The organism is Comamonas sp. AG1104 (genome assembly GCF_003350425.1).
Classification (GTDB): Bacteria; Pseudomonadota; Gammaproteobacteria; order Burkholderiales; family Burkholderiaceae_C; genus Comamonas; species Comamonas testosteroni.
This window is the reverse complement of the sequence record NZ_QQAS01000010.1, coordinates 1-57450: the sequence shown is the minus strand read 5'-3', so window position 1 is coordinate 57450 and position 57450 is coordinate 1. Positions and strand designations below refer to the sequence as shown.

At 60.7% G+C, this 57450-nt stretch carries 50 protein-coding genes and 1 tRNA gene (1 of these 51 only partly in view); 23 read left to right on the top strand and 28 right to left on the bottom strand.

The window, feature by feature from the left end; all coding sequences use genetic code 11:
- Positions 1-2203 carry the 5' portion of an MdtB/MuxB family multidrug efflux RND transporter permease subunit gene (locus DFO48_RS22090; RefSeq protein WP_114864772.1) on the bottom strand. 998 nt of this gene lie to the left of the window's left edge, so the window shows 2203 of its 3201 coding nt (coding positions 1-2203); the start codon lies at positions 2201-2203; its stop codon lies beyond the left edge, outside the window.
- A gap of 24 nt (positions 2204-2227) precedes the next feature.
- Complete coding sequence (locus DFO48_RS22085) at positions 2228-3994, bottom strand: MdtA/MuxA family multidrug efflux RND transporter periplasmic adaptor subunit (protein ID WP_114864816.1); 1767 nt, start codon at positions 3992-3994, stop codon at positions 2228-2230.
- 267 nt (positions 3995-4261) lie between these two features.
- Here DFO48_RS22085 and DFO48_RS22080 point away from each other — a divergent pair, with 267 nt between their 5' ends.
- Positions 4262-4645: a nuclear transport factor 2 family protein gene (locus DFO48_RS22080; protein WP_003078797.1), complete on the top strand. Its 384-nt coding sequence runs from the start codon at positions 4262-4264 to the stop codon at positions 4643-4645.
- A 64-nt stretch (positions 4646-4709) separates the two neighbouring features.
- Here DFO48_RS22080 and DFO48_RS22075 read toward each other — a convergent pair whose 3' ends face one another.
- From DFO48_RS22075 to DFO48_RS22050, 6 genes are all read right to left on the bottom strand, one after another.
- Complete coding sequence (locus tag DFO48_RS22075; protein ID WP_003078795.1) at positions 4710-5357, bottom strand: CoxG family protein; 648 nt, start codon at positions 5355-5357, stop codon at positions 4710-4712.
- Positions 5358-5371: 14 nt separating this feature from the next.
- On the bottom strand, positions 5372-6613 hold the full coding sequence (locus DFO48_RS22070; protein ID WP_114864771.1) for a VWA domain-containing protein: 1242 nt from the start codon (positions 6611-6613) through the stop codon (positions 5372-5374).
- On the bottom strand, positions 6600-7520 hold the full coding sequence (locus tag DFO48_RS22065; RefSeq protein ID WP_114864770.1) for a MoxR family ATPase: 921 nt from the start codon (positions 7518-7520) through the stop codon (positions 6600-6602). Before DFO48_RS22065 ends, DFO48_RS22070 begins: the two co-directional genes overlap by 14 nt.
- A gap of 167 nt (positions 7521-7687) precedes the next feature.
- Positions 7688-8473 carry a xanthine dehydrogenase family protein subunit M gene (locus tag DFO48_RS22060; RefSeq protein ID WP_003078788.1) on the bottom strand — a complete coding sequence of 262 codons (786 nt, stop codon included), beginning with the start codon at positions 8471-8473 and terminating at the stop codon, positions 7688-7690.
- A gap of 46 nt (positions 8474-8519) precedes the next feature.
- A complete protein-coding gene (locus DFO48_RS22055) occupies positions 8520-10907 on the bottom strand; it encodes a xanthine dehydrogenase family protein molybdopterin-binding subunit (protein WP_114864769.1) in 2388 nt (795 codons plus the stop codon).
- Positions 10908-10946: 39 nt separating this feature from the next.
- The gene (locus DFO48_RS22050; protein WP_003078784.1) at positions 10947-11417 is read right to left on the bottom strand and encodes a (2Fe-2S)-binding protein; all 471 of its coding nucleotides are present in this window, start codon (positions 11415-11417) and stop codon (positions 10947-10949) included.
- A gap of 158 nt (positions 11418-11575) precedes the next feature.
- On the opposite strand from DFO48_RS22050, the gene DFO48_RS22045 reads away from it, so the two are divergent.
- The 4 genes from DFO48_RS22045 (at position 11576) to DFO48_RS22030 (ending at position 16324) form a co-directional block, all read left to right on the top strand.
- Complete coding sequence (locus DFO48_RS22045; RefSeq protein ID WP_114864768.1) at positions 11576-12748, top strand: helix-turn-helix domain-containing protein; 1173 nt, start codon at positions 11576-11578, stop codon at positions 12746-12748.
- A gap of 345 nt (positions 12749-13093) precedes the next feature.
- Positions 13094-13714, top strand: a complete 621-nt coding sequence (locus tag DFO48_RS22040) for a TRAP transporter small permease subunit (protein ID WP_042438194.1) — start codon at positions 13094-13096, stop codon at positions 13712-13714.
- Positions 13715-13733: 19 nt separating this feature from the next.
- A complete protein-coding gene (locus DFO48_RS22035; protein ID WP_003078780.1) occupies positions 13734-15575 on the top strand; it encodes a TRAP transporter large permease subunit in 1842 nt (613 codons plus the stop codon).
- Positions 15576-15739: 164 nt separating this feature from the next.
- Positions 15740-16324 carry a hypothetical protein gene (locus DFO48_RS22030; protein ID WP_233506490.1) on the top strand — a complete coding sequence of 195 codons (585 nt, stop codon included), beginning with the start codon at positions 15740-15742 and terminating at the stop codon, positions 16322-16324.
- Here the strand turns inward: DFO48_RS22030 and DFO48_RS22025 are convergent.
- The 5 genes from DFO48_RS22025 to xseB all read right to left on the bottom strand — a co-directional run bounded on the left by DFO48_RS22025 (position 16293) and on the right by xseB (position 22011).
- Entirely contained in the window at positions 16293-17375 is a 1083-nt protein-coding gene (locus DFO48_RS22025; protein WP_003069176.1) for a TRAP transporter substrate-binding protein, read from the bottom strand. The two genes, DFO48_RS22030 and DFO48_RS22025, sit on opposite strands and share 32 nt — an antisense overlap.
- 186 nt (positions 17376-17561) lie before the next feature.
- Positions 17562-18644, bottom strand: coding sequence for an ABC transporter substrate-binding protein (locus DFO48_RS22020; RefSeq protein WP_114864767.1), 1083 nt, complete (start codon positions 18642-18644; stop codon positions 17562-17564).
- Positions 18645-18858: 214 nt separating this feature from the next.
- Positions 18859-20727 (bottom strand): 1-deoxy-D-xylulose-5-phosphate synthase, encoded by a 1869-nt coding sequence (gene dxs, locus DFO48_RS22015; RefSeq protein ID WP_114864766.1) that lies wholly within the window; start codon positions 20725-20727, stop codon positions 18859-18861.
- Between the two features lie 65 nt (positions 20728-20792).
- On the bottom strand, positions 20793-21734 hold the full coding sequence (locus DFO48_RS22010) for a polyprenyl synthetase family protein (protein WP_114864765.1): 942 nt from the start codon (positions 21732-21734) through the stop codon (positions 20793-20795).
- A gap of 37 nt (positions 21735-21771) precedes the next feature.
- Positions 21772-22011 (bottom strand): exodeoxyribonuclease VII small subunit, encoded by a 240-nt coding sequence (gene xseB / locus DFO48_RS22005; protein ID WP_114864764.1) that lies wholly within the window; start codon positions 22009-22011, stop codon positions 21772-21774.
- Between the two features lie 431 nt (positions 22012-22442).
- On the opposite strand from xseB, the gene DFO48_RS21995 reads away from it, so the two are divergent.
- The 5 genes from DFO48_RS21995 (at position 22443) to flhC (ending at position 27255) form a co-directional block, all read left to right on the top strand.
- On the top strand, positions 22443-23582 hold the full coding sequence (locus DFO48_RS21995; RefSeq protein ID WP_003078766.1) for an aromatic ring-hydroxylating dioxygenase subunit alpha: 1140 nt from the start codon (positions 22443-22445) through the stop codon (positions 23580-23582).
- A gap of 84 nt (positions 23583-23666) precedes the next feature.
- Positions 23667-24581, top strand: coding sequence for a DMT family transporter (locus DFO48_RS21990; protein WP_003078764.1), 915 nt, complete (start codon positions 23667-23669; stop codon positions 24579-24581).
- Positions 24582-24788: 207 nt separating this feature from the next.
- Entirely contained in the window at positions 24789-25700 is a 912-nt protein-coding gene (locus tag DFO48_RS21985; RefSeq protein WP_114864814.1) for a sulfurtransferase, read from the top strand.
- A 638-nt stretch (positions 25701-26338) separates the two neighbouring features.
- Positions 26339-26665: a flagellar transcriptional regulator FlhD gene (flhD, locus tag DFO48_RS21980; RefSeq protein WP_003069145.1), complete on the top strand. Its 327-nt coding sequence runs from the start codon at positions 26339-26341 to the stop codon at positions 26663-26665.
- Between the two features lie 38 nt (positions 26666-26703).
- Positions 26704-27255 carry a flagellar transcriptional regulator FlhC gene (gene flhC, locus DFO48_RS21975; RefSeq protein ID WP_003052834.1) on the top strand — a complete coding sequence of 184 codons (552 nt, stop codon included), beginning with the start codon at positions 26704-26706 and terminating at the stop codon, positions 27253-27255.
- 447 nt (positions 27256-27702) lie between these two features.
- Here flhC and ppc read toward each other — a convergent pair whose 3' ends face one another.
- Entirely contained in the window at positions 27703-30552 is a 2850-nt protein-coding gene (gene ppc, locus DFO48_RS21970) for a phosphoenolpyruvate carboxylase (RefSeq protein ID WP_114864762.1), read from the bottom strand.
- Positions 30553-30630: 78 nt separating this feature from the next.
- Between ppc and hemC the strand changes: the two genes are divergently transcribed.
- From hemC to DFO48_RS21950, 4 genes are read left to right on the top strand one after another with little or no spacing between them, the layout of a single operon-like run.
- Positions 30631-31575 (top strand): hydroxymethylbilane synthase, encoded by a 945-nt coding sequence (gene hemC / locus DFO48_RS21965; RefSeq protein ID WP_114864761.1) that lies wholly within the window; start codon positions 30631-30633, stop codon positions 31573-31575.
- Between the two features lie 13 nt (positions 31576-31588).
- On the top strand, positions 31589-32434 hold the full coding sequence (locus tag DFO48_RS21960) for a uroporphyrinogen-III synthase (protein ID WP_114864760.1): 846 nt from the start codon (positions 31589-31591) through the stop codon (positions 32432-32434).
- Positions 32431-33546, top strand: a complete 1116-nt coding sequence (locus DFO48_RS21955) for a uroporphyrinogen-III C-methyltransferase (protein ID WP_114864759.1) — start codon at positions 32431-32433, stop codon at positions 33544-33546. The genes DFO48_RS21960 and DFO48_RS21955 overlap by 4 nt, the downstream gene beginning before the upstream one ends.
- 17 nt (positions 33547-33563) lie before the next feature.
- The gene (locus DFO48_RS21950; RefSeq protein ID WP_114864758.1) at positions 33564-34874 is read left to right on the top strand and encodes a heme biosynthesis protein HemY; all 1311 of its coding nucleotides are present in this window, start codon (positions 33564-33566) and stop codon (positions 34872-34874) included.
- Between the two features lie 164 nt (positions 34875-35038).
- Here DFO48_RS21950 and DFO48_RS21945 read toward each other — a convergent pair whose 3' ends face one another.
- The 4 genes from DFO48_RS21945 to DFO48_RS21930 form a co-directional block, all read right to left on the bottom strand.
- Positions 35039-36325 (bottom strand): cytochrome c, encoded by a 1287-nt coding sequence (locus DFO48_RS21945; RefSeq protein WP_114864757.1) that lies wholly within the window; start codon positions 36323-36325, stop codon positions 35039-35041.
- Positions 36318-36887, bottom strand: a complete 570-nt coding sequence (locus DFO48_RS21940; RefSeq protein WP_003052822.1) for a (2Fe-2S)-binding protein — start codon at positions 36885-36887, stop codon at positions 36318-36320. The genes DFO48_RS21945 and DFO48_RS21940 overlap by 8 nt, the downstream gene beginning before the upstream one ends.
- A complete protein-coding gene (locus tag DFO48_RS21935; protein ID WP_114864756.1) occupies positions 36887-39694 on the bottom strand; it encodes a xanthine dehydrogenase family protein molybdopterin-binding subunit in 2808 nt (935 codons plus the stop codon). Before DFO48_RS21935 ends, DFO48_RS21940 begins: the two co-directional genes overlap by 1 nt.
- Positions 39695-39891: 197 nt before the next feature.
- The gene (locus tag DFO48_RS21930) at positions 39892-40092 is read right to left on the bottom strand and encodes a hypothetical protein (RefSeq protein ID WP_042438198.1); all 201 of its coding nucleotides are present in this window, start codon (positions 40090-40092) and stop codon (positions 39892-39894) included.
- A 123-nt stretch (positions 40093-40215) separates the two neighbouring features.
- On the opposite strand from DFO48_RS21930, the gene DFO48_RS21925 reads away from it, so the two are divergent.
- From DFO48_RS21925 to galU, 6 genes are all read left to right on the top strand, one after another.
- Positions 40216-40764 (top strand): cytochrome b, encoded by a 549-nt coding sequence (locus DFO48_RS21925; protein WP_042438214.1) that lies wholly within the window; start codon positions 40216-40218, stop codon positions 40762-40764.
- Positions 40765-40896: 132 nt separating this feature from the next.
- Positions 40897-41460, top strand: coding sequence for a YceI family protein (locus DFO48_RS21920; protein WP_114864755.1), 564 nt, complete (start codon positions 40897-40899; stop codon positions 41458-41460).
- 82 nt (positions 41461-41542) lie between these two features.
- Positions 41543-42118: a YceI family protein gene (locus tag DFO48_RS21915; RefSeq protein WP_003078729.1), complete on the top strand. Its 576-nt coding sequence runs from the start codon at positions 41543-41545 to the stop codon at positions 42116-42118.
- Positions 42119-42312: 194 nt separating this feature from the next.
- The gene (locus DFO48_RS21910; protein ID WP_003078725.1) at positions 42313-42963 is read left to right on the top strand and encodes a VOC family protein; all 651 of its coding nucleotides are present in this window, start codon (positions 42313-42315) and stop codon (positions 42961-42963) included.
- A 329-nt stretch (positions 42964-43292) separates the two neighbouring features.
- A complete protein-coding gene (locus tag DFO48_RS21905; protein ID WP_114864754.1) occupies positions 43293-46196 on the top strand; it encodes a valine--tRNA ligase in 2904 nt (967 codons plus the stop codon).
- 144 nt (positions 46197-46340) lie between these two features.
- Complete coding sequence (gene galU, locus DFO48_RS21900; protein WP_003078718.1) at positions 46341-47228, top strand: UTP--glucose-1-phosphate uridylyltransferase GalU; 888 nt, start codon at positions 46341-46343, stop codon at positions 47226-47228.
- 73 nt (positions 47229-47301) lie between these two features.
- On the opposite strand, the gene DFO48_RS21895 is transcribed toward galU, so the two are convergent.
- The 3 genes from DFO48_RS21895 to cysM form a co-directional block, all read right to left on the bottom strand.
- Positions 47302-47529: a sulfurtransferase TusA family protein gene (locus DFO48_RS21895; RefSeq protein ID WP_003052800.1), complete on the bottom strand. Its 228-nt coding sequence runs from the start codon at positions 47527-47529 to the stop codon at positions 47302-47304.
- Between the two features lie 68 nt (positions 47530-47597).
- On the bottom strand, positions 47598-48221 hold the full coding sequence (locus DFO48_RS21890) for an NUDIX domain-containing protein (RefSeq protein WP_114864753.1): 624 nt from the start codon (positions 48219-48221) through the stop codon (positions 47598-47600).
- Positions 48222-48418: 197 nt separating this feature from the next.
- Positions 48419-49324 (bottom strand): cysteine synthase CysM, encoded by a 906-nt coding sequence (gene cysM / locus DFO48_RS21885; RefSeq protein WP_003078715.1) that lies wholly within the window; start codon positions 49322-49324, stop codon positions 48419-48421.
- 40 nt (positions 49325-49364) lie between these two features.
- Between cysM and DFO48_RS21880 the strand changes: the two genes are divergently transcribed.
- A tRNA-Leu gene (locus DFO48_RS21880) sits at positions 49365-49449 on the top strand.
- Positions 49450-49648: 199 nt separating this feature from the next.
- On the opposite strand, the gene DFO48_RS25735 is transcribed toward DFO48_RS21880, so the two are convergent.
- The 3 genes from DFO48_RS25735 to DFO48_RS21870 form a co-directional block, all read right to left on the bottom strand.
- Complete coding sequence (locus DFO48_RS25735; RefSeq protein ID WP_233506489.1) at positions 49649-49996, bottom strand: terminase large subunit domain-containing protein; 348 nt, start codon at positions 49994-49996, stop codon at positions 49649-49651.
- A 195-nt stretch (positions 49997-50191) separates the two neighbouring features.
- Positions 50192-50368, bottom strand: coding sequence for a hypothetical protein (locus DFO48_RS25730; RefSeq protein ID WP_233506488.1), 177 nt, complete (start codon positions 50366-50368; stop codon positions 50192-50194).
- Positions 50369-50670: 302 nt separating this feature from the next.
- Positions 50671-52692: an acyltransferase family protein gene (locus DFO48_RS21870; protein WP_114864752.1), complete on the bottom strand. Its 2022-nt coding sequence runs from the start codon at positions 52690-52692 to the stop codon at positions 50671-50673.
- A 1104-nt stretch (positions 52693-53796) separates the two neighbouring features.
- Here DFO48_RS21870 and DFO48_RS21865 point away from each other — a divergent pair.
- Positions 53797-54648, top strand: a complete 852-nt coding sequence (locus DFO48_RS21865) for an AlpA family phage regulatory protein (protein ID WP_114864751.1) — start codon at positions 53797-53799, stop codon at positions 54646-54648.
- Here DFO48_RS21865 and DFO48_RS21860 read toward each other — a convergent pair.
- The 4 genes from DFO48_RS21860 to DFO48_RS21845 form a co-directional block, all read right to left on the bottom strand.
- Positions 54593-54982, bottom strand: coding sequence for a hypothetical protein (locus DFO48_RS21860; protein ID WP_147282768.1), 390 nt, complete (start codon positions 54980-54982; stop codon positions 54593-54595). The genes DFO48_RS21865 and DFO48_RS21860 overlap by 56 nt on opposite strands.
- 36 nt (positions 54983-55018) lie before the next feature.
- Positions 55019-55462: a hypothetical protein gene (locus DFO48_RS21855; protein ID WP_114864749.1), complete on the bottom strand. Its 444-nt coding sequence runs from the start codon at positions 55460-55462 to the stop codon at positions 55019-55021.
- A gap of 92 nt (positions 55463-55554) precedes the next feature.
- Positions 55555-56322: a response regulator transcription factor gene (locus tag DFO48_RS21850; protein WP_003078710.1), complete on the bottom strand. Its 768-nt coding sequence runs from the start codon at positions 56320-56322 to the stop codon at positions 55555-55557.
- 480 nt (positions 56323-56802) lie between these two features.
- Entirely contained in the window at positions 56803-57000 is a 198-nt protein-coding gene (locus DFO48_RS21845; protein WP_003078708.1) for a hypothetical protein, read from the bottom strand.
- On the opposite strand from DFO48_RS21845, the gene DFO48_RS21840 reads away from it, so the two are divergent.
- The coding region (locus DFO48_RS21840; protein ID WP_233506487.1) for a hypothetical protein at positions 56999-57450 on the top strand (452 nt) is incomplete at its 3' end. The two genes, DFO48_RS21845 and DFO48_RS21840, sit on opposite strands and share 2 nt — an antisense overlap.

The window sequence follows — 57450 nt, the reverse complement described above, 5'->3', positions numbered from 1 at the left end:
AGACCGTCACGCCCAGACGGCTGGCCTGGGCGCGGTCGATCTGCACATAGGCCTGGCGGCCCTGGTTCTGCAGATCGCTGCTCACATCGAGCAGCTGGGGCAGTTGCTGCAAACGCTCCACCAGAATCCTGGTGCTGGCCGTGAGCTGACTCATGTCCGGTGAGGACAGCAGCAGCTGGTACTGCGTGCGGGCCTGGCGGTCCTCTATCGTCAGATCCTGCACGGGCTGGGCATAGAGGCGGATGCCGGGCACCGCCCGGGAGTCCTCGGCCAGGCGGTTGAGCACCACGGGCAGGCGCTCACGCTGGGCATGGGGCTTGAGGTCGATCTGGATGCGGCCGGTATTGAGCGTGGTATTGGTTCCATCGACGCCGATAAACGAGGAGATGGAAGCCACGGCCGGGTCCTTGAGCAAATGCTCGGCCAAAGCCTGCTGGCGCTCGGCCATGGCGGCAAAGGAGATGGACTGATCGGCCTCGGTGGTCGCGGCAATCGTGCCCGTATCCTGCTCGGGGAAGAAGCCCTTGGGCACGACGAAGTACAGCAGCACCGTGACCACCAGCGTGGCGATGAACACCAGCCAGGTCAGCTTGCTGTGATCCAGCACCCAGGTCAGCATGCGCCCGTACCCGGCAATCACCTTGTCGAAAAAGCGCCCGACTGCAGCGCCCAAGCCCCCGGACTGCGCCTGATTCTTCTCGCCCTCGGGCTGGTGGCGCAGCAGGCGCGCGCACAGCATGGGGGTGAGCGTGAGCGAAACCACGGCAGAGATCAGAATCGCCACCGTCATGGTGATGGCGAATTCGTGGAACAGACGTCCCACCACATCCCCCATGAACAGCAGCGGAATCAGCACTGCGACCAGCGAGATGGTCAGCGAGATGATGGTGAAGCCGATCTGCTTGGCGCCCTTGAGCGCGGCCTGCATGGGCGGCTCGCCCTTTTCCACGTAGCGGGCGATGTTCTCGATCATCACAATGGCATCGTCCACCACAAAGCCCGTGGCGATGGTCAGGGCCATCAGCGTGAGGTTATTGATGGAAAAGCCCGCCAGATACATGACGCCGAAGGTGCCTATCAGAGACAGCGGCACCGCCACACTGGGAATCAGCGTGGCCGATGCGCTGCGCAGAAACAGGAAGATCACCATCACCACCAGGGCGATGGCCAGCGCCAGCTCGAACTGCATGTCCTTGACCGAGGCGCGAATGGTCACTGTGCGGTCGGTCAGCACCTGCACGTCAATGGAGGCAGGCAGGGTCTCCTTGAGCTGGGGCAGCAGGTTCTTGATGGCATCGACCGTCTCGATCACGTTCGCGCCGGGTTGACGGCGGATATTGAGGATCACGGCCGACTTGGAGCCGGTCTCGGGCGTGCCCGACCAGGCGGCCAGACGCGTGTTCTCGGCGTCGTCCACGGTCTGCGCCACATCGGACAGGCGCACTGGGTTGCCGTTCTTGAACGCGATGATGAGGTTGCGGTATTCGGCCGCCGACTGCATCTGGTCGTTGGCATCGATGGTCGATGCGCGGTTGGGGCCGTCAAAGCTGCCCTTGGCGGTCTTGACGTTGGCCGCAGAGATGGCGGCGCGCACATCATCCAGCGTCATGCCGAAGCTGGCCAGCGCAGCCGGGTTGGCCTGAATGCGCACAGCAGGGCGGCGCGCGCCGGCAATGGCCACCAGGCCCACACCCTTGACCTGGGAGAGCTTGGGCGCGAGGCGGTTCTCCACCAGATCGTTGATCTTGATGACGGGCAGCGAAGGCGAGCTGATGGCCAGCGTCAGCACCGGCGCATCGGCCGGGTTGACCTTGCTGTAGAGCGGGGGCATGGGCAGGTCGCTGGGCAGCAGATTGGTGCCCGCGTTGATGGCGGCCTGCACCTGCTGCTCGGCCACATCCATGGACATATCGAGCGCAAAGCGCAGACTGATCACCGATGCACCGCCCGAGCTTGTCGAGGACATCTGGTCCAGCCCCGGCATCTGGCCGAACTGGCGCTCCAGAGGAGCCGTGACGTTGGAGGTCATCACATCGGGGCTGGCCCCCGGATACAGGGTGGTGACCTGAATCGTGGGGTAATCCACCTCGGGCAGGGCCGAGATGGGCAGCAGACGGTAGGCGAGAATGCCCGAAATCAGCACCGCCACCATCAGCAAGCTGGTGGCGATGGGCCTGAGAATGAAGAGGCGCGAGAGATTCATGATGGCCGCAGGCTTTGACTATGCTCAGCGGCCCGTGCCGCCGGCGGCCGTGCCGGTCTGACCATTGGCTTCGCGCTCGGCGCGCAGCTTCTGGAAGAAGGCGCGACGCTCTTCGGGCGACAGGGCCTCCAGCTTGGCGCGCTGCTCGGGTGTCAGCTGGGGACGGTCACCCCGGCCCTCGGCTCTCTCGGCTCGGCCCTCGCTGCCGTCACCACGCTCGGCGCCGGCCTGAGGCCTGGCCTCGTTCCCAGCTGCAGGCTTGGCATCCGGCTTCGCATCGGCCTTGGCGTCCGGCTTGGAGGGACTGCCCTGCGCCTCACGCGGCTGATCGCCACGGGCGTCCGCACCACGGGGGCCTGGGCCCGCATTGCCGCCACTGCTGCCATTACCGCCGCGCTCGGCGCGCAGCTTCTGGAAGAACTCCTTGCGTTCCTCGGGCGTCATCTTGGCGACTTTTTCACGCTGCTCGGGACTGAGGTTTCGCATCATGCCCCGCGGCTGGTTGGCGGCATCCTGCACGGCCTGGTCGACCTTCTTGACTTTTTCGGAGTCCACCACCGTCACCTGGGCTCCTTCGCGCAGGCGGTCGATACCGTCGGTCACCACCTTGTCGCCGGGCTCCAGCTCGCCGCGCACGCTGACATAGTCACCGTCCGTCACGCCCACGGTGATCTTGCGCTGAGTGACCGTGTTGTCGGGCTTGACCAGATAGACAAAATTGTTCTGCACCGCATTCGCGGGCACGACCAACGCCTGATCGATCTGGCGCAGCTGCAGCTTGACGTTGACGAACTGATTCGCGAACAGCTTGCGCTCGGCATTGTCGAACGAGGCCTTGGCCTTGACCGTTCCCGTGGTCGTGTCGATGGTGTTGTCCAGCGCATTGAGCTGGCCCTTGGCCAGCATCTGCTTTTGCTCGCGGTCCCAGAGCTCTACGGGCATGAGCTTGCCCTCGCGCAACTGCTGGGCCAGCGTGCCGACATGGGCTTCGGGAATGGAGAAGACGGCGTCGATGGGGCGAATCTGGGAGATCGTCACCAATCCGTTGGTATCAGAAGGATTGACCACATTGCCGAGGTCGGCCTGGCGCAGGCCCAGGCGACCCGAGATGGGAGCCGTGATCCTGGTATAGCTCAGCTGCAGCTTGGCCGCATCGACCTGGCCCTGGTCAGCCGCCACCGTGCCCTGCAGCTGGCGCACCAGCGCGGCCTGGGTATCGACCTGCTGGCGGGCAATCGAGTCCTGGGCCTGCAGTTCCTTGTAGCGCTGCAGATCCAGCTGCGCATTCTTGAGCTGGGCCTGGTCGCGTGCCAGAGAGCCCTGCACCTGCGCCAGCGAGGCAGCAAAGCTGCGCGGGTCGATCTCGGCCAGCAACTGACCCGCCTTGACCTCGTCACCTTCCTTGAAGTGCAGCTTGAGCAGCTCCCCCGAGACCTTGGCGCGCACCACGGCCGTGGCGCGTGCATTCATGGTGCCGATGGCGCTGACGAGCACGCGCATGTCGCGTTGCTCCACCACGCCTACGCTCACGGGCTGAGCCTGGCTCATGCCACCGGGGCCGCCCGGCCCTGCGCGACCATTGCGCCCTGCGCGTGCACCGGGCCCGCCCGCTCCCTGCTTGGGAGCTGCGGACGCAGACGTGTCACCGCTTGCACCCTGTTTTTGCGTGTACCACCAATAGCCACCGCCAGCGGCAGCCACAGCGAGCACCACACTGGCAAGAATCGCGGGCCGGACCTTGCCCTGCTGTAAAGAATGACGATTGAGGTGCAATTTGGATGAGCTGGACATGGTTGAGCGCAGGAATTTCGAGCCTGAATTGGCGCCAATGGTATCCAGTTGCAATCAAACCCCGGGTCAGGCAGCGCCGGCTTTGCCTGCATTTACCCCCGCTTTACCTTGGGTTTACCTGCTGAAGTTCCCCATTCGGAGACTTAAACAGTGCTGACTTTCATAGCAGCAATGACGGTGTTTTCAGGCCTCATGCTTGGCGGCTGACACTGCCATTGCTGCGTCCGCCATGCGGCGCAGGGAATCCGGCTCCAAGGAGAAACCCATATGACCACCGAACGCCTGACCAATCACCCTGAAGAAGCCGCCGTGCGCGTGCCGCTGGAGCTGTACATGCGCGGCCATGCCGAAGACAATGCCGAGCATATGCGTGCAGCCTTCATGCCCACGGCCCGGCTGGAGTCCGTGCGCGAAGGCCCGCTGACTTCCTGGGATCTGGACTTCTACTGCCAGCGCTTCAAGAACACGCCTGCTGCCGACGAAGCCACGCGTCGCCGCGTCATCGACTCCCTGGACATCGTGGGCACGGCCGCCATGGCCAAGGTCACGCTCTTCCATGGTGCCGTGACCTTTACCGACTACTTTGTGCTGCTCAAGACCGAGCAGGGCTGGAAGATTGCCAACAAGGCTTTCCACGCCCAGCCTCAGTAAGGCGAAGCCACCTGCACCCAGCCCCTGGCCTCAGGCTCAGGGGCTTTTTTTATTCACGCGCTGGTCAGCGGGTCAGCAGCCAGAGCGCGCCCAGCACGATGACAGCTCCCAGGCCCCAGGCCCAGACGGGGATGCCAGACGATTCGCGCGGTGGCGCCGAAGGTGTGGCGTCCAGCGGGGCGTAGCTGGTGGAAGCCGCGTCGTGCTCCCAGGAGCGTGTATCCAGCTCCTCTGAACCGCCTTCGTCTTCGGGGTTCTCGCTAGCGTGGCGCTGCTGCATCAAGGCTTCGAAGCGCGCAAAGAAATCCTCGGCCATGCTCTTGGCTGCACCGTCGATCAGGCGCTGGCCCAGCTGGGCAATCTTGCCGCCGACCTGGGCCTGCACCTCGTACTGCAGCTCGCAGTGGCGCTCATCGGTGGGAGTCAGATCCACCTTGGCCTGGCCTTTGCCAAAGCCGGCCACTCCGCCCTGCCCTTCAAAGGCGATCGTGTAGCTCTTGGGCGGCTGCACATCCGACAGCGTGACCCGGCCGTTGAACTTGGCCGATACCGGACCGATCTTCACGGACATGATCACGGCATAGGAGCCATCGCCCGCATCCTCGAACTTCTCGCAGCCGGCCAGGCATTGCTGCAAGGTTTGCGGATCGTTGAGCGCCTCCCAGGCCTGCTGCTGGCTCACGGCAAGAGGGCGGCTGGCATGCATTTCCATGGTGTTCTCCTTTTTCAATCTCGGTGCGGCAGCTGCAGCAGCTTCGCAAGGTGGGCAGCCAGTTGCTGCAACGACTGCAGGTTGTGCACGGCCAGCATGGCATGGCTGTGACGATGCAGTACCTGCGCGCCTTTGGCCAGCGGTGCATACCCGTCAAAGCGCAACAAGGGGTTGAGCCAGACAATGCGCGCGCTGTGCCGTGCCAGCCACTGCAGCTCCCGCTCCAGCAGCGCACTGTCGCCGGTATCCAGCCCGTCGCTGACCAGCAGCACCAGGGTACGCCTGCCCACCAGATGGCGCGCCTGCTGCCGGCGCAGCTGCGCCAGGCATTCCCCCAGGCAGGTACCGCCGCCGAAATCGTCAATGTCGCGATTGAGCTGGGCCAGCATGGCATCGGGGTCGCTGTGAGCAAAAGCCCGGTTGAGCTCCTGCAGGCAGGTTCCCATGCTGAAAACATGGCGGCGCAGCTGCGGATAGCGCCGAGGGCTGGTGGCCTGGTGCAGAAATGCCAGCAACAGACGCACATAACGCTCCATGGAGCCCGACACATCGACCAGCGCCAGCCAGGGCATGGGCAGCCGCTTGCGCCTGCGCCATTTGAGCAGTGCCAGCTCGCCGCCCGTGACTGCCGCAGCTTTCAGGCTGGCGGGCCAGTGCACCCGCAGTCCCGAGGCGCGCAACTCGCTTCTGCGACTGCGATAGCTGGGCAGCGGCAAACGGATATCGCGCGCCAGTTGCTGGACCAGGCGGTACTCGCTGGCACTGAGCTGATTGAAATCCGCATGCTGCAGCCTGTGCCGGTCGCTGGCCGACATGGCGGCATCCAGCGTCAGCTCCTCGCTCGCAGTTTTTTGCTGTGCGGCACGAATCGCCGTCAAGGCCTCCTGCACACGCGGCCTGTGACGCGGCCTGGCAGCCTCCGGCGCGCCCGGCAGCAACTGGCTCAAAAGCTGCTGGGCCACCTCGGGGTTGCGGAAGTAGGCCGCAAACAGCTCGCGAAAGACCGCCAGGTCCTGTTCACGCGAAACCAGCACAGCCTCCAGCGCGGCAGCCACGTCCTCACGCCTCATGCCCACCAGCATCAGGCCTTGCTGGGCCAATGCCAGGCGCTCGGCATCCACCGCCAGCCCCGCGCGGCGCAGGGCTCGGCCAAACCCCAGCAGATTGACGGGTAGCTTGCCGCTGCGAGCATCGCCCCACCAGCTCACGCTTGCGGGTCGGACTGGCGACTGCGCTTGCAGCTCAGGCTGTGGCATCGGGCTCCAGCAATTGCTGCAGACGCTCTGGCGTGAGCGCCGCCACGTCTTCACGCTGCTTGAACAGAATGCCCGCCGTCTCGTGCACCAGCTCGGGGTCTATGACCAGGGTGTCGAGCGCCACCAGCGCCTTGGCCCACTCCACGCTTTCGGCAATGCCGGGCGTGCGCTCGAATGCATCGGCAAACGGGCGGCTGCGCAGCCGGTCCACAAAACGGGCGATCTGCTCGGTCAACGCCGCCCCGGCTTCGGGTACCTTGGACTGGACGATGGCCAGCTCGCGCTCGCGCTCGGGGTAGTCCAGCCAGTGGTAGAGGCAGCGGCGCTTGACCGCATCATGCAGATCGCGCGTACGGTTGCTCGTGAGAATGGTGACGGGCGGCACCTGAGCCCGGACGACCCCGAGCTCGGGAATGCTGACCTGGTACTCGCCCAGATATTCGAGCAAAAAGGCCTCGAAAGGCTCGTCGGCCCGGTCCACCTCGTCAATCAGCAGCACCGCGCCGGGCGCGGGTGCCTGCAGGGCCTGCAGCAAAGGGCGGCGCACCAGATAGCGCGGCTGATAGACCTCCTGCTCGACCGCTTCCAGCTCCGCCGCGCCCCGCAGCTCGGCCGCGCGCAGATACAGCAGCTGCGCCGCGTAATTCCACTCATACAGCGCTTCGCGCTGCTCCAGTCCGTCATAGCACTGCAGCCGGATCAGCTGCCGCTCCAGCACCTGGGACAGCGCCTGGGCCAGCGAAGTCTTGCCAACGCCCGGCTCGCCCTCCAGCAGCAGGGGCCTCTGCAGCCTGAGTGCCAGAAACACGGCCGTGGCCAGACGCCGGTCCGCAAAATAACCCACCTCCTGCAAGGCGGCGAGCAGCCCATCCACCGACTGCAGAGCGCTCTTCACTTCGGTATTCATAGCTGCCTGCACTTTATCCATATAGACCAGAGCCAGTTTTCTTCAAGATTCAGTACAAAACCAGGCGAGGGCGCTCTGCAAGAAAGAGACAGCAAGCAAGGGCCGCCCCGCAGCGAGGCTGCTGCCCCCCTCTAGCAAAGCGAGAGAGGGGAAAGCGGCCAAGCCGCTCAGGCAGAGAGCATCTGATCCACCGCCCGCTGCGTCAGGACGCTGATCAGCTGTGCCCGGTAGCGCGCACTGGCGTGCAGATCGCTGTTGAGTTCGCTGTCGTCGATCAGCACCGCAGCGGCCGCAGCGGCCGTGAAGCTCTGGTTGAGCGCGGCTTCCAGCCCCGCATGGCGGAAGACCGACAGCCCCGCGCCGGTCACGGCCACACGCACGCCCTGCGTCGTCTGCGCCACAAAAACGCCCACCAGCGCAAAGCGCGACGCGGGCTGCTTGAACTTGATATAGGCCGCCTTTCTGGGCACCGGAAAGCGTACGGCCTTGATCAGCTCGCCCTCTTCCAGTGCCGTGGTGTACATGCCCTGGAAGAAGTCGTCTGCCGCTATCTCGCGCCAGTTCGTGACCACGGTGGCACCCAGCCCCAGCACCGCACTGGGATAGCAGGCCGCAGGGTCGTTGTTGGCCAGCGAGCCGCCAATCGTGCCGCGCGCGCGCACCTGCCGATCGCCAATGCCGCCTGCCAGTTCGGCCAGCGCTGGAATGGCGGCCTGCACCTCGCGGCTGGCCGCCACATCGGCATGACGGGTCATGGCGCCGATCTCGACCTGATCGCCGCTGACGCGGATTCCCGCCAGACCATCGACCTGGTTGAGATCCACAATCGCGCCAGGCTGGGCCAGGCGCAACTTCATGGAAGGAATCAGGCTCTGGCCGCCGGCCAGAAACTGGCCGCTGGCAGCGCTCACCTCATCCAGCGTCCGGGGATTGGAGTAACTGAAGGCATACATATGTGTTGTCCTCTCTTCCTCTCAGTCGGGGGTGTTCAGGCAGCGGTCAGGGGCGCGCAGCATCGATGGCCTCCCACACGCGGTGCGGGCTGGCAGGCATGTCCAGATCCTTGACACCCAGCGAATGCAGTGCATCGAGCACGGCGTTGATCACGGCAGGCGGCGAGCCTATGGCCCCGGCCTCGCCGCAGCCCTTGGTACCCAGCGGGTTATGAGTGCAGGGCGTGCAGACCGTGCCCAGCTTGAAGTCGGGCAGATCGTCGGCGCGGGGCATGGCGTAGTCCATGAAACTGCCGGTCAGCAACTGCCCCGAGTCACGGTCGTAGACGCAGTTCTCCAGCAACGCCTGACCTATCCCCTGGGCCAGTCCGCCATGAACCTGACCCTCCACGATCATGGGGTTGATGATGGTGCCGAAATCGTCCACGGCACTGAAGCGGTCGACGCGCACCACGCCCGTGGCAGGGTCCACCTCGACCTCGCAGATATAGGTGCCGGCCGGGAAGGTGAAGTTGGTGGGGTCGTAGAAAGCAGTCTCGTCCAGCCCCGGCTCCAGCTTGTCCAGCGGATAGTTGTGCGGCACATAGGCCGTCAGCGCAATCTGGGCAAACGGCAGCTTTCTGTCGGTGCCGCGCACCGTGAACTCGCCTCCCGCGAAATCGATGTCGGCGTCGCTGGCCTCCATCAGGTGCGCGGCGATCTTCTTGGCCTTGGCCTCGATCTTGTCCAGCGCCTTCATGATGGCCGCCCCTCCCACGCTGATGGAGCGCGAGCCATAGGTTCCCATGCCAAAGGGCACGCGGCCCGTATCGCCATGGACGATCTCGACATGCTCGACGGGAATGCCCAGCCGCGCCGCCACCACCTGGGCAAAAGTCGTCTCATGCCCCTGACCGTGGCTGTGAGAGCCCGTGAACACCGTCACGCTGCCTGTGGGGTGGACGCGCACCTCGCCGCACTCGAACAGGCCGGCACGCGCGCCCAGTGCCCCGGCAATATTGCTGGGCGCCAGACCACAGGCCTCGATATAGCTGCTGTAGCCCAGGCCGCGCCTGAGGCCTTTGGCCTCGCTGGCGGCACGCCGGGCCGCAAAGCCCGCCACATCGGCCAGTTGCTCGGCCTGATCCATGCAGGCTTTGTAGTCGCCGATGTCGTACTGCAGCGCTACCGGCGTCTGATAGGGAAAGCTGGTGATGAAGTTGCGGCGGCGGATTTCGGCCTGGGACAGATTCATTTCCCAGGCGCAGCGACTGACCAGGCGCTCGAGCAGGTACGTGGCCTCGGGGCGGCCTGCGCCCCGGTAGGCATCCACGGGCGAGGTGTTGGTGAACCAGGCATCGACCTCGATATGGATCTGCGGCGTGGTGTACTGCCCCGCCAGCAGCGTTGCGTAAAGAATCGTCGGAACGGCGCTGGCGAAGGTGGACAGATAGGCACCCAGATTCGCATCGGTATGCACGCGCATGGCCAGGAACTTGCCGTCGGCATCCATGGCCATCTCGGCATGGCTGACATGGTCGCGGCCGTGGGCATCGGTCAGGAAGGATTCGCTGCGATCGGCCGTCCACTTGATATTGCGGTTGAGCTTCTTGGCCGCCCAGGTCAGGCAGACATCCTCGGCATACAGAAAGATCTTGGAGCCGAAGCCTCCACCCACATCAGGCGCAATCACGCGCACCTTGCTCTCCGGCAGCCCCATGACGAAGGCCGTCATCAGCAGCCGCTCCACATGCGGGTTCTGGTTGGCCACGTACAGCGTGTACTCATCCATGGCGCGGTTGTAGCTGCCGATGGCCACGCGCGGCTCCATCGCATTGGGTATCAGCCGGTTGTTGACCAGGTCCAGCCGCGTCACATGGGCCGCGCCCGCAAACACGGCATCCACAGCCGCCTTGTCGCCAATCGCCCATTTGTAGCAATGGTTGTCCGGGGCAATGTCGTGAACCACGGCCCCGGGCTTTTTGCCGCCCGCTGCATCGGCCACATTCACCACCGCAGGCAGCACCTCGTAGTCAACCTCCACCAGCTCCGCGGCATCGCGTGCCTGCTGCAGGGTCTCGGCAACCACCATAGCCACCTGATCGCCCACATAGCGCACGGTATCGAGGGCCAGAATCGGGTGCGGCGGCTCCTTCATGGGCTCGCCATTGGTGCTGGTGATCAGCCAGCCGCAGGGCAGGCCGTTGATACCGGCTGCAGCCACGTCGGCCCCTGTGAGAACACCGATTACGCCCTCAGCTGCCTTGGCTGCATCGATGTTGACGCTGCGCAACCTGGCATGGGCATGGGGCGAGCGCACAAACACCGCATAGGTCTGTGCGCCCAGCGTGATGTCGTCCGTGTACTGGCCTGCGCCGGTCAGAAAGCGCTCGTCCTCGCGGCGCAAAAGGGGCTCGCCGATATGCGGCAGCTTGGAAAAGTCAGATGCACCCATGGTGTGTCTCCTCTTCTAGTTGTAGTTGTGATGCGCGACTCAAGCGGCGCTCATGCCGTCGCGACCCGCCTTGACGGCGGCGACGATGTTCTGGTAGCCCGTGCAGCGGCAGATATTGCCTTCGAGCAGTTCGCGGATCTCGGCATCGGTGGCCTGAGGTTTTTGGCGGCACAGATCCACCGCACTCATCACCATGCCGGGCGTGCAGAAGCCGCACTGCAGGCCATGGCACTGCTTGAAGGCCGCCTGCATGGGGTGCATGGCTCCATCGGCTGCGGCCATGCCCTCTATGGTCTGGACCTCGGCGCCCTGCGCCTGCACGGCCAGCATGGTGCAGGACTTGATGGCCTTGCCATTGACCAGCACCGTGCAGGCTCCGCACTGACTGGTATCGCAGCCCACATGGGTGCCGGTCAGGCGCAGCTGTTCACGCAGCGCCTGCACCAGCAAGGTATTGGGGGGGACGTCAATGCTGGCCGCGCGGCCATTGACCGTGAACTGAACATTCATCGTGATGCCTCCTGCCTATATCCGAAGAGTTGGGTAACAAAGCACAACCGCACTCTCTATGGTGGGCAGTTACCGCGATGCAAGGCGCTAGGGTTGACCCCCAAGTCAGGCGCAGTACGCACAGATATTCTCAAAATGAAACACTGTCCGGAGTCCGCATGTCGCCCGCCAGCCTCGCCACATCCGCGCAAGCCGCAGCCCATCCAGGTTCACGCCACTCCCTCCTTGTCCAGGCCAGGCAGCTGCTGCTGGAGGCGGACTCCTCCCATGCGCTGATACCGTCTGGCCTTGCCCCCTGGCTCTGGCGCTCCTGGCAGCGCTGCATGGCCCAGGGGCGCCATCCCGCGCAAAGAGTGGAGTTCGAGGCGGTTGGACCTCATGCGCTGCGCCACGCCCAGGATCGGCACCAGTTGCTGCTGCAGGCCGCGCGCCCGGTCATGACGCAACTGGTGGCGGCCGTGGGCGCCATGCGCTACTTCTGCCTGCTCACCGATGCGCAGGGCCTGGCGCTGGAGGTGCAAGGCCCCGTCGACCACAGCGATCTGCGCGCGCTGGCCGTTGGCCGGGTCGGCGTGGACCTGTCCGAGCGCGGCGTGGGCACCTCGGCCATAGGCGCGACGCTGGCCGAGCTCAGCCCGGTATGGCTGCACCGGCAGGAACATTTTTTTGACGATCTGCGCGACTACAGCTGCGCAGGTGCTCCGGTATTCGGCCCTCAGGGCGAATGCCTGGGCATGCTGGACATCACCGGCATTGATGTCCCCGAGCGCCCCGAGCTGCTGCTGCTGGCGCTGCGCTGTGCACGCGCCATCGAAGATCGATTGCTGCGGGCCCTGCCTCACACCCTGCTGCTGCGCGTGAACTGGCCAGGCGGGCCGCTGGGCCAGGAGGGTGAAGGCCTGATGGTCTTTGATGCCGAAGGCAGATTGCTGGGCAGCAATACCGTGGCCAGGCAACTGGTGCCACGTCCGCTGCAAGCCCCTGGTGAGGATTCGCTCATTCAGAGCCATGAGCTGCTGGCCCTGCCCTGGAGCCATCTGATCGAGCATGCGCGCCAGCGGCCCGAGACGCCACTGCAACTGCCGCTGTGGTCCGGTCTGCGCCTGCTGGCGCTGGCACAGGCCGGCCCCTTGCTGCGCGCCCCCGTCATGACGGGTTCCGGCGCAGCCTGCCGGCAAATACCTGCCAATGCCATGGCCACGCCGCTGCGCACCAGCGAGTTGCTGCTGATTCAGCAGGCCATGCAGGAGGCTCACGGGAATGTAACCGTGGCAGCCCGCAATCTGGGATTGAGCCGAGCCACGCTCTATCGCCGGCTGGCCAGCAAATAAGAGGTCTTGAACCGGATTCAAGGCAGTTTGACTCTCTCCGGATTTGCCCTAGTTTCAGCACATAGACGCCCTCCACGACAGCAGGCGCCCACTAGCATCAAAGCCCATCAAGAATCAAAAATACCTCAATAAAACAATCATCTAAGCGGCACCAGCCATGCACTTGCAGCTATCGTGCGCATAGCAGACACAACTGACGCTCGGGCGCCACATTTGCGTGCGTATTTGTAAAAAACACCATAACTGCGTCCGTAGAATCTCCAGTTCGGTTCAAAAACTCAGATCGCCCTAAGGCTTACCAGCCCAACAGCGCGACGCATACACGGCCTACTTTTTGGAGACACCATGCAGGCTTTACTTGCCCTGTCCAGGGCTATCGACAGGCTCAACGCCTTCGTCGGCAAATATTCAATCTGGCTGATATTTGCCGCCACCTTCATCAGCGCCGCCAACGCCATTGTTCGCAAGGCCTTCGACACCAGCTCCAATGCCTTTCTGGAAGTCCAGTGGTATCTGTTCGCATGGTCCTTTCTGATTGCGGCGGGCTACACCCTGCTGCACCGCGAACATGTGCGCATCGACGTGATCAACAGCCGTCTGTCCAAAAAGGCCCAGGTCTGGATCGACATCGTCGGCTTTGCCTTCTTTCTCACCCCGCTATGCCTGACCATTCTGTGGCTGAGCATGCCGGTGGTGATTCAGATGTACCAGTCCGGAGAAATGTCGGGCAACCCCGGCGGTCTGATCCGCTGGCCCGTATGGACGGCGATTCCTGTAGGCATCACCTTGCTGCTGCTGCAGGGCATCTCCGAGCTGATCAAGCGCATTGCCTTCCTGACCGGTGACGGCCCCGACCCCATGGGCAAGCTCAGCGACAAGAGCGCCGAGGAAGAACTGGCCGAGGCCCTGCGCGCCGAAGCCGATCGCAAGCAGGCTGAGGCGCTGGCCGCCCAGGCCAAGGCATAACGGTAGCGGGAGACAATCGATGGAATTTATCGCTACCAACTACGCCCCCATCATGTTTGCGGGGCTGATCTGCTTTTTGCTGCTGGGCTTTCCCGTGGCCTTCAGCCTGGGCGCCGCAGGCCTGACCTTCGGCTTTCTGGGCATCGAACTGGGGGTGTTTCCCTCCTCCGTGATGGCCTGGCTGCCCCAGCGCCTGATCGGCATCATGGCCAACGACACCTTGCTGGCCGTTCCCTTCTTCACCTTGATGGGCCTGATTCTCGAACGCTCCGGCATGGCAGAGGACCTGCTCGACACTGTCGGTCAGGTGTTCGGACCGATCCGCGGCGGTCTGGCGCTGGCCGTGATCTTTGTGGGCGCGCTGCTGGCCGCCACCACCGGCGTGGTTGCCGCTTCGGTGATCTCCATGGGCCTGATCTCTCTGCCCATCATGCTGCGCTACGGCTATGACCGCCGCCTGGCATCGGGTGTGATTGCAGCCTCGGGCACGCTGGCCCAGATCATCCCACCCTCGCTGGTGCTGATTCTGATGGCCGACCAGCTGGGCAAGAGCGTGGGCGATATGTACAAGGGCGCCTTCATTCCCGGCTTCATGCTCATGGGCCTGTACGTGGTCTGGGTGGCATTCCTGGCCATCTTCAAGCCCCATACCGTGCCTGCACTGCCGCCCGAGGCGCGCATCTACCGCGAGTCCAACGGCAACTCCGGCTATACCTCGCTGGTCGTGGTGATGGGCCTGTCCACCATCGTGGCCATCTTCCTGGCCAGCCATATGGCCGACCTGCACACCTGGTGGCAGGGCAAGGAAGTCACCGAAGTCGCCACTGACGAGAAGATCGTCACCGCCATGTGCGGCGGCACCTTCATCGCCTTCGTGATCGCCGCGCTCAACCGGGTCCTCAAGCTGGGCCTGCTGTCCAAGCTGGCCGAGCGCGTGACCTTTGTGCTGATCCCACCGCTGCTGCTGATCTTCCTGGTGCTGGGCACCATCTTCCTGGGCATTGCGACTCCCACCGAAGGCGGCGCCATGGGCGCCATGGCAGCACTGATCATGGGTTTTGCCCGCCGACGCCTGAACATGGATCTGCTCAAGCAGGCCCTGGCCTCGACCACCAAGCTGGCAAGCTTCGTGATGTTCATCATGATCGGCGCCACCACCTTCAGCCTGGTGTTCCAGGCCGCCGACGGCCCCAAGTGGGTGGAACACCTGCTGACCAGCCTGCCCGGCGGCCAGGTTGGCTTCCTGATCGTGGTCAACATCATGATCTTCTTCCTGGCCTTCTTCCTGGATTACTTTGAACTCTCGTTCATCGTGGTTCCGCTGCTGGGCCCCGTGGCCGAGAAGATGGGCATCGACCTGATCTGGTTCGGCGTGCTGCTGGCCGTGAACATGCAGACCTCGTTCATGCATCCGCCCTTCGGTTTTGCACTGTTCTTCCTGCGCTCGGTCGCTCCGGACAAGCAATACGTTGACAAGGTCACGCACAAGGTCATTGAGCCCGTCACCACCATGCAGATCTACAAGGGTGCCGTGCCCTTTGTGCTGATTCAGCTGGTGATGGTGGGTGTGCTGATCGCCTTCCCCGGCATCGTGACCGGCGCGCTCGACAAACCGGTGGTCGTGGACATGAACAAGGTGGGCGACGAGATGCTCAACCAGCTCAATGATGCTGGCGGCGGCTATGGTGCAGACAACCCCTTCGGAGCGCCTGAAGGCGGTGAAGAAGGCTCTGCTGCGCCAGAGGCCCCTGCCGATGGCAGCCAGCCTGCTCCGGCCGCGCCCGATGCGGGCGGCTATGGCTCGGACGACCCAGCCAAGGCCTTGCAGGATTCGCTGAACGCAGCTCCTGCGAGCAAGTAAATCGGCTCCCCTTCGCTGATACAGCCCCGGCTCGCAAGAGCCGGGGCTTTTTCATTGAGCAGAGATTGCTGAGTGATAGATTTGCTGCTTTCCCGGGAAACCGCAATGAGCATCGCCGAATTGCTGACCTGCTGTCACCGGCAGCCAATGCTCAGGACTCTCATGTGAAGGCGGCCTATCGCAACAGCGATGGAACGCTGGCTACCGAAGGTGCATGGAATCTGCCCTGCCTGGTCGATGCCATCCCCGCATCGGAAAACAGCGCAGAACCTGCAAAGGTGGATTCACAGACCCGGCTCGAATTCGAACCCATTCATTTCCGCCTCGGTGATTCCGCAGTGGAGCTGCAGCCCTTTGTCTGGGACTGGCTGTCGCTGCAAGTGCAAGGTCTGGCGGAAGAAAAGGCCTCCAATGCGCTCATCGACTGGTTCAACGATTGGTTTGATGGGGACGATGAGAACGAGCCCGATAAGGTGGGGCTGCAGCAAGTCGTTCACTTCATGTCGGACCCGCAAGTCCTGGCAGGAGGAGTGAAAGCGACCATGGACCTTGGCTCTGCACTTGTCGAAGCCCTGGAGGATTTGCTGTTTGCGCTGTCCTACGCAGGAGCCGCTCAACTCAGGCTCGCATCATTTCGGACGCATGAAAAAAACCGCAGCTTGCTGCGGTTCTTTTGCAGCCGACGCATGGCGCCGGCACTCTGGAGTCTGAGCGCAATCAGATCTTGGCAGTCGCCATGTACTGATTGAAAGGGTACTCGGAGAAGCGGTTCCACAGAATCTGGTCGCGCTGGAAGGCGCGCATGTCCTGGTGGATCTTCTTGAATTCGGGCGACTTGGCTTCGTGCTCGGCAAACACTTCCATGGAGGCCTTGAAGCCGGCGTCCATCAAAGGCTTGGGGAACATCTTGAGCTGGGTCTTGTTGGCCACCAGGCGCTTGATGGCCTGAGGATTCAGCACTTGGTACTTGCTGGTCATGTCGGCGGCAGCCACGCGGGTTGCAGCGTCCAGGATCGCCTTGTTCTCGGGCGACAGCGCGTTGTACTTCTTGATGTTGATGAAGAACTCCAGCTCGGCAGAGCCTTCCCACCAGCCGGGGTAGTAGTAGTAAGGCGCAACCTTGTTGAAGCCCAGCTTCTCATCGTCGTAGGGACCGACGAATTCCACGGCGTCCAGCGTACCCTTTTCCAGAGCCTGGTAGACATCGCCAGCAGGCATGTTCTGCGCCACCACGCCCAGCTTGGCCATGGCCTCGCCGAACACGCCGCCGCCCAGACGCATCTTCAGACCCTTGAGGTCTTCCACGGTCTTGATTTCCTTGCGGTACCAGCCGCCCATCTGGGTCGTGGTGTTGCCGGCCGATGCGGTCTTGAAGTTGTACTTGGCAAAGAAGGCGTCGAGCAGCTTGCGGCCGTTGCCATGGTCTTTCCAGCCGTTCATCTGCAATGCGGTCAGGCCAAAGGGCACGGCGCAGCTGAAGGCGAAGATGGGATCCTTGCCGGTGAAGTAATAGGCAGCGGTCTGTGCCATGTCGATGGTATCGCCCTGCAGCGCATCCACCACACCGAAAGCGGGCATCAGCTCGCCAGCGGGGTGCACCGAAATCTCGAACTTGCCGCCCGACATGGCCTTGACCAGTTGCGACAGCTTTTCAGCGCTGCCGAAGATGGTGTCCAGCGACTTGGGAAAGCTGGAGGCCAGGCGCCAGCGCACAGCGGCCTGGGCGTGAACAGCAGGTGCTGCACCCGCAGCCAGCACGCCAGCGATACCGGCATTTTTCAGAATGGAACGACGATCCACTTTAGTCTCCTTGAGGAACGAATTGAGCTGATACAGACCACTGATCTATGCCAGCTTGTTTTATGCAACAGGCACAAAATGTACACGAGCCAACCGTTTCGCAAGCGCTAAAAAGTGACCGTTCGCTTAAGAAGTTCTACCTAGTGAGGTGCATCAAATCAGGCCTCGGCAGGCAGCGACCGATGCTTACAGCCGTACCGCGCTCATATAGCTGGCATAGCGGAACTCGGAGAAACGATCCCAGAGCAACTGGTCATGCTGGAATCCGCGCATGCTTCTATGAATTTTCTTGAACGATGCCGACTTGGCCTCATGCTCGGCCATGGTGGCCATCACGGCCTTGAAGCCCGCATCCATGAGCTCGCGCGGAAAGGCTCGCAGCTGCACGCGCTCACTCAGCAGCTTCTTGAGCGCAGCGGGGTTGTACGCAAGGTACTTGGCCGTCAGATCCTTGGCGGCCAGCGCCGCTGCGGCCTCCACCATGGCGCGCAGCTCAGGCGTCAGGGCCGCAAAGGACTTGGCGTTGATGAAATAGGCCAGCTCGGCGCCGCCCTCCCACCAGCCCGGATAGTAGTAGTAAGGCGCGATCTTGCCGAAGCCCAGCTTCTGGTCGTCATAAGGGCCGACAAACTCCACCGCATCAAGGCGGTTCTTTTCCAGTGCCTGCTGCGCATCAGCGATGGGCATGTTGACGGCCTGCACGCCGAGCTTTTGCAGCGCATCGCCGAGCAAGCCACCTCCAGCGCGCATGCGCAGACCATGCAGATCCTGCACGGTCTTGATTTCCTTGCGGTACCAGCCCCCCATCTGCGTGCCGGTATTGCCGGCACTCAGACTCTTGATGTTGTACTGCGCGTAGAAATCATCCATGAGCTTGCGCCCACCGCCCCACTCCATCCAGGCATCCATCTGCCGCGCCGTCAGACCAAAGGGCACGGCGCACCCGAGTGCAAAGCAGTAGTCCTTGTCGGTGAAGTAGTAGGGTGCCGTCAGAGCCATGTCGACCACGCCGTTCTGCACCCCCTCCATCACGCCAAACGCGAGCATCAGTTCGCCTGCAGAGTGCACGCTGACCTCGATCTGGCCGCCCGACATAAGACGCAGCGACTGGGCAAATTTCTCGGCCCCGCCAGAAATGGCATCAAGGACTTTGGGGAAACTCGTCACCAGGCGCCAGCGCAGCACCTCCTGGCTGCGCACTGCAGGAGCCACGCCCGCTGCCAGCACACCGGCCATGCCCACATGTTTGACGAGTGAGCGACGATCCATGAATATTTCTCCGCTAGTAGTTGTCCATTGCAAAGTCGGCTGCAGCAGCCTGATCACAGGCCGGCAGCCACAGGCATTCTAGGAACGCAGACGCCGGCCGTGTGGCGATTCGCGGTTGCCGTCAGTTTTCTTGACGACAAGCAATGAAAAAGGCCCTTCATGGAAGGGCCCGGTGTCAATCCATTGGACTTGCGCAAACCATGTCCATATTGCGTCAGCCCGCAGCCAGACGCTTGCGGATGGAGGCCTCGATGCCTGCCGCATCCAGCCCTTGCAGCGCTAGCAGCTTGGCGGGGTCGCCATGCTCGATGAACTCGTCAGGCAGACCCAGCTGCAGCACGCTCTTGCTCAGGCCATGGGCGGCAAGGCTCTCCATGACGGCACTGCCAGCGCCGCCCATGATGCAACCCTCTTCCAGCGTAACGATGAGTTCATGCTCGGCGGCGATCTGGAGCAACAATTCTTCATCGAGAGGCTTGGCCCAGCGCATATTGGCCACGCTGGCATCCAAGGCTTCGGCGGCCTGCAAGGCAGGGTACAGCAAGCTGCCGAAAGCCAGAATCGCCACCTTTTTGGAGGCCGACTCGCGGCGCATCTCGCCCTTGCCGAAGGGCAGACCTTCCAGACTTTCCAGCGGAGTCACGCCCACACCGGCGCCGCGCGGATAGCGGACGCAGACGGGGTGATGCTGCTCATAGGCCGTGCTCAGCAACTGGCGCGTTTCACGTTCGTCAGCCGGGCAGGCCATGCTCATATTGGGAATGCAGCGCACAAAAGCGATGTCATAGGCACCGGCGTGCGTCGCGCCGTCGGCGCCCACCAGACCAGCGCGATCCAGCGCAAACACCACGGGCAGGTTCTGCAGCGCGACGTCGTGGATCAGCTGGTCATAGGCACGCTGCAGGAAAGTGGAATAGATGGCCACCACGGGCTTGACGCCTTCGCAGGCCATGCCGCCGGCGAAAGTGACTGCATGCTGCTCGGCAATGCCCACGTCGTAGTAGCGACCGGGAAAGCGCTTGTGGAATTCCACCATGCCCGAGCCTTCACGCATGGCGGGCGTGATGCCGACCAGACGCTGGTCCTTGGCCGCCATATCACAGAGCCAGTGACCAAACACCTGGGTGAAGGTCTGCTTGGCAGGCGTGGCCGGCTTGACCAGACCAACTGCCGGGTCGAACTTCCCGGGGCCGTGATAGGCCACGGGATCGGCCTCGGCCAGCTTGTAGCCTTGACCCTTTTTGGTGACCACATGCAGGAACTGCGGGCCCTTGAGACCCTTGATGTTCTCCAGTGTGGGAATCAGCGAATCGAGATCATGGCCGTCGATGGGACCGATGTAGTTGAAGCCGAATTGCTCGAACATGGTGGCAGGCACGACCATGCCCTTGGCCTGTTGCTCCAGACGCTTGGCCAGCTCCAGCAAGGGCGGCACCTGCTTGAGAACGCTCTTGCCCACATCGCGGGCCTTGGCGTAGAACTGACCGCTCATCAGCTGGGCCAGATAGCGATTGAGCGCGCCCACAGGCGGGCTGATGCTCATATCGTTGTCGTTGAGGATGACCAGCAGGTTGGCATCATGCACGCCGCCGTTGTTCAGCGCCTCGAAAGCCATGCCGGCCGTCATTGCGCCGTCGCCGATCACGGCGATGGCCCTTCGGTCTTCACCCTTTTGCTTGGCGGCCAGAGCCATGCCCAGCGCAGCAGAGATGCTGGTGGACGAGTGCGCTGTGCCAAAAGTGTCGTATTCGCTCTCGGCCCGCTGAGGAAAGCCGGACAGGCCGCCGAACTGGCGCAGCGTGCCCATGCGATCGCGGCGACCGGTCAATATCTTGTGCGGATAGGTCTGGTGGCCCACATCCCAGACGATGCGGTCATAGGGCGTGTTGAACACCGAGTGCAGCGCCACGGTCAACTCCACCGTCCCCAGGTTGGAGCTGAGGTGCCCGCCGGTCCTTGAGACGCTGTCGATCACATAGGTGCGCAGCTCTGCAGCCAGGCTCTTGAGCTGGGGGCGCGAGAGGCCGCGCATATCTGCGGGATCGTTGATGTTGTGCAGCAGGGAAGAGGTATTCGTGGACATGTTCTATATTTTTAATAGCTGCTAGTGTTTACCAATACTGGATTACAGGGCTTCTCTATTAAATCTCAGTGGGTACGCTGCACGACCATATCGGCCAGTGCACCCAAGGCCTGCGTGTCGGCCAGACCGCTGCGCGTCAAGGCGGCATGAGCCTGCTGGCGCAGCTGCTCGGCATGGGCTCTCGCAGCCTGCAGCCCCAGAAGCGACACAAAAGTGGGCTTGTCATTGGCCGCGTCCTTGCCGGCCGTCTTGCCCAGCGTTGCGGAGTCGGCCACCACATCCAGAATGTCGTCCACCACCTGAAAAGCTACGCCCAGTGCCTGGCCGTAGTCGGTCAGCGCAGCCAGTGCCCTGACGTCGGTCTGCGCATTGCAGGCAGCCCCCATGAGCACGCTGCCCAGCAGCAGCGCACCGGTCTTGAGGCGGTGCATTTCGCGCAGTTGCGCCTCGCTCAGTTGCTTGCCCACGCTGGCCAGGTCGATGGCCTGGCCGCCGGCCATGCCCTGGCTGCCCGCCGCCGCGCCCAGCAGACGGCAAAGCTTGGCCTGCATGGAGCAGGGAATGCCGTCGTCTTCAGGCAGCAGCAGCTCGAACGCCAGGGCCTGCAGAGCATCGCCGGCCAGCAGTGCCGAGGCTTCCCCAAACTGCACATGCACGGTGGGCTTGCCACGACGCATGGTGTCGTTGTCCATGCAGGGCATGTCGTCGTGCACCAGGGAATAAGCGTGAATCAGCTCAACAGCGCAACCTGCACGCAGCGTGGCCGCAGCCAGACCGCCCACTGCCTCGGCAGCCGCCCATACCAGCAGCGGTCGCAAGCGCTTGCCGCCATCGAGCACGGCGTAGCGCATGGCTTCACCCAGGCCCGCAGGTGCATTGATGCCCACCCAGCGCGACAGCGCATCTTCGGTGCGCGCCAGTCTCTCCTGCATCCAGACGGAAAAATCCAGGGCAGGCTTGCCCTCGTTCAAAGGCGTCGATGGTTGGGCAATCATTGATTCATTCATGGGTGCATCTTCAAGGCAAAAAGCGCGGACGCCGGGATCAGTCCTGGGTCCAGGCGGACAGCTTGCCTTCATCCAGTACCTTGACCTGCTCCTGCACGGCTTCGAGCTGGCTGCGGCAAAAGCCGAGCAGCTCGGCTGCACGCTGGTAGCCGCTGAGCATCTGCTCCAGCGGCAGCTGACCCGACTCGATCTGCGCAATCAGTTGTTCCAGCTCCTGCAAAGCAGCTTCATAGCTGACAGGCTGTTCGGTTTTTTTGACGGCAGCGGCCTTGGGCATGGAGGGTGTGGCTTATGTTGGACGAAAACGACGATTTTAGGCGTCCCTGCACCATTGGCGTGCAATGCCCGCAAAGCCGGCCGGAGAGAGATGTCTTGGCTGTGACTTCCGGCCAGGTCGGCGCCGTTCTTGCCGACCTTTTTGGCGACCTGCCAAGGTTTGCGCGCGGCTGGCATCTTGCTGACAGGATTTTTCGCTAGATCGACGAAATAACGTCAATACACGTACCAGAAAAACGGAAATAACCCCACAGCCTATAATCCCATTCCCGTCAAGCCGGCCCCGTGCCTGGTCATCCGGTCGGGCAAACGAGTCGGCTGTCCAAGCCACCGCCTATTGCCTGAAGCCCGTGTCCAGACAAGGCCGGTTTCGTTTTTTACCGTGTGCGCACGTGCACCCTCCCTGTGGGGAGTCTTTAGGTCAGGTCATCCATGACTGATTTAAGTCTTCAACTGCAGCAGGCCGCAAGCCAACTACCAGTTTCAAGTTATTTCGACGAAGCGCTGTTCCAGCGCGAGTTGGAAACGATTTTCAAGCGCGGCCCGCGCTATGTGGGCCATCAGCTGGCCGTTCCCGAGATAGGCGACTACTACGCCCTGCCTCAGGAAAAAGAGGGGCGCGCCTTGGTGCGCAATGCCAAGGGCGAGATCGAGCTGATCTCCAATGTCTGCCGCCACCGCCAGGCCGTGATGCTCAAGGGGCGCGGCAATCTACTGTCCGAGGGCAAGGGCCATGCCGGCGGCAACATTGTCTGCCCGCTGCACCGCTGGACCTACAGCACCAGCGGCGAGTTGCTGGGCGCACCCCATTTCAGCCACGACCCCTGCCTGAACCTCAACAACTACCGTCTGCGCGAGTGGAACGGACTGCTGTTCGAGGACAACGGCCGCGACATCGAGGCCGACCTAGCCGGCATGAAGCTGCGCGAGCAGCTCCAGTTCGACGGCTTTGTGCTCGACCATGTCGAGATGCACGAGTGCAACTACAACTGGAAGACCTTTATCGAGGTCTATCTGGAGGACTATCACGTCGGCCCCTTCCACCCCGGTCTGGGCAACTTCGTCACCTGCGACGATCTGAAGTGGGAATTCGCCAGCGAGTACTCGGTGCAGACCGTCGGCGTGGCCCCCAGCTTCGGCAACCCCGGCTCGGACATCTACAAAAAATGGCACGAGGTGCTGCTGGCCTACCGCAATGGCGAGCTGCCCGATCGCGGCGCCATCTGGCTGACCTACTACCCCCACATCATGGTGGAGTGGTATCCGCATGTGCTCACGGTCTCGACCCTGCACCCGCTTGCCGTGGACAGGACGCTGAACGTGGTGGAGTTCTTCTACCCCGAGGAAATCGCCGCTTTCGAGCCCGAGTTCGTGCAGGCCCAGAAGGCCGCCTACATGGAAACCTGCATCGAGGACGACGAGATCGCCGAGCGCATGGACGGCGGCCGCAAGGCCCTGTATGAACGCGGCGACAACGAGGTCGGCCCCTATCAGAGCCCCATGGAAGACGGCATGCAACATTTCCATGAGTGGTATCGCCGCATCATGGGTGACAGCGTTCCCCAACGCTGAATGAGGTAAACCTCAAGACTGATAGCTGCTATCGCTTACCCCATAAGCACAGCAGCTATTTTTTTATGCTGAATTGAGTGAGATATGCAAGCCCTGTGGATGGTGTTGGCCGCGTTGATTTTTGCGGTCATGAGTGTGTGTGTGAAGTTTGCCTCCCAGGACTTCAATGCGGCGGAGATCGTGTTCTACCGCGGCCTGGTCAGCATGGCGCTGCTGATCTGGCTGGCCAGGCGCAGCGGCGTGACGCTGACCACCCAGTACTCGCGTGAGCATGCCTGGCGCAGCTTTGTCGGCGTGATCTCCATGGGTGCCTGGTTCTACGCCATCGGCCATCTGCCGCTGGCCACGGCCACCACGCTCAACTCAATGAGCAGCATCTGGATGGCGGTGTTTCTCATCGCCCAGGGCCTGTGGATGCGCCATACCCTTCGCAAATCCTATGCGGCCGAGCCCGAAACCCGCCGCGCCATTCCGCCCTTCCCCTGGGGCCTCGTGTCCACGGTGGTGGCGGGTTTTGTCGGCGTGCTGCTGGTGCTGCGCCCGACCAGCGCCCCGGCCAGCGAATGGGTGGCTGCGCTCGGCGGCCTGTTTGGCGGCATGTTTGCGGCCATGGCCTATATGCAGGTGACCACCCTGTCGCGCCTGGGCGAGCCTGAAACCCGCGTGGTGTTCTATTTCTCGGTGGGCTCGGCCGTTGCTGGCGGCATCACCATGCTGTTCACCGGCATCTCGCCCTTCCCCGGCTGGAGCGCGCTGTGGCTGGTGCCCGTGGGCGTGCTGGCCGCCGTGGCCCAGGTCTGCATGACCAAGGCCTATGCCTCGGCAGGCAGCAAGACCAACACTCTGGTCGTCGCCAATCTGCAGTACTCGGGCATTGTGTTTGCCGCCCTGCTCAGTCTGGTGCTGTTCGGCGAGAGCATCCCCCTGATCGGCTGGGTGGGCATTGTGCTCATCGTCGCCAGCGGAGCCGCAGCAACCGCCTTGCGTTCCAGGGGCTAGCCATGGCAGGGGGCGCCCTGCGCCTTCGCCATGCACGTCAGCAGCCCCAGCCTGCCGCGCAGTCCACGCCGGATCTGCGCGGCTTGCCATATCCAAACAATGAAGCGGCGGGGCACCGGCGCTACGGCCCGATCGCATAATGGTCTGCATGCCGCAAGACTGCACGCCATGCCGTCTGCAGCCATTCAATCTTTGGAGCAGCAAGCCATGAATCACTCGACGCCCGAGCACTACAACACCCTGATTTCCGTCGAACAGCTGGCCGGGCTCAAGGCCAGCGGCAAGCCCTTGATGGTGTTTGACTGCAGCTTTGACCTCATGAATCCGCCTGCCGGCCGCGAGCAGTATCTGCAGGTCCATATCTCCGGCGCAGTCTTCGCCGATCTGGACAAAGACCTCAGCGCACCGCATGGCACGCCCGGCGAAGACGGCCAGGTCGCCACCAGCGTGCAGTCGGCATCCGGTGGCCGCCACCCCTTGCCCACGCGCGAGCGCTTTTCCGCCTGGCTGTCGTCCATCGGCTTTGCCAACGATATGCAGGCCGTGGTCTATGACCGCAACGCTGCCAATTACTGCGGTCGCCTGTGGTGGATGCTGCGCTGGGCCGGCCACGATGCCGTGGCCGTGCTCGATGGCGGGCTGCAGGCCTGGCAGGCGGCCGGCCAAGCCTTGAGCAGCGGGGAAGAGCCCGGCCATTTCCAGTCCAACTTTGAACTGGGCCAGCCGCTGGAGACGCTCAAGACCGTCGCTCAGGTCGAGGCCGACCTGGGTCAGGCCACCCAGACCCTCATCGATGCCCGGGCCCCGGCTCGCTACCGCGGCGAGGTGGAGCCCCTGGACCCGGTGGCAGGCCACATCCCGGGTGCGCTGAACCGCCCGTTCGGCAGCAATATCGCCGCCGACGGACGCTTCAAGCCCGCAGCGCTGCTCAAGGCAGAGTTTGACCAGTTGCTGGCCGGGCGCGACCCCGCCAGCGTGGTGCACCAGTGCGGCAGCGGTGTCAGCGCCACCCCCAATGTGCTGGCCATGCGCATTGCCGGCTTTGCTCCCACTGCCTTGTTTGCCGGCAGCTGGAGCGAATGGTGCAGCCAGCCCTCCCGCCCGGCCGAGAAGGGCTGAGCCTGCCGCACGCCGGTGCCGCGCCAGACACCGGCCTCAAACAGGCATGCTCTCCCCCGCGCTTGCCGGGTTCAGCCCCTGGGCCACGGACACAGTGCACCGTGATCACGGCAGACAGGCGCAAACTAGGTGCGGTGCGGTGCGCTTGATCAGCGCCAAGCCAAGCCAGGCCAGACCAAGCCAGACCAAGCCCACTCCTTCGCGACGCCCCGAGCCTTGGCGGCATGGCCGAGGCTCATGTCCGCACTCCCATGCCGATGCAGCTTGGCAACCCGGCTGCGGACCGTTATCACAGGGAATCCGGGCCGCCCTGTTTCATAGGCGATCAGATACCGAATAAAAAGCCGCCTATTTCCTCGTTTGTCATCTTCCGGACAGATTCACAATACATGCACCAGCGGAATCCGGCCTGATGCAATGTCAGCCCCCACGCGGCACTCCGAGTCATCCCGAAGGACGGCAAGGCAGTAAGGGAAATCCTACATGCCTGCCTGTAAAACCAGACCGGCGATACCGACGCTCCCCGACTTCAGTTCGATCAAGGCTTGAAACACAATTCATTTCAACAGATCGAAACACTTTTAACGTCTTGTTTGTGTGTGCCGTGACGGTCTGTCGAGATTGAAAGGACTGGACCCATGAACAACGAACAACTGCTTGCCGAGATCCGCGAAGCCAACCTCACCTACCTGATGCTGGCCCAGACCCTGATCCGCCAGGACAAGGCCGAGGCCGTGTTCCGTCTGGGTCTGAACGAAGAGTCCTGCGACCTGCTGGGCTCGCTGTCTTCGGCCCAGGTGCTCAAGCTGGCATCGCGCAACACCTTGCTGGCCAGCTTCCGCGCCGATGACGAAATGGTCTGGAGCCTGCTGACCAATCACAGCAGCAACAAGATCGGCAACGCCGCCACCAATACGCTGCACGCCAACATCCTGATGGCCAGCCGTGTCTCCGAAGTGCTCTGAGCACCCGCTAGCGACTACCTGGTTTTTAGGAGAGATTGATGCCCGCCGCCAAGACTGCCACCAAAAGCGTTCTGAACGAATCCAAGCAAATCGAGCGCGCCGCCATGCTCATCGAGATGGGCGCCCGCATGCAGGTGCTGGAGTCCGAGACCACGCTGTCTTATGAACGCCTGATCCGGCTGTACAAGGAAATCTCGGGCAAGTCTCCCTCCAAGGGCCAGTTGCCGTTTTCCACGGACTGGTTTCTGACCTGGCAGGAAAACATCCACAGCTCGCTGTTCCTCAACATCTACGAATACCTGTCCAAGGGCGTGGAGCTGGACTCGGCCGAGCAGCTGACCAAGGCCTACCGCCTTTATACCGAACAGATTCAGGCTGCCGAACTTGAGGTGCTGCTGTCCTTTACCCGCGCCTGGCGCCTGGTGAAGTTTGTCGATGCACAGATGCTGACGCGCACCCAGTGCTCGGTCTGCAAGGGCCAGTTCGTGACCGAGCCTTACGAGAATGCGCGTCACTACCAGTGCGGCCTGTGCAACCCTCCCGCTCGCGCCGGCAAGAGCAAGGCGGCTGGCTCCTTGATGCTTCATTGAGGGGTTGACTCCCCCCGAGCCGCTTTGCGGCTTCCCCCTGAGGGGGGACGACATCCTCGCTGCGCGGCGGCGCTTGCTTGATGTCTCGCTTTTGGAGCATGAGTGCTTGAAGGCTTTTCAACTTTCATAGCAACTAGTGCCATATATAAAAGGGTTTGAAGCATTCATATGCCTCAAACCCTTTATGCATTGGCGCAGGCAGCTCCTAAAGTTGCTGCCTATCCCCCGTGATCTGCTGCGATGCTTTTAGCGTGCCCGGCCTTGATGGCTGCGAAGCTGCGACAGCATTTGCTTGATGGCTCACTGTGCAAGCATGCTGGTTTGACGCCATTTCAATTTTCATAGCTGACAGCGCCATATAAAAAAGGATTTCAAGTACTTATATACCTAAAACCCTTTATTCATTAGCGATATAAGCTCCTTATTCAGGAGCACCCGCCAGCGCTCTCAACCCGTGTTGCGTACTCCGGCGGCAATGCCGTTGATGGACAGGTGGATGCCGTTCTTGACCCTGTCGTCGGTCTGTCCCGCACGCCAGCGGCGCACCAGCTCCACCTGCAGGTGGTTGAGCGGATCGATATAGGGGAAGCGGTGGCGGATGGAACGCGCCAGTGCCGAGTTGTGCTCCAGGCGCTGCTTGTCACCCGTTATCTGGTTGAGCGCCTCCACAGTGCTGTGCCACTCGGCTTCGATCGCACCGAAGATGCGGCGGCGCAAGCGCGTGTCGGTCACCAGCTCGCTGTAGCGCGAGGCCAGGTTCAGGTCGCTCTTGGCCAGCACCATGTCCATATTCGACAGCAGGGTGCGGAAGAACGGCCACTGGCGGTACATCTTCTGCAGCAGTGCCAGCTGCGCCTTGGCATCCTTGCCGGGGCGGTGGATGAAGGACTGGATCGCCGAGCCGAAACCATACCAGCCCGGCAGCGTCAGTCGGCACTGCCCCCAGCTGAAGCCCCAGGGAATGGCGCGCAGGTCCTCGATGGCCTGGGTCGCCTTGCGCGATGCGGGGCGCGAACCGATATTGAGTTCGGCGATCTCGCGAATCGGCGTGCTGCTGAAGAAGTAATTGGTAAAGCCCGGAGTCTCGTAGACCAGCGCGCGGTAGGCCGCCATGCTGGCTTCGGACAGAAACGCCGCAGCCTCCAGGAAGGCCTTGGTCGCCGGCTTGGTCGGCTGCAGCAGCGTGGCCTCCAGCGTGGCGGCCACCAGGGTTTCCAGGTTGCGGCGCCCGATCTCGGGGTTGGCGTATTTGGAGGCGATGACCTCGCCCTGCTCGGTCAGGCGGATCTGACCGCGCACCGTGCCCGGTGGCTGCGCCAGGATGGCCTGATAGCTGGGGCCGCCGCCACGTCCCACGGTGCCGCCACGGCCATGGAACATGCGCAGCTGGATGCCGTAGTGGTCGGCCAGATCGTCAAACAGATCGACCAGCGCAATCTCGGCCCGGTACAGCTCCCAGTTGCTGGTGAAGATGCCTCCGTCCTTGTTGCTGTCGCTGTAGCCCAGCATGATGTCCTGCTCGCCGCCACTTTTTCGGACCAGCTCGGCAATGCCTGGCAACTGGTAGTAGCGGCGCATGATGGGCGCGGCATTGCGCAGGTCTTCGATGGTCTCGAACAGCGGCACCACGATCAGGTCGCATTGCGCACCGTCCTGCAGGGTGCCGCGCAGCAGGCCCACTTCCTTTTGCAGCAGCAGCACCTCGAGCAGATCGCTGACGGTCTCGGTGTGGCTGATGATGCAATGGCGAATCGCCTCGCCGCCCAGACGCTCGCGCAGGCGCTTGGCGGTCTCGAAGATGGCCAGCTCGCTGCGCGTGTGGTCGCCGTAGTCGCCACCCATGACGCGCAGGGGGCGTGCGTCTTCGAGCAGGCGCACCAGCAGCGCGCATTTGGCGTCTTCTTCGAGCAGGCTGTAATCGAGCTCGACCTTGGCGACCGAGAGCAGTTCGCGCACCACTTCTTCGTGCTTGTCCGAGCTTTGACGCAGATCCACCGTGGACAGATAGAAACCAAAGACCCGCACGGCGCGCATCAGCGGGCGCAGGCGCTGCGGCGCCAGGGCATTGCCGTGATAGCGCGACAGCGAGTCGTCGATGATCTGCAGATCGGCCAGAAACGCGTCGGCCGAAGCATAGGCGTTCTGGGGCGCTACGGCGTGGCGTGCCGCCTCGCCGCCCGTCAGCTGCCTGAGCGTCGCGGCCAGCCGCGCATAGATGCCCGTCAGCGCCCGGCGATAAGGCTCGTCACTGCGGTGCACATTGTGGTCGGGCGAGGCATCGGCCAGCGCCTGCATCTCGGGCGTGATGTCCACCAGATTGGCCGACAGCGACAGCTCGCCGCCCAGATAGTGCACCTCGCGCAGATAGTGGCGCAGCGCCACGTCGGCCTGACGCGTCAGGGCCAGCTCCAGACTGTCGGCCGTCACAAAGGGATTGCCGTCGCGGTCGCCGCCTATCCATTGACCCATGCGCAAAAAGCTCTGCTCGGGCAGCTTCTCGCCCAGCTCCTGCTCCAGCTGCTCGTAGATCTTGGGGATCTCCTGCAGGAACGTCGCCTCGTAATAGGACAGGGCGTTCTCGATCTCGTCGGCCACCGTGAGTTTGGAATGGCGCAGCAGCCGGGTCTGCCAGAGCTGGGCCACGCAGGCACGCAGTTGCGCCTCCACCCGCGTCAGCTCGCGCGGGGTCAGTGCATCCTTGGCACTGTTGTAGAGCTGGGCACGCATCAGGATATCGTCGCGCTCGGCCAGCAACTGGGCAATGCGGCGCTCGGCCGTCAGAATGCTCTGGCGCTGCACCTCGGTGGGGTGAGCCGTCAGCACGGGCGAGATGAAACTCCTGGCCAGCGTATTGACCACGGTGGCCGTCGAGATGCCCGCCCAGCGCAGGCGCGCCAGTGCCACCTCGATGCTGCCCTCCTGCGTGTTGCCGGCGCGCTCGTGCACGGCGCGACGGCGGATGTGGTGGCGGTCTTCGGCCAGATTGGCCAGGTGCGAGAAATAGGTGAAGGCGCGAATCACGCTCACCGTCTGATCGCTGGACAGCCCCTTGAGCAGCTTCTTGAGCGCCTTGTCGGCCGCTTCGTCGGCATCGCGCCGGAAGGCCACCGAAAGCTGGCGTACCTGCTCGACCAGTTCGTAGGCCGGCCCGCCCTCCTGCTCGCGAATCACATCGCCCAGAATGCGCCCCAGCAGCCGTATGTCCTCGATCAGCGGCAAATCCTTGTCGGTCTTGCGTGCCGGCTTGTCGCCATGTTTGTCTGCATGTGCGGCGCTCTTGGGGCGGGCGGAAGGCATGAACTATTCTCCTTGGGCACGGTGTAAGGCAACTTGCCATGCTAGCATTCCCTGTTACCCGCTTGAGACCGCGCCGTCATGAAATTTTCTGCATCCTCACCCACAGTAATCGTCATTGCCACACGTGAGAGCCAGCTGGCCATGTGGCAGGCCGAGCATGTGCAGGCGATCTTGCGCGGGCGCGGCCACAGCGTCGATCTGCTGGGGATGACGACCAAGGGCGACCAGATTCTGGACCGAGCCCTGTCCAAGGTGGGCGGCAAGGGCCTGTTCGTCAAGGAGCTGGAAGTGGCTCTCGAGGAAGGCCGCGCCGATCTGGCCGTGCACTCCCTGAAGGATGTGCCCATGGAGCTGCCCGAGGGCTTCGTGCTGGCCTGCGTGATGACGCGCGAAGACCCGCGTGACGCATTTGTCTCCAACCGCTATGCATCGCTGGACGAGCTGCCCCAGGGCGCCGTGGTCGGCACCTCCAGCCTGCGCCGCCAGGCCCTGCTGCAGGCGCTGCGCCCCGACCTCAAGATCGAAGCCCTGCGCGGCAATGTCAACACCCGCCTGCGCAAGCTCGACGAAGGCCAGTACGACGCCATCGTGCTGGCAGCCGCCGGCCTGATGCGCCTGGAGATGAGCGATCGCATCCGCGCCAGGTTCGACCCGGCCCAGATGCTGCCCGCCGCCGGTCAGGGTGCATTGGGCATCGAGGTGCGCGCAGACCGCCAGGACATCATTGACGCCCTGGCCCCGCTGGCCCATATGCCCACCTGGCTGACCGTGACTGCCGAGCGCGCCGTCAGCCGCTGCATGGGTGGCAGCTGCTCCATGCCGCTGGCCGCCTATGGCCGCTTTGAAGGCGACACCCTGCACATGGATGCGGCCTGGGGCGATATGGAGGGCAGCAAGGGTCTGGTTCGCGTGCAGGCCAGCGCCCAGGTCACGGACTTTGCCAGCGCCAACGCCCTGGGCGAACAACTGGCCGCTCAGCTGCAAGCCGCGGGTGCCGTGCCTGCGACGCCCAAGCAGGACTGAGCCGCGCCTGCCGATGCGCCTCGTTCTGGTCACCCGTCCCTTGCATGATGCAAAACCTTGGGTTGATGCGTTTCATGCCCGCGGTCTGCAGGCCGAGGCCTTGCCGCTGATAGGCATAGGGCCTTGCAACGACCCGGCGGCTCGCCAGGCCCTGTTGAGGGCGCGCCAGTTGGCGCTGAAACCCGGTCACTACCGGGCCGTGATGTTTGTCAGCGGCAATGCGGTGCAGTATTTTTTTGCCCAGGATCAAACTCTGGCGTTTGATGCTGAAGCGTTGCTGGCACCTGATACCAGGGCATGGACGCCGGGCCCGGGCACAGAGCGCGCCCTGCTCGAAGCAGGACTGGCCTCCCTCCAGATTGACGGTCCTTCGCCTGACGCGGCTCAGTTCGAATCCGAAGCGCTTTGGCAGAACGTCCACGGCCAGGTTCGAGCCGGCGACCGTGTGCTGATCGTGCGCGGCACCAGCCCTTCGACCGCCCCTGTCGTCGGTAATGCAGGCATGCAAATCCCGTCCACACAAGGTGCTGGCCGTGACTGGCTGGCATCCCGGCTGCGCGAAGCCGGAGCCGAGGTGGAACTGCTGGCTGTGTATGAGCGCCAGCTTCCCGTATGGACGCCGCAGCAGCTGGATCTGGCCCGGCAAGCCGCCAGCGACGGCAGCCTGTGGCTGTTCAGCAGCTCGGAAGCTGTTGCCAACCTGCAACAGCTGCTGCCCCTGCAGCAATGGCACTCTGGGTTAGCGCTCACCACCCATGAACGCATTGCCAGCAAAGCACTTTCAGCAGGTTTCGGTCGGGTTTTGCACAGTCGCCCAAGTCTGGACGATGTGGTTGCGTCTATAGAATCGGCTCTATGAGCTCCGATGCCATCCCCACCTCCGACAACCAACCCTCAGCCTCCCCTTCCAGCCAGGACCCTTCCGTGCCCGCTCAGACCGGGCGTGGTGCGCCCACGGCTCTGGTGCTGACGCTGGGAGCGGTGGCTGCCGCAGCCCTGGTAGCCTGCGGCATGCTGTGGCAGCGCGTGGGCAATATGCAGGAGCAGCTGGCTCGTCAGTCGGCGCAGTCCGGCGCGCAGTCGGTGGAGGCTCGCACCCTGGCCAAGGACGCCCAAGATCTGGCTCGCGACAGCGCAGCGCGTGTCTCCGTGATGGAGGCGCGTGTGGCCGAACTCAGCCTGCAACGCAACCAGCTCGAAGAGCTGATGCAAAGCATGTCGCGCTCACGCGATGAAAACCTGGTGGCCGACATCGAATCCTCGGTACGCATGGCTCAGCAACAGGCTGAACTCTCAGGCAGCCTGCAGCCGCTGGTCGCCAGCCTCAAATCGGCCAGAAAGCGCGTGGAAAGCACGGCCCAGCCGCGTCTGGCTCCCGTGGTGCGAGCCATTGATCTGGACCTGGACAAGCTCTCGCGCATGAGCGTGACGGACACCACGGGGGTGCTCAGCCGTATCGAAGACCTGATTCGCCAGGTGGACGACCTGGCTCTCATCAACGATGTGGGCCGCCCGCGTGCGCGCGATGCCCAGCCCCGCAAGACGGCGGCCGCTCATGACACGCCCGAGGACGCCAGTCTCTCCCTCACTCAATGGGCCTGGTGGCAGGGCCAGGGTCAGCGGGTCTGGGACTCCTTCAAGGATGGCGCGGCCGATCTGGTGCGCGTGCGCCGCATCGATCACCCCGAGGTGGCCCTGCTGGCCCCCGAGCAGGGCTATTTTCTGCGCGAGAACCTCAAGCTGCAACTGCTCAACGCCCGTCTGGCCCTGCTGTCGCGCCAGTGGGAATCGGCGCGCGCCGACCTCAGCGCTGCTGGCACCCTGCTCAACAAATACTTTGACGCACGCTCACGGCGCACTCAGATCGCCCAGGCTCAGTTGCAGCAGATTCAGGCCAATCTGCATACGGGCGGACGCGTAGAGCTTGAAGACACGCTGAACGCTTTGACCACAGCGGCCGCTGGCCGCTAATCGAGGAGGACACAGAGATGCGCGCCGCCTTGTGGTTGATGGGTCTGTTTGCCGTGGCCGTGGCCATGGCCTTGTTCGCTGGCAATAACCAGAGCTCGGTCACCTGGTTCTGGTCGCCCTACCGGGTGGACATGTCGCTGAACCTGGCCCTGGCTCTGCTCTTTCTGGCTTTCTTGCTGCTTTATGCCGCGCTGCGTGCCCTGGCAGTGCTGCTGCAGATGCCGCACCAGGCACGCCGCTGGCGCATGCAGCAAAAAGAGCGTGGCATGAACCAGAGCCTGCTCGAAGCACTCTCGCACCTGCAAGCCGGCCGCTTTTTGCGCGCCCGCAAATCGGCTCTGGCCGCCTTGTCCACCGAGCAATCGCTGCGCGAAGCAAAGGCCGGCCTGCCTTATGGCGAGCGCCTGAGCGCCACGGCCCATCTGATCGCCGCCGATGCCTCCCACGCCCTGCAGGATGCCACCTTGCGCGACAAGCACTGGCAGCAGGCCCTGGACGTGCTGCCCATACCCGGCAACACCCAGGACATGGAAATTCGCGAAGGCGCCCAGATGCGCGCGGCCCGCTGGGCACTGGACGACCGCGATGCCGCCGAATCGATTCGCCGCCTGGGCGAGTTGCCCCTGGGCGCCGGCCGTCGCACGATTGCCCTGCGCATCAAGCTCAAGGCCGCACGCCTTTCCGGCGACACGCAGGCGGCGCTGGACACCGCCCGCCTGCTGGCCAAGCACCGCGCCTTCTCTCCTGCGGCCTCGGCCAGCGTGGTTCGTGGCCTGCTTCTGGCCAGCATCCGTGACGCACGCGACACCTCGTCGCTGCAGCAGTTCTGGCTGTCGCTGGACGAAGACGAACGCGCCATGCCCGAAGTGGCCATCCCTGCCACGGAACGCCTGATCGAGTTGGGTGGCGAAGCCCAGCAGGCACGCGCCTGGCTGCTGCCCGTGTGGGAGCATCTGCTGACCCAGCCCGGACCGCGCACAGAAACCCATCTGCCCAAGCTGGTGGAAGTGCTGCAATCGTGCCTGGGCAAGCTGGATGGAGCCTGGCTCGCTCGCATGGAAGCTGCAGCCAATGCCAACCCGCGCGAGCCGCGCCTGCAATATCTGGCCGGCATGGCCTGCGTGCAGCGTGAGCTATGGGGCAAGGCCCAGCAGTTGCTGACCCGCGCCGCGCCGCTGCTGCAAGACCCCCAGCTGCGTACCCGCGCCTGGCAGCGCCTGGCGCTGATGGCCGAGCACCGTGGCGATATGGAGGCCTCGGCCATCGCCTGGAAGCTCGCAGCCCAGGCCATGGTGGTGCTACCGGACAATCCGGCGCAGGACGAATAAGCGAGCTCCGATACGACTCACAAGCAACAGGCAAGCCGCGACTGCGGCATGGAGTCGTGCGCACTCTGTGCGGCCAACGCCCCTGCGGCCCTCTGGCGCAAAGCAAAAGGCCACGGCCGCTGCGGCAATCCGCGAGCGACCGTGGCCTCAAGCCTGGTCCGGAGTTACTTGCTGTGCTCTATGGTCTTCACATGCTCCGCCACCTGCGCGGCGGTCACGTCGCCAGGGCGGCCGCCCCAGGTCTGACGCATGTAGTTGACCAGCTCGGCCATCTCCTCGTTGCTGAGCTTGTCGGCATAGCCCGGCATGGTCTGCATGCGTTCGCCATGGGCCAGATCACGCTCGTGCACGCCTTCGCGGATCACGCGAATCAGGTTGATGGGCGTGGGGAACATGGCCGTGGTGTTGGTGCTCATGGGCACCGACGAATGCGGCTGACCCTGGCCCTGCGCACCGTGGCAGCCTGCGCACAGGCCCAGGTACAGGTTTTCGCCCTTGACGCTGGTCTGCCCCTCGGCAGCCTTGAGCTTGGGCCCGGGCATCTCGCGGTTCTGGGTCAGATAAGCGGCCATGGCGCGCACATCGGCCTCCGCCATGCGCGAGGTGGAATGCTCAAGCACTGATGACATGCGGAAAGTCATCACCCCTTGCGGCGACAGTCCGGTGCGGAAGAACTTGACCAGATCGTCCTTGGTCCAGCCGCGCTCGCTCAGCGCATCGGGGGTCAGCGCCGGAGCGTAGGAGCCCTCGATGGTATTGCCCTCGAGATAGCGCGAGCCATCCATGGCAAAGGTGGCCTTGGTGCGCGGGCTGTGGCATTCGGCACAGTGGCCCAGCACATCCACCAGATACTTGCCGCGCACCAGTTCGTCCACCGACATGTCGAACTCCTTGGCGGCGGGGCGATTGAGCGCATTCCACATGGCCACGGCAGGACGGATGTTGAACGGGAAGCTCATCTCGCTGGGCTTGTTGGCGACTTCCACGGCCGGCTGCTTCATCAGCCACACCCAGAGTGCATCGACATCGGCACGCGTGATCTGGTGGTAGCTGGCATACGGCATGGCCGGATACAGGTTCTTGCGCCCCGGCGCCATGCCGGCAGCCACTGCGCGGTACAGATCGTCGGCCGTCCAGCCGCCGATGCCGTGCTCCTTGGAAGGCGAGATATTGCTGCCGTAAAGCGTTCCCATGGGTGTGACCATGGGAACGCCGCCAGCCAGCTCCGCGCCCGTGGCGGGCGAGCTGTGGCAGGCCGCGCAGTCACCACCGCGAAACACCTGCTCTCCGCGCTTGTACAGCGCATCGAACTCCTGCGGGCCCAGCTTGGCAAAGTCCACCGTGGCCGGCGGGACGTCGCCGCTTGCGCTGCCGTACAGATACATGCCGCCGGCCACGAGCGCACCCACAGCGGCGGCTGCGCCCAGGCCCTTGATCCAGGTCTTAGCCATTGTTGACGACCTCCTTGCTGCGCTTGCCCGTGGTCAGGCCCGGCGTCTTCAGGATCACGTCGCGCACCGCGTTGTAGTAGCGCACATAGCCAGTGCAGCGGCAGATATGGGGCTCCAGTTGTTCCTCGATGGCTTTTTCCACCTCATCGGCAGGCACGGGGTGCTTCTGGAGCTTTTCCACCAGCACGGTGGCCGAGTTCACGAAACCGGGCGTGCAGTAGCCGCACTGGAAGGAGTAGTGCTCGAGAAAGGCCTTTTGCACCGGCGAGGGATGGACTACGCCCTTGTCGTCCACCGAAGCAATGCCCTCCACGGTACGAATGGTCTTGCCGTTGAGCCAGGTCACGCCGGTCACACAGGCGGGCACGGTGATCGAGCCTTTTTCAGGGTCGTCGACGATGATGGTGCAGGCGCGGCACACACCCTGGCCGCAGCCCAGGCGCGTGCCGTTCATCCCCGCGTACTCCTGCAGGAACTCGATCATCATCAAGTCCTTGGGAACGTCGACGGGGCCTACCTGTTTGCGATTGATGGTGGCGGAGAATTGAATACGGTCCTGCATCACAGTGCCTCTTTGATTTTGTCGGGGGTCACGGGGGTCGCATGGAAGCGCTTGCCCGTGGCATGGGCGATGGCGTTGACGCAGGCGGCAACCACCGGAATCATCACCACCTCGGCCATGCCCTTGGGCGGATCGGTGCGCGACAGCGGCGGCAGCACCACGCCCTCGGCCTTCCACACGGCCACTTCGCTGGCACGCGGCACGTGGTAGCGGTTCAGGTTCCACTGGCCGTTGCCGGGGCCGGTCTCATGGAGCGGCAGGTCTTCGTACAGCGCATGGCCAATGCCCATGGCCACACCGCCCTGGATCTGGCCGGAGACCAGCTCGGGCACGATCTGCGTGCCGCATTCCAGCCAGGTCTTGTGCGAGAGGATGTTCACCTTGCCCGTACCCGGGGCCACGGACAGCTCCACCATGGTGGCGCAGGGCGCGTAATACACCGTGCCCGCATTGGTGCGCTGCACCGGCGGGTAATAGACCTTGTCGCGTGCGATGAAGGCATAGCCGCCGGATTTCATCGCAGCCTTCTTGGCCTCGCCGGCACCCTTGCCGTACTGCACGGACAGGGCGTCGATCATGGCCTGGAACTTAATGCCCTCGACCGTGAAGTCGGCCTTGGCCCAGGCCCAGCGGTTGAAGGCGTGCACGCACACGCCGGTCACGATGCCCAGCTCGTGCGCGCGCTCGGCCAGGCGCTCAAGGCTCAGCGGCTCCAGGCCTTCGGCCACGAGCATGCGCTCGCGCCACTCCAGCATGTCTTCGGTGACGGTGCTGGGCAGCAACTGTCCACCACCTTCCTTGCCGGACCAGATCGACTGGGCAGCCGGCCACAGGCAGAGCTTGAGCAGCAACTGCGCCGCCTGCTGCGTGGCGTGGCGGAAGTAGTAGGCCGAGTTCGAGGCCGATACCGGCGAGACCAGGCGCGGTGTCCAGGTCGGGTCCCGCGCCAGCTCGTCCTCCTTGGCCTGGGGCGTGGTGTAGGGCTCGTCCTTGGTATGCAGCGGCAGGTTGTCCCAGTGGTTGACTGCGAAGTCCACGTCGTCCGCCGGGCGCCCCAGGAAGGGCTCGACCGCCACCAGCTGCGCCGTGGTGCTGCCGGTGCCGATCTCGGTGGCGATGTGGCGCATCTTGATGCGGCCCTCGGGCGTGATCTCAAGCTGCGCGATCGAGGCTTCTGCCCCCGTGCCGAAGTCCTTTTGCACCGCACCGAAGCCTATGCCGTAGCGCAGGCCGGGGTTGGCTGCCTCGAAGTCGGCCTTGCGCTTGGCGCGCTCGGTCCACATCGGGTCCTTGGCGGCCATATCCAGGATCTCGCCGATACGCAGATGACCCGAGGGCGAGGCGCCCTGGGTGTTCTTCATGCTGCTCTTGAGCACATTGCGCCGGCGCAGCTCGATGGCGTCCAGGCCGATCTCCTGGGCGATCTCATCGACCAGCATCTCGGTATAGGCCATGGATTGCACCGTGCCGTAGCCGCGCATGGAGCCGGCCGTGACGCCGATGGAGGGGTACACCTCGGTCGACAGGTCGCTCTCGGGGAAGTAGTAAATGGATTGCGCCGCGGTCACTGCCACCGTGCCCACCGAGGGGCTGAAGTTGGTCACGCCGCCGCCGTCGCCCACCATGTGGCAGGTCAGCGCGTGGAACTTGCCATCCTTGTCCACCGAGATCGCTGTCTCTACATCGAAGGGATGGCGCTTCAGGGCGAACTGGAAGTGCTTCCAGCGGTCCAGCGCCAGCCGCACCGGACGGCCCTGGGCGTACAGCGACGCCAGTGCCACGTAGAATGGGAAGGGATGGTGCTCCTTCTGGCCGTAGCCCACCGTGTAGGAGCTGATGTAGTCGAGCTGGTTCAGCGCCAGCTTGCTGTCCTTGAGCATGTGCATCACATGCTCGGCCGTGCCGTAGGGCGCCTGGCTCGCTGCGACCATATGCAGCGCACCGCTGCCCTGCTCATACCAGGCCAGGCCGTTTTCCATTTCCATGGCCACATGCTCGATGGACTGGCTGTAGTACTTGCGTGCAAAAGCGCGCAACCCGTCCTTGGGCTGCTTCATCTCGGCCTGGATGCGGGCCGACTCGCCCATCAGCGCGCCGAAGGCGGGATGGCTGCTGTCGGGCCAGTGCACGCCTTTTTCATCGAGCTGAGGCCAGATGACGGTGTTCTTCATGGGCGAGAACCTGTCCTCGCCATAGCCGTCCTCGCCCTGCACGCGTACATAGCGCGCGGCCACATAGGGCGCGCGCGGTGGCTGGGCAGCCTCGGCACCGAAGCGGAAGATCGCGTCGTTGAAGCGCAGGCGCTGGTTGGCCACGCGGAACTTCTCGTAGTCGTGCCAGATGGCCACGGCCACGGGGTGACCCAGCATGGGCGAGACCTGACCCTTCTTGACGAAGAATTCGCCGTAGAAGCCCGGCTCGGGCATTCCCACGCCGTCGGCGGCGATGGACTCGGCGTCGATCAGCACATCAGGCTGGTAGTCGCTGCCCAGCACCGACAGATCCAGGCCTTCGTAGATGCGGTCGGCGCGCGGGATGTGGATGGTCAGCGCGTGCGACTGCTGCGCAGGCCAGCCCTGCATGTCCCTGGCGCGCAGGTCGATGGCAAAGACCTTCTGCCCGGTGACCTTGGCCATGCCGTCGCGGCGGTAATTGAGCGTGTTGCCACTGATCCAGTGGGTCTCCTGACCGCTGGCGGGCGTTATCAATTCCGCAAGTGCGTCTTTGACCGGGCGCACACTCGCAATCACGCCCATGGCGGCGGCAGCCTTCAGAAAACTGCGCCGATTCAAGTCCAGTTTGGACACGGTTCCAACTCCTTGCTGCAATGCGCACAGCAACAGCAAGGACTGGCGTGGGCACATCGCTAGATGACTATGTGTTCCCGAACGTTGTATGCGTCCGAGAGTCAAAAAGCAGGTGATAACGGCTGCAGTTGTTGTCGGCATTTCTGCCCACATATCGCCAGCCTTGGCCGTCCGCCACGCTTTGGTCTTTTAAAAGACTAAGAGGCGCGGAGTATAGAAACAGCGGCCAGCATGATTTCTCGCCACCCAAATTCACAAGTCAAATACTCGGAAAATTGATGTGCATCAATGCCGACTTCCTTCATTGATGCTTGTCGTGCAAAACGGCATGCGCCCACTTCGCTCTGCATCGATTGCTCGATGAGCTTGCAGAAGCCGGCGCTTTTTGGCTCGGGCATTCAGCTTTTTTGAATCGAGCCCTCAATCTTGCTGAACCTTTTTGCATTCCCCGCTTCATACACTGCATATCAATTTCAGCAGGCCCCAGCGCCCGCAACCCGCACTTTCTGATTGCAGTTTCCATGAACTCAAGCCCCCGCTATACCGGTACCGCCATCGCCCTGCACTGGGTTCTGGCCTTGGCACTGATCGGCATCTTCGCCTTTGGCCTCTATATGACGGGGCTGCCTTTCTCGCCCACACGCCTCAAGTACTTCAACTGGCACAAATGGGCCGGCATGACGATTCTGATCCTGTCCGTGCTGCGCCTGGTCTGGCGCATCACCCACCGACCACCGGAGCTGCCCGAAGCCGTCACCCGCACCATGCCGGGCTGGCAGCGCATGGCCCACCATGGCGTGCATCACCTGATGTATGCGCTGTTCTTTGCCATCCCGCTGGTGGGCTGGATGTACAGCTCGGCCGCAGGCTTTCCCATCGTGCTGTTCGGACAATTGCCCCTGCCTGACCTGGTGAGCAAGAGTCCCGAGCTGGCCGAAGCACTCAAGCCCTGGCATGGCTATCTGGCCTATGCGCTGGCAGCCCTGGTGGTGATGCATATCGCTGCCGTCATCAAGCATCAGATCGTTGACCGCGACGGACTGCTGTCACGAATGGTTCCAGGCAAATAGTCCCCCCTGAGCGGCCCCGCCGCTTCCCCCCAAGGGGACAACACCGTCGCTGCGGGGCGGCCCTTGCTCGGTGTTTCTCGCTTGGATCGCGCCAATTTTTCAATTTTCTCTGTTCATCACAAGGAGTTTTTGATGAAAGTCCTTTTTTCCTCCGCACTGATCGCCACCGCCTTCATCGGCACTGCTGCGCAGGCGGCCCAAGCCCTGGTGCCTGCACAGAGCGCCGTCAACTTTGAAGCCAAGCAGATGGGCGTGCCGCTCAAGGGCCACTTCAAGAAGTTCGACGCCCAGATTGCCTTCGACGCTGCCAAACCCGAGAGCAGCAAGATCCATTTCACGGTCGATACCGGCAGCGCCACCATGGGCGCCAAGGAAACCGATGCCGAACTGCCCAAGGCAGACTGGTTCAACGTTGCCAAATTCCCTCAGGCCACCTTTGACTCCAGCGCCGTCAAGGCTCTGGGGGGCGGCAAGTTCCAGGTGGACGGCACGCTGACCATCAAGGGCAATGCACATAAGGTGAGCCTGCCCGTGACGCTGACCCAGTCCGGCGCCACCACCACGGCCGCCGGCACGCTGGCGCTCAAGCGCCTGAACTTCAAGATCGGCGATGGCGACTGGAAGGACACCTCCATGGTGGCCGACGAGGTCAACGTGCAATTCAAGCTGGCTCTGACCGGCGTCGGCAAGCTCTAAGCGTTTTTTGGCTCCAGCCCTTGATAGTCAATCGCTGGTAGCTCATGTTTTGATAGTTCCAATCCCTGAAGGAGTATTCACCATGCGTTCCACTCTGTTCGCCCTGGCCGCTGCGTCCCTGTTTGCCACCGCTGCCCAGGCGGCACCAGCCACCTACGCCATCGACCCCACACACACGTTTGCGACTTTCGAGATCGATCACTTTGGTGCCTCCACCAACCGTGCCCGCTTTGACAAGAAGAGCGGCAACGTGCAGTTCGACAAGGCAGGCAAGACCGGCAAGGTCGATGTCGAACTGGACATGACATCGGTGAACTCCGGCACCGCCGCTTTCAACAAGCATCTGCAAAGCGCCGACATCTTTGACGCCGAGAAATTCCCCAGCGCCAAGTTTGTCTCCGACAAATTTGTCTTCGACGGCGACAAGCTCAAGGAAGTGACCGGCCACCTGACGCTCAAGGGCAAGACCGCCCCCGTCACCCTCAAGGCCAACAAGTTCACCTGCTACGAAAGCCCCATGCTGCAAAAGCGTGAAGTCTGCGGCGGCGACTTTGAAGCATCCATCGACCGCACCCAGTGGGGCGTGGACTACGGCATCCCCTATGGCTTCTCCAAGCAAGTGCGCCTGGTCATGCAGATCGAAGCCGTGAAGCAGTAATCCAGGTCCGCAAAGACTCTCGAGTGAAGCCCTTTGCGGGCTCTCTCTTTGGCCCGGCCCGTGCAAACGGTCCGGGCTTTTTTGCGTCTGCGGCATACTTCAGACAAAAATCCCTTTCATTAAAAAATTTACTTTAGGTTAATCAATTACGAATAGTAGAATAAATCCACTCACACAATTGAAGGAGACATCGCATGAGCCAAGCCGCCCCTACTCCGGTTTACTCCCAGCCCCGGCGCGCGGACATGAGCCAGCTGCCCGCACCTGCCGCCGTGCAGCAGCTGCACCACTACGCCTACAAGGCCAAGGATGCGGAAGAGACCCGTCACTTCTACGAGGACATCCTGGGCCTGCCGCTCTATCACATCATCCAGAGCGACTACGTCCCCTCCACGGGCGAGTACTGCCCCTACACCCATTTCTTCTTCCGCCTCAAGGACGGCTCCTTCATCGCCTTCTTTGACATTGGCGACGACGAGGCAGCCCTGCCCTCACCCAACACTCCGATCTGGATCAATCACATCTCCTTCCGCGTGGACTCCGTGCAGGAGCTGGAAAACACCAAGGCCCGCCTGCAGGCCTGCGGCGTGGAAGTGCTGGGCGTGACCGATCACCACATCTTCAAGAGCATTTACTTCTTCGACCCCAACGGCATCCGCCTGGAGTTGACGGCCCAGCTGGCCGACGAGCTGCAAATGCTCAAGGAAAGCAAGACCGCCCATGCACGCCTGGACGAGTGGACGGCCCGCAAGGAGCAGTGGCGCAAGGAACGTGCCGAAGGCAAGTCCGACGCTCCGCTCAAACCGCAAAGCAACGACCGGCCGGAGTTTGTTCCTCCCAAGTAAGCGCCCCCTCTGAGGCGCTATGCCCAGGTGGCCCCGCGCCGTCCCCCTCTGTGCTTGGCGGGGGGGCTGCGGGGCGATTGGGGCCGCCCAGGCCTCGCTTGCTGCCCTTTGGCTGGCGCATGCATATTCAAAGTGCAGCTGGCTCAGTCGGTATCAGTTTTATAGCTACGAGCACTTGATAAATAAGCGCAGAAGGGCGAAATAAGACCTACCGCGCTCATCATCGGATCGGATCGCTAAAATCATTGGCAATCCGTCCCTATCTTTCATGCAGACGGCATCCCTTTTCAGGATGCCGTTTTCATTTCCAGAGTTCTTGTAACGCAGCCATGAGCGACACCATTCAACAGCCCGGCCTCGACAGCCTCTCCAAGTCTTTTGAACCTGCCTCCATCGAAGCCCATTGGGGTCCTGAGTGGGAAAAGCGCGGCTACGGCAATGCCGGCTATCGCGGCACGGGCAAGCCCGGTACCGAAGCCACCGCTGCAGGCAACAACTTCTCCATCCAGCTGCCCCCACCCAATGTGACAGGTACGCTGCACATGGGCCACGCGTTCAACCAGACCATCATGGACTCGCTGACACGCTACCACCGCATGAAGGGCTACAACACGGCCTGGATTCCCGGCACCGACCATGCAGGCATCGCTACCCAGATCGTGGTTGAGCGCCAGCTGCAGACCCAGGGCGTGAGCCGCTATGACCTGGGCCGTGACGAATTCACCAAAAAGGTCTGGGAGTGGAAGGAAAAGTCCGGCAACACCATCACCACCCAGATGCGCCGCATGGGCGACACCGTGGACTGGAGCCGTGAGTACTTCACCATGGACGACAAGCTGTCCAAGGTGGTGACCGAGACCTTTGTGAAGCTGTACCAGCAAGGCCTGATCTACCGCGGCAAGCGCCTGGTGAACTGGGACCCGGTGCTGCAGTCTGCAGTGTCCGATCTGGAAGTCGAGAACCAGGAAAAGGACGGCAGCCTGTGGCATATCGCCTACCCGCTGACCAGCGGCGAAGGCCAACTGGTGGTCGCCACCACCCGCCCCGAAACCATGCTGGGCGACGTGGCCGTGATGGTCCACCCCGAAGACGAGCGCTATCGCGCCCTGATCGGCCAGACCGTGACCCTGCCGCTGGTGGGCCGCCAGATCCCCATCATTGCCGACGAATACGTGGACCGCGAATTCGGCACCGGCGTGGTGAAGGTGACGCCTGCGCATGACCAGAACGACTATCAGGTGGGCCAGCGCCACAAGCTGCCCATGATCACGGTGCTGACGCTGACCGCCAAGATCAACGACGAAGCACCCGAGAAATACCGTGGCATGGACCGCTTTGTGGCCCGCAAGGCCATCGTGGCCGACCTGGAAGAACTGGGCCTGATGGTCGAGATCAAGAAGCACAAGCTGATGGTGCCCATCTGCGACCGTACCGGCCAGGTGATCGAGCCCATGCTGACCGACCAGTGGTTCATCGCAATGAGCAAGGTCAGCGACCAGGACCCTACCGGCAAGTCCATCGCCCAGAAGGCGATTGATGCCGTGGCCAATGGCGACGTGACCTTCGTGCCCGAAAACTGGGTCAACACCTACAACCAATGGATGAACAACATCCAGGACTGGTGCATCTCGCGCCAGCTGTGGTGGGGTCACCAGATTCCGGCCTGGTATGACGAAGAAGGCAATATCTACGTCGCCAAGAACGAAGCCGAAGCCCAGGCACAGGCCCCCGGCAAGAAGCTGACCCGCGACGAAGACGTGCTGGACACCTGGTACTCCTCGGCCATGGTTCCGTTCAGCACCATGGGCTGGCCCGAGCAGGGCAATGCTGCCGATGATGATTACAACCTCTACCTGCCCTCCTCGGTGCTGGTGACGGGTTACGACATCATCTTCTTCTGGGTGGCGCGCATGATCATGATGACCACGCACTTCACCGGTCGCGTTCCGTTCAAGCATGTCTACATCCATGGCCTGGTGCGCGATGCACAGGGCAAGAAGATGAGCAAGTCCGAAGGCAATGTGCTGGACCCAGTCGATCTGATCGACGGCATCTCGCTGGAGCCGCTGCTGGAAAAGCGCACCACCGGCCTGCGCAAGCCCGAGACTGCGCCCCAGGTGCGCAAGAACACGCAAAAGGAATTCCCCGAAGGCATTCCCGCCTACGGTGCCGACGCACTGCGCTTCACCTTTGCCGCCCTGGCGTCTCTGGGCCGCAGCATCAACTTCGACAGCAAGCGCTGCGAGGGCTACCGCAACTTCTGCAACAAGCTCTGGAATGCTTCGCGCTTCGTGCTGATGAACTGCGAAGGCCATGACTGCGGCCTGGCTCCTCACACCAAGGAGCAATGCCAGCCCGGCGGCGAGTTTGCGGGTTATATGCACTTCAGCCAGCCCGACCGCTGGATCGCCTCGCAGCTGCAGAAGGTCGAGGCCGAAGTGGCCAAGGGCTTTGCCGAGTTCCGCCTGGACAATGTCGCCAACACGATTTACGACTTCGTCTGGAACGAGTTCTGCGACTGGTATCTGGAAATCGCCAAGGTGCAGATCCAGACTGGCAATGAAGCCCAGCAGCGCGCCACACGCCGCACGCTGATCCGTACGCTGGAGGCGATCCTGCGTCTGGCCCACCCCATCATTCCGTTCGTGACGGAAGAGCTGTGGCAGCAAGTTGCGCCCGTGGCCGGCCTCAAGGGCGAGTCCATCGCCGTGGCCCGCTACCCCGAAGCCCAACCCGAGAAAATCGACGAAGCATCGATTGCCTACGTGGGCCGCATCAAGCAGATGGTTGACGCCTGCCGCGCTCTGCGTGGTGAGATGGGCGTCTCGCCCGCCCAGCGCCTGCCGCTGCTGGCGGTTGCCGGCAATGCCGACGATTCGGCCTTCCTGCGCGCCAATGCCGATGTTCTCAAGAACCTGGCCAAGCTAAGCGAAGTCAAGGTCTTCGACGACGAGGCCGCCTGGGCCACTGCAGCTCAAGCCTCGCCCGTGAACGTGATGGGCGATATCCGCCTGGCTTTGTTCGTGGAGATTGACGTGGAAGCCGAGAAGGCCCGCCTGAGCAAGGAAGCCAAGCGCCTCGAAGGCGAGATCGTCAAGGCCAACGGCAAGCTGAGCAACGAGGCCTTCTGCGCCAAGGCTCCTGCGGCGGTGCTGGAGCAGGAGCGCAAGCGTCTTGCCGATTTCGGCGCCACCTTGGTCCGCATCAACGAGCAACTGGCTCGTCTGGGCTGAAACGAGAACCCCCTGAGCCGCTACGCGGCTTCCCCCTGAAAAGGGGGACAGCACCCTCGCGGCGGGGCGACCCTTGCTCGGCGCCCCCGGCTTGGGCGGCTCCAAATGCAAGCCTCAGGAAAATGGAATAGAGAGAGAGTTTCTATGAGCAATCAAACCCGCGTCCGCAAAGCCGTGTTCCCTGTTGCAGGCCTGGGCACCCGTTTTCTGCCCGCCACCAAGGCTTCGCCCAAGGAAATGCTGCCCGTCGTGGACAAGCCGCTGATCCAGTACGCCGTGGAAGAGGCTTACGAGGCCGGCATCCGCGACATGGTCTTTGTCACCGGCCGCAGCAAGCGGGCCATCGAAGACCATTTCGACACCTCCTACGAACTCGAGAACGAACTCGAGAATGCCGGCAAGCAGGCCATGCTGGATCTGGTGCGCAGCGTCAGCCCGGCCGACATGAACTGCCTGTTCGTGCGCCAGCCCCGCTCCCTGGGTCTGGGCCATGCCGTGCTGTGCGCAGAGCCTCTGGTGGGGAACGAGCCCTTTGCCGTGATTCTGGCCGACGACCTGATGACAGGAGAGAACGGCGGCCCCGGCGTGATGGCGCAGATGACTGCCGCCTTCCAGAAGCAGGGCCGTTCTCTGCTGGCCGTGCAGGAAGTGCCGCTTGAGCACACCAAGCGCTACGGCATCGTCAAGGGCGAGCCCGCAGGCGGACCGCTGATGCGTATCGACGAGATCGTGGAAAAGCCCGCCCCCGAAAAAGCCCCGTCGCGCATGGGCGTGGCCGGCCGCTATGTACTGACCCCGGCCATCTTCGACCAGATCCGCAACCAGCCCCAGGGCGTGGGCGGAGAGATTCAGCTGACCGATGCCATCGAGCGCCTGATGCAGCACGAGGCCGTCTACGCCTTCCAATACGCCGGCAAACGCTATGACTGCGGCAGCAAGGAAGGTTTTCTGCAGGCCACGGTGGAGCTGGCGCTGCAGCACCCCGATGTGGGCGACAGCTTTCGCGAGTACCTCAAAAGCTTGAGCCTCTGAGCCAGCGCGCCAAGGAACTCTGATACGAAAAAGGCCTGCAAGTGCAGGCCTTTGTTGCGTCAACCGTTGACTTTCAACGTCGGCGCAGGATGTGAATGAATTCATCACCGACCGTCTGCTGCTCGACCAGCTCATTGCCGGTCTGCTTGGCAAAGGCCTGGAAGTCCCGGATGGAGCCGGTATCGGTGGCCACGACCTTGAGCAGTTGGCCGCTTTGCATGGCAGCCAGCGCTTTCTTGGCTTTGAGAATGGGCAGCGGACAGTTCAGGCCGCGGGTGTCAACTTCTTGATCTACGTGCATGGGGTGGATTCCTCGTCAGCTCCGATTGTAGAAAAACCAGGCGCTGGCAGTGCCAGCGCGGTCTTTGCTCAAACCAGAACGGGGGCCACCGTAAAGCGCGGATCCTCGCCCCAGCGTCGCACAGGCCATTTAGCGGGGTCAGGCTCGGGACTTTGACCAGGTCGGAAAGCGCCAAAGCGCGGTTCGAAGCCTTTTTGCTTGATCCACTCTGCCAGAGCGTAGCCCGTGCCCGCAGGCCAGCACAGCGACTCCTGGGCCGTCTGCCAACGGTATTCCAGCAGCTCGGGCGAGAGCTTCACATCCTCTGGCCGGCCATGCACACGCACATGGTAGGCAATCAGCACCTGATTCATGCGCAGAAACTCCGAGCAGCACAGCAGACGCAGCGCCTTCACGCGCAGCCCCGTCTCTTCGAGAACCTCGCGACAGATACCGGCTTCTGGCGATTCACCGGCTTCCATAAAGCCCGTAATCAGGCCGAAAACACCCTCTTGCCACAGTGCATTGCGCGCCAGCAGCACCCGGCCGTCATCACCCTCCACCACAGCCGCCAGCACCGGCGTGGGATTGCCCCAATGCGTGAACCCGCAACTCGGGCAACGCAGACGCTGTACCTCGCCGCTGTCCTCGCTGGCCACAATCCATTGCAGCTCAGTCGCGCAGTTGGAACAAAAGCGGACTTCATAAGCCATGAGGCTCTCCGTATTCTTCACGACTTACGCAAAACAGGTTCAGGCGAGGCGTCTGTCTCAGAAGGCAGGCCGCTGTTGCATTCTTGTTTGCGTAAGTACTATTCTTGATATTGCTAGCAGTCAGCGCTTGATGGATAAGCGCTGACTGTCATTTGGAGCTTTGATTCTCTTTTGCGCTATCACGCAAAAGACATGGCTCATGCCGGAAACACGCCTGTAGAGAGGTAGCGATCACCACGGTCGCACACCACAAACACGATGGTGGCATTCTGCTCGCGCTTGGCAATTTCCTGGGCCACCCACAGTGCCCCGGCAGCCGAGATACCCGCAAAGATGCCTTCTTCGCGCGCCATGCGGCGGGCCATGTCTTCGGCATCGTCCTGGGTCACATAGACCAGTTCGTCGACCAGCGACGCGTCATAGATCTTGGGCAGATACTCCTCAGGCCACTTGCGGATGCCAGGAATGCGCGATCCCTCGGAAGGCTGAGCGCCGATGATCTTGATGTTCGGGTTCTTTTCCTTGAGGAACTTGGCCACGCCGGTAATGGTTCCGGTCGTACCCATGGCACTCACAAAGTGGGTGATCTCGCCACCGGTCTGCTCCCACAGCTCCGGCCCCGTGGTTTCATAGTGGGCCCTGGGATTGTCGGGGTTGGCAAACTGATCCAGCAGCACACCCTTGCCCTGAGCCACCATCTGGTCGGCCAGATCGCGCGCATATTCCATGCCGCCGCTCTTGGGCGTCAGAATCAGTTCGGCGCCATAAGCTTTCATGGTCTGTGCACGTTCGATGGACAGGTCCTCGGGCATGATCAGAATCATGCGATAGCCCTTGATGGCTGCAGCCATGGCCAAGGCAATGCCGGTGTTACCCGACGTTGCCTCGATCAGTGCGTCGCCCGGCTTGATCTCGCCGCGCTCTTCAGCACGCTGGATCATGGACAGCGCAGGCCGGTCCTTGACGGAGCCAGCCGGGTTGTTGCCTTCGAGCTTGCCCAGCACTACGTTTGCACGTTCACGGTTTGCATCCGCGCCTATACGTTGCAATGCCACCAGCGGCGTGTGACCGATAGCATGTTCGATGGTCGAATAAGTTTTCATGTCCAATACTGTGCCATAATTCGCGTCTGCGCTAAGCGAAGCCCGGGTGGTGAAATTGGTAGACGCAGGGGACTCAAAATCCCCCGCCGCAAGGCGTGCCGGTTCGATTCCGGCCCCGGGCACCACATACAAAAAGCCGTTAAGTTCCAAAGACTTAACGGCTTTTTCTTTGCCCATTTATTTTTGGATTTCCCCTTGCGCGTTCGTGGTTGAGTTTTGCCGCGTTCGTGAAAAGAGCCGGTTGCAATGACCACTCTGCAAAAAATGGACACCTAGCATTGGGCGGCCTACGATTGATATGCTGTATTTATACACAGTCATCGACTATTGAGCGGCATGCCCGTCCAACTCACTGCCTCCCCAGTTGCTTTGCCTCTGGCAGATTGCAGCGTGCGCGCAGGCTTCGCCCGTCAGGGTCTTGCCCAGCACCTCCTGCACAAAGGCCACGATGTATGCACGAAACACATCGGCCTGAGAGCGGCTGGCCGAAAGAAAGATCTGATTGCGCCCGTTCTCCAGTGCGTCAATCAGCGCCTCACGAGCGAAGTACCACGTCGCGCCAATCTGGCGGGATTTGAGAATCTGCCGGGTGCGCTCGCCAATGTTCTCCCACCAGACATGCTGATAGTCGTAAAGCGAGCCAAGGAAAGCATCCTTGATGCTTTTGCACATCCTCAGGCGAGATGTAGTTCTTTGTCGGTTTCTTCTTTGGCCCCGCATTGCGCGCATCAATGTTGGGGTTCAGGTCGGCTTCCTGACCAGTCTTCTCATACTTGTAAATGCGTGCCAGCCGCTCCAATTGGCGCGTCAGCAGGTCAATCTCACGCTCATCCTAGCCGTTCTTCTTATCCTTGTTGATCAGCTTGATCAGCCGGGCTTCCATCGTGCCTTCCACGCGCTCGGTGGCCTGGTGTCATCCCAGCCATCGGACTTGTGCCAGCCGTACAGCGTGGTGCGCGGCACGCCCAGGTGCTGGGCAATGTGCGTCAGCCGCCAGCCCGACCAAAAACAGCCCGGCGCCTCAAGACGCAGGCCCGCGGACATGTCCAGAACTTGCGCCTGCTGGGGTGTCGCTGACGGTGCGCTCTTGGCAGCATCAGCGAGCGGGAATGGGACACAGCGGCCTACCGCGCCGAAGTCGCCGGCAATGATGAGCTAAGCCAACGCATCCGCGCCATGCACCTGCGTGCTATGCACAACTTCGCAGCCAATCTGGCCGAAGACATTGATGAGTCATCAAAGCTGCTGGACCACAGCAATATGCGTGACGCGCAAGCAATACCGGGCGCAGATTACCGGCACAAGCTACGCGGTTGAAATGCGCCCGATCATTGAGATTTTAAATTTTACTGTGTAATCAATGGATAAAGGTATTTACCAATAAACCTCGACCCATCAACAGATAAGTGCTGATTATCTCTATACAGCATGCTTCCATCTTTTACTGGATAGCATAAGTTTTGTGACTTATCACACAAAATTTCTGCCGGATCAAAGACTTTAATTTCTGGAAAATTGCTTATCAAGCCATCAATTAGAGCATTATATTCAGCACTATTTTTCACATGCTCAGAATATCTCTCTACACAATTGTCGTTATCAACTGGTTTCCAAGGTCTAGTGACACATTTTTTGGGATCGAAGCTCAATGAAGGATTGTTTTTTACAAAAATAACCTGTTTACCACTTTTTATCAAATCGCTCATGACGCCAGAAAAATTAGACGAAACGTGCTTCATAAATTCCTCTTTGGATGAGAATCTCTCTTTTTCTCCTTGAACATAACCCATATTCAAAGGATGCAGTCCATCTGCATAAAATCTTGGCCTAGATGAGAATATAACAGTTTTAACGCTTTGATTATTTTTGGCCCTATCTAAAACTCTCAAGGTAACGTCAAGGCAATCTTTATAGTCGAATCGGTCTGAGAATCCAAAGAATGCAGCACAACCACCTTGCGAGTAAGCGAGAACGGATGATTTTTCTTCCTTTGTTTGCTCAGCCAATCCAAAATAGAGCTGCCATGATATTGAGTCACCAACAAGTAATATTGATGGATCCATGTCTTTAGATAGCCTGCAAAATTCAGAATTTTGATCAATATTGCTAATACAGAGATTATCCTTTTGGTCTCCATTCCAGCCAAATTGAGAAACCATCCTCTCCATATAAGAAAAGCGCCCCATAAATCCATCATTCTTATAAATGAAAACACTAATCATTAGTGTAAAAATACCTGAGGCAATAAGAAAAATAGCTGTTCTTCGTCCACCATGACGCAAGGGCTTTTCTACAATTTTCAACGTAATCCAGGAGAGAACGACTGAGGCAAAAACGGCTGCCAAGCGAACCTCAAAAGATGTTTCCTCACCCATTACCATCCGAGGAAACACAAGCAGAGGCCAATGCCAGAGGTACAGAGGAAATGATATCAATCCGAACCAAACGGCAATTTTATTTGAAAGAAAGGTTCTATTTATCCATGCATTCTGCCCAGAAGCAATTACAAAAATCGTACCCAAAACCGGTATAACAGCAATCCATCCCGGGAATGCCATTTCCTCGGTAACTTTAAAGAACCCGAAAATCAGCAATACCAAACCAGAAAAAGATAAAATATTTACAAAAACATTATCATTCTTCACATTGGAACTAAAAATTATTCTCTTAGATAGTGTATTTAATCTTCCAAAAAAATAATTCAATTCATTTTTATAAAATAACGTAGCATAAGCTAACACACCACCAGAAATCATTTCCCAAGCACGGGTCGGCAAAAGATAAAAAGTTGCATCCGGATATTTATTGACATAAAAAACATTCAATGAAAATGAAGAAAAAAATAAAAATATCAAAATAGAGAAAATATTAAAACTAAATTTCCATGCACACCATATTATCAAAGGAAAAAAAATATAAAACTGTTCCTCTACTCCCAAACTCCACAAATGCAAAAGCGGCTTCGTTTCCGCTGATGAGTCAAAATATCCTGACTCACCCCAATAAACAATATTTGCAACAAAACCAATTCCTGACGCGATGTGCTTTCCAAGCTGCTTATACTCTCCTGGCAACAACAAAATCCAGCCAAGAACATAGCATGCCGTCAGAACCAAAATGAGCGCTGGAAAAATTCTTTTAACTCGCCTCGAATAAAAATCCAAAAAACTAAATTTATTATTTTCAATATTATTTAGAATAATTGATGTTATCAGGAATCCTGATATAACAAAAAATATATCAACGCCAATGAATCCACCTGTTAAAATCGTAGGAAACGCATGAAATATAACAACTGATACAACAGCAATGGCTCTCAATCCGTCTATGTCAGGCCTATATTTATTTTGACTATCTGTATATTTCATTTATTCTTGCACTATCGAATTAAAAACTCTATTTAATAAACATAAAATATATCAATACATTGGCGAAATTGACATATTGCTAATAAGAAAGCCGTTTATCCTAGCTTTTCGCATCGGATAGTGTATGCTAGCTTGCTGATGTCTCCGCAGGAACATGCTTCACAAATCAACGCCCCATGTTCACATGTCGCAGCACCACGACTCCCTACTAAGAGTCTCTCTGCACTGATGATCCTCTTCCGACCGTAAGACTCACTGAGCCGGCGCTTAACTTGTCTTCATCTAGGCGACAAGGCGCAATGTTGCTGGGGCACTGCACCTTGTTCGCATGAAGCTGAAACTGTGCCTCAGTTGCATGTGGACCAATGCTCACTACCTCGTCATTCAGACTAAATTGACTCCTCAGTCGTCAACCCCATTGCAGCATGCGATTTCGTTGGCGCAAACCGGATCGGCAAGAGTGTGGCGAGTCGCAACCGTTGCGTCTAAAACGTGGCAAAAACTGCGCCCCCCTATGGGTAAGTGGTCAGACTCAAAATCCCCCGCCGCAAGGCGTGCCGGTTCGATTCCGGCCCCGGGCACCACATACAAAAAGCCGTTAAGTTTTAAGGACTTAACGGCTTTTTTTCTTTGCCGCAATGGCCCCCTCGCAAATTGAGATTTGGCGTATCTCAAAAAAACGATTGGCGCAAAAACCATGCGACGACATCCGAAAGCATGCCTGTGTCCTCCCGCTTGCATGGCGAGATGGCAGCTCTCGCCTTGAACAAAGGCACCCCCACCCAATGATGGCTTCAGCCTATCTGGCGTCCCGCAAGCCTCGTAATTTCCCGCCCCCTCAAAGACCCGGCCTCCCGTGCATCAGTGCAGGTTGATATGCCGACCAGCTCGTAATTTGCACCTTACGAAGCAGGCGGACTCGGCAGGAACGTCATGTCCCTCCGCATGGTGAAAGGGTATGAAAATATACACAGAATACAAATCGTTCGTATTCGACAACAATGCCAGAATCACTCCTACATCGGTTATGGCTATCGAAACTTAATACTTATTGCATTAATTAACGCCAGTTCATCCATCTAACACACGAGCTCAAGAAGCCATATGTCTACGGAGAGCACGTCACGCTTCACCAAGAATGTCATCTCTATGGATGAGGTTCTGACACGGACTGGGTTATCAAGATCGATGCTCTACAAGCTGTTGCGCAAGGACAAGTTTCCCCATCCCACACCAATGAGCAACAGAGCAGTTGGCTGGTTCGAAACGGATGTCGAAAGCTGGCTGCAGGCGAGCAGGGCAACTCGCCAGGCGAACCTGGTTCTACCTGTCGTCTACATGGCGGGAAAAATGGGGACAGCTTCAGACAATGGGAACCTGGGCGGAGAGTTTTCCTGTTGGCGAATCTTCGACGTATCCAGATCCAAGGCACTTGGTGATCTAGGGATCGAGAATTCAGATACCGATGTGCTGATTGCACCGCCGGAAGAAATGCTATTTCACGGAACTTGTACGAGGTTCATGTATTCCGGTCCGTGGAAAGCGAGAAATGGCAACCATGGACCGATGCATGGCACGAATTCTTACTCTCCCTCCAGCCCGCAAAGCGCTGCCTATCGCGGAGCTCTTCAAGGCATCTCACGGGCCGACGTTGTTGTCGCCTATCTCGAAGACCTGGAGGCTTTTGGAACGCTGGTTGAAATCGGCTATGCAAGAGCGGGCAATAAGAGAGTCGTCGTGATTACGGCACCAGGCCTTAAGAAGCAGCGACGAGACAAGGACTGGGACCATGGCATTTGGTTCGCTATTCGGGCTGCTGATAGACACATCGAACTACCAGACCATCCTGGCTCCAGCCAGAACGACCTCTGGCGATCAGCACATGCACACGCAGCATCGGTCATTTCGGAGTGGTACCCCCATTCCCTGACTCCCCCTCCCAGTACCGCTGAATAGAGTGCAGTGGCCAGCTCGAATTTGCCTCATAAGAAAGCAACCTCACAATGCCCCATCCCGCCCACTCTTTGAATGTCTCGCACAGCTCTTGCAACGGGGTAACCTCATTCTTGTAGAAAACATCCAGGGATTGGCTGGCATTGCCAAGTCTGCCCGTGATGTTGGGGATGATGCCCTGCAATCCGGACGGGACGGGATACGCGGCCAGCACATTGGCCTCGCGGGCTTTCCTGATCACACTGAAATCATCCTTGGCCACGATCTCGTTGACCGAAATCAGCTTGAGATCTTCGGGCCTGGCGCATGGACACAACGCCCGCACTTTCAAGATCACGCCAGAGCTGTTTCGCGCCGTCGATGCGCAAGTCGATCAAGTGCTACGTGACGGAATGGACCAGGCATTTGCCACCGGCATGCTTTTGAATGATGTGATTGCAGTAAAGATGCCCCAGGCCTGCTCAGGCACGACGTCAGCAAGACCTAGAAAGTCAAAGGTGCTATTGAATTTGAAATTGGCATTTGAGATTGCAGCATCTCCCGCCTTTGGGGAGATGACTGCGACGCGGAGGACTACCGCACAGAAGTCACCGTCACTGAAGAGGCAGGCAAACGAATCCGCGCCATGCCTATGTGCGACATGCCCAACCTCGCGGTCGACCCAACCACGACCTTGATGAAGCGCCAAAGCTGCTGGATCGCATCCATGTGAAAGCAGCACGCAAGCCTTGCCCAACATGGACCACATGATCGAAGATCGGTCAGGTAAAGCGCCCTCCACCTCATGAAAGAAATTTCCCTGTAAAGAAACCTTCAAACGAATATTTCAAATTCAAATATCATTTCAATACTCGATGTCAGACAGAGTATTTCTTCATGTAAGAACTCGAGCACAGCTAACAGCAGTATTCAAATAACTCCTATCAGGATAGCACACCTGACAGCTTGCGCTCTGGTTCTTACTTGCATTTTTCCATAAATATTTTTTATATGCGTTGACACAGTCAAAGGGCTTATTTTCAAGTAGGACGCAACCTCGAGAGAGCTTTTTCCTTGAGCTATCAATTTCAATATTTCCACTTCTCTTTCAGTCAGCGACTCGAAGCTCTTGTGTTTGAGGATGCTTTCTTCATGCAAATTGGCTTTGAATATTTTAGGAATGATTTTTTTTGCCACTACTGGAGATATAGCCGCTCCGCCATTGGCCACTTCCAGCACAGCTTGCGAGTAACTTCCAAACCATGAGTTTTTCACCAGGTATCCAACAGCGCCTCTTTTAAGAGCATTCATTGCCGCATCGTCGTTTTCACTTGCAGAAATTGCAATGCTGAGCACGTCAGGCCTCTTTAGTTGGATCGATTCCAGCAACTCGTCTCCCTGGCCTTCACCAATAGACAGGTCAATGAGGAGCACATCGAACTCTTGCAAAAAGACGTTCTTACGAGCCTCCTTGTAGCTGGAAGCCTGCCCTACCAGAAGAGTGCGCGGGTCACGCATGAGCTCCTGCGAGATCACATTCCTGACATGGCTGTCCTCGTCAACCAGAAAGACTCGCACCGGCTGGTTCTGCTGCCCCTTCATGTCGGACGGCCACATGCGCCCAAAGACTGTAGATGTGACTTCTGCACTGCCTGCATCATCAAACCGTGAACTCATAGATGCGTCGGATAGATACATGTGACACTCCATTTGATGAGTCGATTGCTTGCGAATCTCGCGAAAAATAAAATTCATCCCATTGGAAATCCACAAAAAACAAGTATAGAAAAATAAGGTTTATATTTTTACAAATTAATACTTGAATACAAGGTATTAACTTATCTCCATCGCAAAATAGATGTAAACCCTTTATTTTTGAAACAATGGGCAGATAAAATAAAAAGAAATAAAGATTACATTTTTTAGCATTGTAAGAATTTTCCAACAAGCACTATTTTTTCAATAGCACATCATCCACAGACCATAACAAATTAATCATTTTTTCATCATTTTAAATTCTTCAAAAAATATCTTTGAATGGGGTATTACTGTTTCTCCGTCGTTTTCTGAAACTGCCTTCACCGAAAGCAGTTTTGGAACGTAACAAAGCACTCCAGAACTTGTTGACGGTTAACACTGGCCTTTGCGAAATTGCATCGGTCTCTCGCTCACACACTCTCAGTTATCTGGGAACTCGCTATTCAAAGGAATGATCATGAAAAAGTCTCTGATTGCCATGGCGGTTATTGCGTTGGCTGGTGTTGCATCTGCTGCAGTGAGCAGTTCAAGCATTGCAGCCACAAACACGACGTCGAGCGCATCGTCTGCCACGCTGTCGGGTGCTGCCAGCTCGGGCAACGGAAGTGCGCTGAGCATGAATAGTGCAACCTCCGGTGCCACGTCGAATGCAAACGCTGCTGGCGGCGCTATCGGCGCAGGCGGTTTTGGCATCGGTGGGGCCGCTGTCGACGGTAGCGCCACTACTTTCGGTAATGTGAAGAGCCTTTCCGCAACCACCGGCAACGGTGTTGCGGGCGGCGTAGCGGCTACCAATGCCAATGCGGGCTCGGCTGCTGCTGCCGGCTATAACGCAGGACCCGTCAGCGGCACTGCCTTCGGCGGCGCCTCTTCCCAGACAGCGAATGTTGCTGCAACTGGCGCCGGCCCTGGCGGCGGCTTGGCTTACATCAACAACAATGCTGGCACCACCTCTGGCTACAACGCCACATCGGGAGCCGTTTCCTCACCTTGGGGCTCGTTGACCAACACCACATCGAACGCAGGCTCTGTGGGTACCGTCCACCAGAATGCGGGTTCCTGGGGTAA

Coding starts and splice junctions, on each gene's coding strand:
- DFO48_RS22060 (WP_003078788.1), bottom strand. CDS start 8,473: ATGTATGCCTTCAGTTACTCCAATCCCCGGACGCTGGATGAGGTGAGC.
- DFO48_RS21845 (WP_003078708.1), bottom strand. CDS start 57,000: ATGCTCAGCGCACTTCCGTTGCCCGAGCTGGCAGCACCCGACAGCGTG.
- DFO48_RS22070 (WP_114864771.1), bottom strand. CDS start 6,613: ATGCCACAGCCTGAGCTGCAAGCGCAGTCGCCAGTCCGACCCGCAAGC.
- DFO48_RS22050 (WP_003078784.1), bottom strand. CDS start 11,417: ATGAATGTTCAGTTCACGGTCAATGGCCGCGCGGCCAGCATTGACGTC.
- DFO48_RS21865 (WP_114864751.1), top strand. CDS start 53,797: ATGTCTACGGAGAGCACGTCACGCTTCACCAAGAATGTCATCTCTATG.
- DFO48_RS22085 (WP_114864816.1), bottom strand. CDS start 3,994: ATGTCCAGCTCATCCAAATTGCACCTCAATCGTCATTCTTTACAGCAG.
- dxs (WP_114864766.1), bottom strand. CDS start 20,727: ATGTCCACGAATACCTCTTCCCTGCTGCACAACATCAACGATCCCGCA.
- DFO48_RS25735 (WP_233506489.1), bottom strand. CDS start 49,996: ATGTGCAAAAGCATCAAGGATGCTTTCCTTGGCTCGCTTTACGACTAT.
- ppc (WP_114864762.1), bottom strand. CDS start 30,552: ATGCCTTCCGCCCGCCCCAAGAGCGCCGCACATGCAGACAAACATGGC.
- DFO48_RS21945 (WP_114864757.1), bottom strand. CDS start 36,325: ATGGCTAAGACCTGGATCAAGGGCCTGGGCGCAGCCGCCGCTGTGGGT.
- DFO48_RS21905 (WP_114864754.1), top strand. CDS start 43,293: ATGAGCGACACCATTCAACAGCCCGGCCTCGACAGCCTCTCCAAGTCT.
- galU (WP_003078718.1), top strand. CDS start 46,341: ATGAGCAATCAAACCCGCGTCCGCAAAGCCGTGTTCCCTGTTGCAGGC.
- DFO48_RS21870 (WP_114864752.1), bottom strand. CDS start 52,692: ATGAAATATACAGATAGTCAAAATAAATATAGGCCTGACATAGACGGA.
- DFO48_RS21925 (WP_042438214.1), top strand. CDS start 40,216: ATGAACTCAAGCCCCCGCTATACCGGTACCGCCATCGCCCTGCACTGG.
- DFO48_RS21990 (WP_003078764.1), top strand. CDS start 23,667: ATGCAAGCCCTGTGGATGGTGTTGGCCGCGTTGATTTTTGCGGTCATG.
- DFO48_RS22010 (WP_114864765.1), bottom strand. CDS start 21,734: ATGAATGAATCAATGATTGCCCAACCATCGACGCCTTTGAACGAGGGC.
- cysM (WP_003078715.1), bottom strand. CDS start 49,324: ATGAAAACTTATTCGACCATCGAACATGCTATCGGTCACACGCCGCTG.
- DFO48_RS21895 (WP_003052800.1), bottom strand. CDS start 47,529: ATGCACGTAGATCAAGAAGTTGACACCCGCGGCCTGAACTGTCCGCTG.
- DFO48_RS21890 (WP_114864753.1), bottom strand. CDS start 48,221: ATGGCTTATGAAGTCCGCTTTTGTTCCAACTGCGCGACTGAGCTGCAA.
- DFO48_RS21930 (WP_042438198.1), bottom strand. CDS start 40,092: ATGCCCGAGCCAAAAAGCGCCGGCTTCTGCAAGCTCATCGAGCAATCG.
- DFO48_RS22055 (WP_114864769.1), bottom strand. CDS start 10,907: ATGGGTGCATCTGACTTTTCCAAGCTGCCGCATATCGGCGAGCCCCTT.
- DFO48_RS21985 (WP_114864814.1), top strand. CDS start 24,789: ATGAATCACTCGACGCCCGAGCACTACAACACCCTGATTTCCGTCGAA.
- DFO48_RS21910 (WP_003078725.1), top strand. CDS start 42,313: ATGAGCCAAGCCGCCCCTACTCCGGTTTACTCCCAGCCCCGGCGCGCG.
- DFO48_RS21955 (WP_114864759.1), top strand. CDS start 32,431: ATGAGCTCCGATGCCATCCCCACCTCCGACAACCAACCCTCAGCCTCC.
- DFO48_RS22035 (WP_003078780.1), top strand. CDS start 13,734: ATGGAATTTATCGCTACCAACTACGCCCCCATCATGTTTGCGGGGCTG.
- DFO48_RS21920 (WP_114864755.1), top strand. CDS start 40,897: ATGAAAGTCCTTTTTTCCTCCGCACTGATCGCCACCGCCTTCATCGGC.
- flhD (WP_003069145.1), top strand. CDS start 26,339: ATGAACAACGAACAACTGCTTGCCGAGATCCGCGAAGCCAACCTCACC.
- DFO48_RS21950 (WP_114864758.1), top strand. CDS start 33,564: ATGCGCGCCGCCTTGTGGTTGATGGGTCTGTTTGCCGTGGCCGTGGCC.
- DFO48_RS22080 (WP_003078797.1), top strand. CDS start 4,262: ATGACCACCGAACGCCTGACCAATCACCCTGAAGAAGCCGCCGTGCGC.
- DFO48_RS22040 (WP_042438194.1), top strand. CDS start 13,094: ATGCAGGCTTTACTTGCCCTGTCCAGGGCTATCGACAGGCTCAACGCC.
- DFO48_RS22020 (WP_114864767.1), bottom strand. CDS start 18,644: ATGGATCGTCGCTCACTCGTCAAACATGTGGGCATGGCCGGTGTGCTG.
- xseB (WP_114864764.1), bottom strand. CDS start 22,011: ATGCCCAAGGCCGCTGCCGTCAAAAAAACCGAACAGCCTGTCAGCTAT.
- hemC (WP_114864761.1), top strand. CDS start 30,631: ATGAAATTTTCTGCATCCTCACCCACAGTAATCGTCATTGCCACACGT.
- flhC (WP_003052834.1), top strand. CDS start 26,704: ATGCCCGCCGCCAAGACTGCCACCAAAAGCGTTCTGAACGAATCCAAG.
- DFO48_RS21850 (WP_003078710.1), bottom strand. CDS start 56,322: ATGTATCTATCCGACGCATCTATGAGTTCACGGTTTGATGATGCAGGC.
- DFO48_RS21940 (WP_003052822.1), bottom strand. CDS start 36,887: ATGCAGGACCGTATTCAATTCTCCGCCACCATCAATCGCAAACAGGTA.
- DFO48_RS22045 (WP_114864768.1), top strand. CDS start 11,576: ATGTCGCCCGCCAGCCTCGCCACATCCGCGCAAGCCGCAGCCCATCCA.
- DFO48_RS21960 (WP_114864760.1), top strand. CDS start 31,589: ATGCGCCTCGTTCTGGTCACCCGTCCCTTGCATGATGCAAAACCTTGG.
- DFO48_RS22075 (WP_003078795.1), bottom strand. CDS start 5,357: ATGGAAATGCATGCCAGCCGCCCTCTTGCCGTGAGCCAGCAGCAGGCC.
- DFO48_RS22065 (WP_114864770.1), bottom strand. CDS start 7,520: ATGAATACCGAAGTGAAGAGCGCTCTGCAGTCGGTGGATGGGCTGCTC.
- DFO48_RS21915 (WP_003078729.1), top strand. CDS start 41,543: ATGCGTTCCACTCTGTTCGCCCTGGCCGCTGCGTCCCTGTTTGCCACC.
- DFO48_RS25730 (WP_233506488.1), bottom strand. CDS start 50,368: ATGTCCGCGGGCCTGCGTCTTGAGGCGCCGGGCTGTTTTTGGTCGGGC.
- DFO48_RS21995 (WP_003078766.1), top strand. CDS start 22,443: ATGACTGATTTAAGTCTTCAACTGCAGCAGGCCGCAAGCCAACTACCA.